Source organism: Dorea sp. 210702-DFI.3.17 (genome assembly GCF_020560825.1).
GTDB lineage: Bacteria > Bacillota > Clostridia > Lachnospirales > Lachnospiraceae > Dorea > Dorea formicigenerans.
Genome location: NZ_JAJCNB010000010.1, coordinates 1 through 57,671 on the forward strand (window position 1 = coordinate 1; position 57,671 = coordinate 57,671).

Annotated in this window: 45 protein-coding genes, 4 pseudogenes and 1 riboswitch (1 of these 50 running past the window's edge); of the genes and pseudogenes, 1 reads left to right on the top strand and 48 read right to left on the bottom strand. The window is 40.4% G+C overall.

Annotation, left to right across the window (positions count from 1 at the left end; translation table 11 throughout):
• Positions 1 to 187: 187 nt before the first annotated feature.
• Both ppdK and LI149_RS07120 read right to left on the bottom strand, forming a co-directional pair.
• Positions 188 to 2,812: a pyruvate, phosphate dikinase gene (gene ppdK / locus LI149_RS07115; RefSeq protein WP_227143140.1), complete on the bottom strand. Its 2,625-nt coding sequence runs from the start codon at positions 2,810 to 2,812 to the stop codon at positions 188 to 190.
• 279 nt (positions 2,813 to 3,091) lie between these two features.
• Complete coding sequence (locus LI149_RS07120) at positions 3,092 to 4,489, bottom strand: aminopeptidase (RefSeq protein ID WP_173785893.1); 1,398 nt, start codon at positions 4,487 to 4,489, stop codon at positions 3,092 to 3,094.
• Between the two features lie 157 nt (positions 4,490 to 4,646).
• Here LI149_RS07120 and sstT point away from each other — a divergent pair, with 157 nt between their 5' ends.
• Complete coding sequence (sstT, locus tag LI149_RS07125; RefSeq protein ID WP_227143141.1) at positions 4,647 to 5,852, top strand: serine/threonine transporter SstT; 1,206 nt, start codon at positions 4,647 to 4,649, stop codon at positions 5,850 to 5,852.
• A gap of 51 nt (positions 5,853 to 5,903) precedes the next feature.
• Here the strand turns inward: sstT and LI149_RS07130 are convergent, their stop codons facing one another.
• The 46 genes and pseudogenes from LI149_RS07130 to priA form a co-directional block, all read right to left on the bottom strand.
• Positions 5,904 to 7,304, bottom strand: a complete 1,401-nt coding sequence (locus LI149_RS07130) for a glycine--tRNA ligase (RefSeq protein WP_005337253.1) — start codon at positions 7,302 to 7,304, stop codon at positions 5,904 to 5,906.
• A 110-nt stretch (positions 7,305 to 7,414) separates the two neighbouring features.
• Complete coding sequence (gene recO / locus LI149_RS07135) at positions 7,415 to 8,155, bottom strand: DNA repair protein RecO (RefSeq protein WP_117657538.1); 741 nt, start codon at positions 8,153 to 8,155, stop codon at positions 7,415 to 7,417.
• Complete coding sequence (locus tag LI149_RS07140; RefSeq protein ID WP_005334277.1) at positions 8,097 to 8,270, bottom strand: hypothetical protein; 174 nt, start codon at positions 8,268 to 8,270, stop codon at positions 8,097 to 8,099. The genes recO and LI149_RS07140 overlap by 59 nt, the downstream gene beginning before the upstream one ends.
• A 76-nt stretch (positions 8,271 to 8,346) precedes the next feature.
• Positions 8,347 to 9,243 carry a GTPase Era gene (gene era, locus LI149_RS07145; protein ID WP_005334279.1) on the bottom strand — a complete coding sequence of 299 codons (897 nt, stop codon included), beginning with the start codon at positions 9,241 to 9,243 and terminating at the stop codon, positions 8,347 to 8,349.
• Positions 9,244 to 9,319: 76 nt separating this feature from the next.
• Entirely contained in the window at positions 9,320 to 12,241 is a 2,922-nt protein-coding gene (locus tag LI149_RS07150; protein WP_227143142.1) for an insulinase family protein, read from the bottom strand.
• Positions 12,242 to 12,345: 104 nt separating this feature from the next.
• A pseudogene (locus tag LI149_RS07155) lies at positions 12,346 to 13,095 on the bottom strand (RNA-guided endonuclease InsQ/TnpB family protein); the annotation flags it as partial.
• Positions 13,025 to 13,420: pseudogene (locus LI149_RS07160) on the bottom strand (recombinase family protein). The pseudogenes LI149_RS07155 and LI149_RS07160, both read right to left, overlap by 71 nt.
• A 442-nt stretch (positions 13,421 to 13,862) precedes the next feature.
• Positions 13,863 to 13,964, bottom strand: a pseudogene (locus LI149_RS07165) (transposase); the annotation flags it as partial.
• A gap of 290 nt (positions 13,965 to 14,254) precedes the next feature.
• On the bottom strand, positions 14,255 to 15,871 hold the full coding sequence (locus tag LI149_RS07170) for a Na+/H+ antiporter NhaC family protein (RefSeq protein WP_173785896.1): 1,617 nt from the start codon (positions 15,869 to 15,871) through the stop codon (positions 14,255 to 14,257).
• Between the two features lie 235 nt (positions 15,872 to 16,106).
• A riboswitch (Lysine riboswitch) is annotated at positions 16,107 to 16,274 on the bottom strand.
• A 106-nt stretch (positions 16,275 to 16,380) separates the two neighbouring features.
• Positions 16,381 to 18,474, bottom strand: coding sequence for a molybdopterin-dependent oxidoreductase (locus LI149_RS07175; RefSeq protein ID WP_227143143.1), 2,094 nt, complete (start codon positions 18,472 to 18,474; stop codon positions 16,381 to 16,383).
• A 213-nt stretch (positions 18,475 to 18,687) separates the two neighbouring features.
• The gene (locus LI149_RS07180; protein ID WP_173785924.1) at positions 18,688 to 19,392 is read right to left on the bottom strand and encodes an FctA domain-containing protein; all 705 of its coding nucleotides are present in this window, start codon (positions 19,390 to 19,392) and stop codon (positions 18,688 to 18,690) included.
• Positions 19,385 to 20,185 carry a class B sortase gene (gene srtB / locus LI149_RS07185; RefSeq protein ID WP_173785898.1) on the bottom strand — a complete coding sequence of 267 codons (801 nt, stop codon included), beginning with the start codon at positions 20,183 to 20,185 and terminating at the stop codon, positions 19,385 to 19,387. Before srtB ends, LI149_RS07180 begins: the two co-directional genes overlap by 8 nt.
• 2 nt (positions 20,186 to 20,187) lie before the next feature.
• On the bottom strand, positions 20,188 to 21,261 hold the full coding sequence (locus tag LI149_RS07190) for a DUF5979 domain-containing protein (protein ID WP_173785899.1): 1,074 nt from the start codon (positions 21,259 to 21,261) through the stop codon (positions 20,188 to 20,190).
• Between the two features lie 51 nt (positions 21,262 to 21,312).
• The gene (lepB, locus tag LI149_RS07195) at positions 21,313 to 21,876 is read right to left on the bottom strand and encodes a signal peptidase I (RefSeq protein ID WP_173785900.1); all 564 of its coding nucleotides are present in this window, start codon (positions 21,874 to 21,876) and stop codon (positions 21,313 to 21,315) included.
• Positions 21,854 to 22,117: a hypothetical protein gene (locus tag LI149_RS07200; RefSeq protein WP_005337216.1), complete on the bottom strand. Its 264-nt coding sequence runs from the start codon at positions 22,115 to 22,117 to the stop codon at positions 21,854 to 21,856. Before LI149_RS07200 ends, lepB begins: the two co-directional genes overlap by 23 nt.
• Positions 22,114 to 23,619 carry a hypothetical protein gene (locus LI149_RS07205; protein WP_173785901.1) on the bottom strand — a complete coding sequence of 502 codons (1,506 nt, stop codon included), beginning with the start codon at positions 23,617 to 23,619 and terminating at the stop codon, positions 22,114 to 22,116. Before LI149_RS07205 ends, LI149_RS07200 begins: the two co-directional genes overlap by 4 nt.
• A 176-nt stretch (positions 23,620 to 23,795) precedes the next feature.
• Entirely contained in the window at positions 23,796 to 24,578 is a 783-nt protein-coding gene (locus tag LI149_RS07210; protein ID WP_173785902.1) for a Uma2 family endonuclease, read from the bottom strand.
• A gap of 264 nt (positions 24,579 to 24,842) precedes the next feature.
• Positions 24,843 to 28,382, bottom strand: coding sequence for a pyruvate:ferredoxin (flavodoxin) oxidoreductase (gene nifJ / locus LI149_RS07215; RefSeq protein WP_227143144.1), 3,540 nt, complete (start codon positions 28,380 to 28,382; stop codon positions 24,843 to 24,845).
• A gap of 171 nt (positions 28,383 to 28,553) precedes the next feature.
• On the bottom strand, positions 28,554 to 29,420 hold the full coding sequence (gene lgt, locus LI149_RS07220; RefSeq protein WP_117494137.1) for a prolipoprotein diacylglyceryl transferase: 867 nt from the start codon (positions 29,418 to 29,420) through the stop codon (positions 28,554 to 28,556).
• 26 nt (positions 29,421 to 29,446) lie between these two features.
• On the bottom strand, positions 29,447 to 30,547 hold the full coding sequence (gene ychF / locus LI149_RS07225) for a redox-regulated ATPase YchF (RefSeq protein ID WP_005334323.1): 1,101 nt from the start codon (positions 30,545 to 30,547) through the stop codon (positions 29,447 to 29,449).
• Between the two features lie 83 nt (positions 30,548 to 30,630).
• Entirely contained in the window at positions 30,631 to 31,761 is a 1,131-nt protein-coding gene (locus tag LI149_RS07230; RefSeq protein ID WP_055059343.1) for a site-specific integrase, read from the bottom strand.
• 103 nt (positions 31,762 to 31,864) lie between these two features.
• The gene (locus tag LI149_RS07235) at positions 31,865 to 32,065 is read right to left on the bottom strand and encodes an excisionase (RefSeq protein ID WP_004844455.1); all 201 of its coding nucleotides are present in this window, start codon (positions 32,063 to 32,065) and stop codon (positions 31,865 to 31,867) included.
• A 41-nt stretch (positions 32,066 to 32,106) separates the two neighbouring features.
• The gene (locus tag LI149_RS07240; RefSeq protein WP_021651630.1) at positions 32,107 to 32,922 is read right to left on the bottom strand and encodes an ATP-binding protein; all 816 of its coding nucleotides are present in this window, start codon (positions 32,920 to 32,922) and stop codon (positions 32,107 to 32,109) included.
• Positions 32,922 to 33,449 carry a replication initiator protein A gene (locus LI149_RS07245; RefSeq protein ID WP_227143145.1) on the bottom strand — a complete coding sequence of 176 codons (528 nt, stop codon included), beginning with the start codon at positions 33,447 to 33,449 and terminating at the stop codon, positions 32,922 to 32,924. The genes LI149_RS07240 and LI149_RS07245 overlap by 1 nt, the downstream gene beginning before the upstream one ends.
• Positions 33,450 to 34,066: 617 nt before the next feature.
• A complete protein-coding gene (locus LI149_RS07250) occupies positions 34,067 to 34,219 on the bottom strand; it encodes a hypothetical protein (RefSeq protein WP_021651627.1) in 153 nt (50 codons plus the stop codon).
• 12 nt (positions 34,220 to 34,231) lie between these two features.
• The gene (gene mgtA, locus LI149_RS07255; RefSeq protein ID WP_227143146.1) at positions 34,232 to 36,997 is read right to left on the bottom strand and encodes a magnesium-translocating P-type ATPase; all 2,766 of its coding nucleotides are present in this window, start codon (positions 36,995 to 36,997) and stop codon (positions 34,232 to 34,234) included.
• Between the two features lie 25 nt (positions 36,998 to 37,022).
• Positions 37,023 to 37,334: a DUF3784 domain-containing protein gene (locus LI149_RS07260; protein ID WP_021651625.1), complete on the bottom strand. Its 312-nt coding sequence runs from the start codon at positions 37,332 to 37,334 to the stop codon at positions 37,023 to 37,025.
• Positions 37,335 to 37,576: 242 nt separating this feature from the next.
• A complete protein-coding gene (locus tag LI149_RS07265) occupies positions 37,577 to 38,254 on the bottom strand; it encodes an MgtC/SapB family protein (protein WP_021651623.1) in 678 nt (225 codons plus the stop codon).
• Between the two features lie 228 nt (positions 38,255 to 38,482).
• The gene (locus LI149_RS07270) at positions 38,483 to 38,986 is read right to left on the bottom strand and encodes a winged helix-turn-helix domain-containing protein (protein ID WP_021651622.1); all 504 of its coding nucleotides are present in this window, start codon (positions 38,984 to 38,986) and stop codon (positions 38,483 to 38,485) included.
• A 16-nt stretch (positions 38,987 to 39,002) separates the two neighbouring features.
• Entirely contained in the window at positions 39,003 to 41,666 is a 2,664-nt protein-coding gene (gene mgtA / locus LI149_RS07275) for a magnesium-translocating P-type ATPase (RefSeq protein WP_055065807.1), read from the bottom strand.
• 739 nt (positions 41,667 to 42,405) lie between these two features.
• A pseudogene (locus LI149_RS15895) lies at positions 42,406 to 42,471 on the bottom strand (excisionase); the annotation flags it as partial.
• A 33-nt stretch (positions 42,472 to 42,504) separates the two neighbouring features.
• Positions 42,505 to 45,246: an ABC transporter permease gene (locus LI149_RS07285; RefSeq protein WP_227143147.1), complete on the bottom strand. Its 2,742-nt coding sequence runs from the start codon at positions 45,244 to 45,246 to the stop codon at positions 42,505 to 42,507.
• Between the two features lie 10 nt (positions 45,247 to 45,256).
• On the bottom strand, positions 45,257 to 45,940 hold the full coding sequence (locus LI149_RS07290; protein ID WP_173785908.1) for an ABC transporter ATP-binding protein: 684 nt from the start codon (positions 45,938 to 45,940) through the stop codon (positions 45,257 to 45,259).
• Positions 45,941 to 46,040: 100 nt separating this feature from the next.
• Entirely contained in the window at positions 46,041 to 46,961 is a 921-nt protein-coding gene (locus LI149_RS07295; protein ID WP_227143148.1) for a sensor histidine kinase KdpD, read from the bottom strand.
• A 1-nt stretch (position 46,962) separates the two neighbouring features.
• A complete protein-coding gene (locus LI149_RS07300) occupies positions 46,963 to 47,616 on the bottom strand; it encodes a response regulator transcription factor (RefSeq protein ID WP_118005567.1) in 654 nt (217 codons plus the stop codon).
• Between the two features lie 139 nt (positions 47,617 to 47,755).
• Complete coding sequence (locus LI149_RS07305; protein ID WP_227143149.1) at positions 47,756 to 48,415, bottom strand: thiamine diphosphokinase; 660 nt, start codon at positions 48,413 to 48,415, stop codon at positions 47,756 to 47,758.
• Complete coding sequence (gene rpe / locus LI149_RS07310) at positions 48,408 to 49,070, bottom strand: ribulose-phosphate 3-epimerase (protein WP_227143150.1); 663 nt, start codon at positions 49,068 to 49,070, stop codon at positions 48,408 to 48,410. The genes LI149_RS07305 and rpe overlap by 8 nt, the downstream gene beginning before the upstream one ends.
• A gap of 2 nt (positions 49,071 to 49,072) precedes the next feature.
• Positions 49,073 to 49,951, bottom strand: coding sequence for a ribosome small subunit-dependent GTPase A (rsgA, locus tag LI149_RS07315; protein WP_117657893.1), 879 nt, complete (start codon positions 49,949 to 49,951; stop codon positions 49,073 to 49,075).
• Positions 49,952 to 49,964: 13 nt separating this feature from the next.
• Positions 49,965 to 52,058, bottom strand: a complete 2,094-nt coding sequence (pknB, locus tag LI149_RS07320) for a Stk1 family PASTA domain-containing Ser/Thr kinase (RefSeq protein ID WP_227143151.1) — start codon at positions 52,056 to 52,058, stop codon at positions 49,965 to 49,967.
• The gene (locus LI149_RS07325; RefSeq protein ID WP_005334343.1) at positions 52,052 to 52,795 is read right to left on the bottom strand and encodes a Stp1/IreP family PP2C-type Ser/Thr phosphatase; all 744 of its coding nucleotides are present in this window, start codon (positions 52,793 to 52,795) and stop codon (positions 52,052 to 52,054) included. Before LI149_RS07325 ends, pknB begins: the two co-directional genes overlap by 7 nt.
• Positions 52,773 to 53,843 (bottom strand): 23S rRNA (adenine(2503)-C(2))-methyltransferase RlmN, encoded by a 1,071-nt coding sequence (rlmN, locus tag LI149_RS07330; protein ID WP_005337167.1) that lies wholly within the window; start codon positions 53,841 to 53,843, stop codon positions 52,773 to 52,775. The genes LI149_RS07325 and rlmN overlap by 23 nt, the downstream gene beginning before the upstream one ends.
• Positions 53,844 to 53,857: 14 nt before the next feature.
• Positions 53,858 to 55,159 carry a 16S rRNA (cytosine(967)-C(5))-methyltransferase RsmB gene (gene rsmB, locus LI149_RS07335; RefSeq protein WP_173785911.1) on the bottom strand — a complete coding sequence of 434 codons (1,302 nt, stop codon included), beginning with the start codon at positions 55,157 to 55,159 and terminating at the stop codon, positions 53,858 to 53,860.
• Positions 55,160 to 55,256: 97 nt separating this feature from the next.
• Positions 55,257 to 55,961, bottom strand: coding sequence for a zinc metallopeptidase (locus LI149_RS07340; protein WP_118145060.1), 705 nt, complete (start codon positions 55,959 to 55,961; stop codon positions 55,257 to 55,259).
• A gap of 74 nt (positions 55,962 to 56,035) precedes the next feature.
• Complete coding sequence (gene fmt / locus LI149_RS07345; protein ID WP_117605664.1) at positions 56,036 to 56,971, bottom strand: methionyl-tRNA formyltransferase; 936 nt, start codon at positions 56,969 to 56,971, stop codon at positions 56,036 to 56,038.
• Positions 56,972 to 57,442, bottom strand: coding sequence for a peptide deformylase (def, locus tag LI149_RS07350; protein ID WP_005334354.1), 471 nt, complete (start codon positions 57,440 to 57,442; stop codon positions 56,972 to 56,974).
• A gap of 101 nt (positions 57,443 to 57,543) precedes the next feature.
• Positions 57,544 to 57,671: the 3' portion of a primosomal protein N' gene (gene priA, locus LI149_RS07355; protein ID WP_227143152.1), read on the bottom strand. Its footprint extends 2,089 nt past the window's final position; only the last 128 of its 2,217 coding nucleotides appear in the window; its start codon lies off the right edge, out of view; its stop codon occupies positions 57,544 to 57,546.

Below are 57,671 nucleotides of genomic sequence, written 5' to 3' on the forward strand. Positions count from 1 at the left end.
AGTCTCAATACTGCTTTTTCGTTTGCACCACCTTCGATTCTTTCCTTAACGATTTATCTTTATCATCATACTACCACACCAAAGAACTTTTGTACATTTTTCACGTAAAAACCCCTCACACCATAATTGATGTAAGGGGTTTTCTATATAAGCTAATTAACGTTCTATGTTAGTCACCTACAGTGTACTATTTCTGGTTAATTGCTGCCTGTGCTGCTGCAAGGCGAGCGATTGGTACACGGAATGGTGAGCAAGATACATAGTCAAGACCGATCTTGTTGCAGAATTCAACTGAAGATGGATCTCCACCGTGCTCTCCACAGATACCAACGTGAAGGCTTGGGTTAACCGGCTTACCTAATTCGATAGCCATTTCCATTAATTTACCAACACCTGTCTGGTCAAGCTTAGCAAATGGATCATTCTCGAAGATCTTAGCATCATAGTAAGCTTCTAAGAACTTACCAGCATCGTCACGAGAGAATCCGTATGTCATCTGTGTTAAGTCGTTTGTACCGAAGCAGAAGAAGTCAGCTTCTGAAGCGATCTGATCAGCAGTAAGAGCTGCTCTTGGAATCTCGATCATTGTTCCAACTTCGTACTCAAGGTCGCTGCCTGCTGCTGCGATCTCAGCGTCTGCTGTCTCTACTACAAATTTCTTAACATATTTAAGTTCTTTGATGTCTCCAACAAGTGGAATCATGATCTCTGGTTTTACGTTCCAGTCTGGGTGAGCTTTCTTTACATTGATTGCTGCACGGATAACAGCGCTTGTCTGCATCTTAGCAATCTCTGGATATGTTACTGCAAGACGGCATCCACGGTGTCCCATCATTGGGTTGAACTCATGAAGGCTGTCGATGATTGTCTTGATCTGCTCAACAGTTTTGCCCTGAGCGTCAGCAAGTTTCTTAATGTCTTCCTCTTCTGTAGGAACGAACTCATGAAGCGGTGGATCCAGGAAACGGATTGTAACCGGGTTACCTTCCAGTGCTTCATACAGTTTTTCGAAATCTCCCTGCTGTTCCGGAAGGATCTTAGCAAGTGCTGCTTCTCTTTCTTCTTCTGTCTCAGAGCAGATCATTTCACGGAATGCATCAATTCTGTTTCCTTCGAAGAACATATGCTCTGTACGGCAAAGTCCGATACCTTCTGCACCGAGCTCACGAGCTTTAACAGCGTCAGATGGTGTATCAGCATTTGTACGAACTTTCATAGTTCTGTATTTGTCAGCCCATCCCATAATTCTTCCGAATTCACCAGCGATTGTTGCATCAACTGTCGGGATGATACCATCATAGATATTACCTGTAGAACCATCAAGTGAGATGCAGTCTCCTTCATGATATTCTTTTCCGGCAAGTGTAAATTTCTTATTAGCTTCGTCCATTGCGATGTCACCGCAACCAGATACACAGCATGTACCCATACCACGAGCAACTACGGCTGCGTGAGATGTCATACCACCACGAACTGTCAGGATACCCTGTGCAGACTTCATACCTGTGATATCTTCCGGTGATGTCTCAAGACGTACAAGAACAACTTTTTCTCCTCTTGCAGCCCATTCAACAGCGTCATCAGCTGTGAATACGATCTTACCGCAAGCAGCTCCTGGAGATGCTCCAAGTGCTTTAGCAAGTGGTGTAGCAGCTTTCAGTGCTGCAGCATCGAACTGTGGGTGAAGCAGAGAGTCAAGGTTACGAGGGTCGATCATTGCAACAGCCTCTTCCTCTGTTCTCATTCCTTCATCAACAAGATCACAAGCGATCTTCAGAGCAGCTTTTGCTGTTCTCTTACCATTACGTGTCTGTAACATGTACAGTTTACCATGCTCTACAGTAAACTCCATGTCCTGCATATCTCTATAGTGTTTTTCAAGAGTTTCACAAACCTGTTTGAACTGTACGAATGCTTCTGGGAATTTCTCTTCCATTTCTGAAATGTGCATTGGTGTACGAACGCCGGCAACTACGTCTTCTCCCTGTGCATTTGTAAGGAATTCTCCGAACAGACCGTTCTCTCCTGTAGCTGGGTCACGAGTAAACGCAACACCTGTACCACAGTCATCGCCCATATTTCCAAATGCCATCATCTGAACATTAACTGCGGTTCCCCAGGAATAAGGAATATCATTGTCGCGACGATACACATTTGCACGAGGATTATCCCAGGAGCGAAATACTGCCTTTATAGCTTCTGTCAACTGCTCTTTTGGATCTGTCGGGAAATCGGTACCAATCTTTTCTTTATATTCTGCCTTAAACTGCCCTGCCAGTTCTTTCAGATCATCCGCGGTAAGCTCTACATCAAGCTTCACACCACGTTTTGCCTTCATCTGATCAATCAGCTCTTCAAAATATTTCTTACCTACTTCCATAACTACATCGGAAAACATCTGAATGAATCTGCGATAGCAGTCCCATGCCCAGCGTGGATTACCGGACGCACAAGCCAAAGTCTCGACAACTTCTTCATTGAGTCCGAGATTCAGGATTGTGTCCATCATACCTGGCATCGATGCTCGTGCTCCAGAACGAACAGAAACGAGCAGCGGATTTGTCTTATCACCAAACTTCTTGCCTGTGATAACTTCCATCTGATCAATGGCTTCAAGAATCTGTTTCATAATCTCGTCATTGATCTGTCTGCCGTCTTCATAGTACTGTGTGCAGGCTTCCGTTGTCACGGTAAAGCCTTGTGGTACCGGCAGTCCCAAATTCGTCATCTCCGCAAGATTTGCGCCTTTGCCACCAAGGAGATTTCTCATGGTAGCGTTACCTTCTGTAAACATATAAACCCATTTTGCCATAGCTATGACCTCCTAATACATTTCATGTTAAGGGTCAAAGCCAAAAACACCATTGTTTTTGTAGAAAAAATGGTCATGAGGCAAAAACCCCAACATTATATTTTTTGTAAGTCGCAACTATATTGTAGCACTTTGTTATATTTTTGTCAATAAAACAGAGGGATTATTCTCCCTCTGCTCTACAATAATTCGCATGCTTTTCGACATATTTCGTTCCTTAAAAATGTTCTTGGCATCTTTACTGAGAAATGCACGTCGTGCAACGTATACACGTAAATACTACATATTTTTCAAAAATGCAACATAGCCTTTATATGCCTCGTATACATCGGCTTTGCTTGTCACTTCCCAAGGTGCATGCATGGATAACACTGCCACACCGCTGTCTATGACTTCCATGCCGTAATTTGCCATGATGTAAGCAATTGTTCCACCGCCGCCTGCGTCAACTTTTCCAAGTTCGGCGAACTGATAAGATACGTCTGAATCATCCATGACACCACGAATCTTTGCAAGGTACTCTGCATTGGCATCATTAGAACCACTCTTACCACGGCTTCCGGTGAATTTATTAAATACAAGTCCTTTTCCGAAAAATGCAGAACTTCTCTTTTCGAACACATCTGCGTACATCGGATCATATGCTGCACTTACATCGGAAGATAACATTCTGGAATTCTGCAAAGCTCTTCTGACTTGCAGCTCGGACTCCCCGTCAGTCATAGCAACCAGTTCAGCCACTACATTTTCAAAGAATCTGGAATGCATACCGGTTGCTCCTACGCTTCCGATCTCTTCCTTATCTACAAGGATGCAGCATCCGGTACGTGTGACCTGAGGCGTATCCAGAATTGCAAATAAAGATGTAAATGCACAAACACGGTCATCCTGACCGTATGCCAGCACCATGCTTCTGTCAAGACCACAGTCTCTTGCTTTTCCTGCCGGAACAATCTCAAGTTCTGCAGAGAGGAAATCTTCTTCCTCCATATCATAATATTTCTTCAGAAGTTCCATCACATTTGCCTTAACTGCTTCTTTTTCTTCCTGATCAAGAGAAGGATCCTGCTCAAGCGGCCGGCTTCCAATTAAAAGATCCAGCTTCTCGCCTTCTACGACTACACTTCCCTTTTTCTCAAGCTGCTTTGATGCAAGATGTACAAGAAGATCTGTAATCACAAATACCGGATCTTCCTCCTCATCTCCAATACTGACTGGAACAATTGTTTCGTCTTTTTTTGCGATCACACCGTGAAGAGCAAGCGGAAGTGTTACCCATTGATATTTCTTGATTCCTCCATAATAATGAGTATCCAGATAAGCCAGCTCTTCATTTTCATATAAAGGGTTCTGCTTCACATCAATACGCGGAGAGTCAATGTGTGCACCTAAGATATTCATTCCATTTTCCAACGGCTCCTGACCGATGATGAACAGGACAATACTCTTATCCATGCACACTGCATACACTTTATCCCCGGCTTTTAATTTTACATGTTCCTTCTGAAGCTCTTTTAAATTCTTATATCCGGCAGCTTCTGCCTTTTTCACCGCAAGTGTAATACACTCACGTTCTGTCTTTCCATCGTCCAGACAATTCTTATATGTCTCATTGATCTTGTCTAATTTTTCCAGTTCTGTCTGGTCATATACTTTCCATGCATTTCTACGTTCCATGCTCAAGGCTCCTTTTTCTTATATTTCGCAGCTAAATTTCTGCCACAATTTGATAATAAGTATATCATATTATAAATACATTATTTACATTTTTCCTAAAGTTCATTATAATTTTAATTGCATTTTAATTGTTATACTATCAAAAGGGGAAATGAACATGAAAAATTTGATTCAAAAATGGAACAACATCAGTCTGATCAAACGCATTATCTGCGGTCTGATCATCGGAATTGCTTTGGGACTTATTTTCCCACAGGCGACCGCAATCTCCATTCTCGGAGATCTGTTCGTCGGAGCACTTCGCGGAATCGCACCGCTTCTTGTATTCTTCCTGATTATGAGTTCCCTTTGCCGCATGGCAAAAGGACAGAAAACGAACATGTCTTTTATCGTGATACTGTACCTGCTCGGCAATCTGTTCTCTGCATTATCTGCAGTTATTGCCAGCTACTTGTTCCCGGTAACTCTGACATTTTCACAGAGCACGAATACTCAGGATATCACACCACCGACCGGTGTCACAGAAGTGCTGAAAAATCTGCTGATGAATGTCGTTGCGAATCCAGTCGACTCACTGGTAAACGCCAATTATATCGGAATCCTTGCATGGGCCATCATACTTGGCATTGCTCTTAAGAGCGCAAGTGATGACACAAAGAATGCTTTGGAGAATATTTCAGATGCTATCGCGACTGCAGTAAAATGGATCATTAACTGTGCACCATTTGGTATCATGGGACTGATCTTCACTACAATCTCCGAGCAGGGACTCGACGTTCTTCTCGGATACGGACGTCTGATCTGCGTACTGGTCGGAACCATGCTCTTCGTGGCACTTATTATGAATCCACTGATTACATTTATCTGCCTTCGTAAGAACCCATACCCACTTGTGCTTCGCTGCCTGAAAGACAGCGGACTGACAGCATTCTTCACCCGAAGCTCTGCTGCCAACATTCCGGTCAACATGAAACTCTGCCGGGATCTTGGTTTGGACGAGGATACTTACTCCATCTCCATTCCACTTGGCGCAACTATCAATATGGCCGGAGCTGCTATTACAATCTCCACTATGGCACTTGCCGCAGCACATACACTGGATATCCACGTAGACTTCCCGACTGCACTGATTCTGTGCGTCCTCTCTGCAGCCAGCGCTGCCGGAGCTTCCGGTGTAGCCGGTGGATCACTCCTTCTGATTCCACTTGCCTGCAGCCTCTTCGGTATTCCGAACGATGTTGCTATGCAAGTCGTTGGTGTCGGATTCATCGTTGGAGTTATCCAGGATTCCTGCGAAACCGCACTGAACTCATCTACCGATGTCCTCTTTACGGCAATCGGAGATATGCGTACACGAAAATAATCAATTAGGGACGTAGTAAACTTTTAAAATACTACGTCCCTAATTATTATTTTACCATGTAAATTTCTTTTCAAAGTAAGCGTCAAGATCTTCTATTTTAATTCTCTCCTGCTCCATTGTGTCACGGTCACGTACTGTAACTGCTCCGTCTTCTTCGGAATCGAAGTCGTATGTTACACAGAATGGTGTTCCGATCTCGTCCTGACGGCGATAACGTTTTCCGATATTTCCACGGTCATCGAACTCGCAGTTGTATTTCTTAGCAAGCTGTGCATATACTTTCTCTGCACCTTCGTTGAGTTTCTTGGAAAGTGGAAGTATACCAATCTTCACTGGTGCAAGTGCCGGATGGAAGTGAAGAACAGTTCTTGTATCCGGCTTATCTTCTGTTCCAATGTTCTCTTCATCATAAGCTGCACACAGGAATGCAAGAACTACACGGTCTGCTCCAAGTGACGGCTCGATAACATATGGTGTATATTTTTCTTTCTTCTCGTCATCAAAATAAGTAAGATCCTGTTTTGATACATTCATATGCTGTGTCAGATCATAATCTGTACGATCTGCGATTCCCCACAGTTCTCCCCAGCCAAATGGGAACAGGAACTCGATATCCGTAGTTGCTTTACTGTAGAATGAAAGCTCCTCTTTATCATGGTCACGATAACGTACTTCTTCGTCTTTCAGTCCCAGTGTGTGTAACCAGTCAAGACAGAACTTCTTCCAGTAAGCGAACCACTCAAGATCTGTATCAGGCTCACAGAAGAACTCTAACTCCATCTGTTCGAACTCTCTTGTACGGAATGTAAAGTTACCTGGTGTAATCTCATTTCTGAATGATTTACCAATCTGTCCGATTCCAAATGGAATCTTCTTTCTTGATGTACGCTGTACGTTCTTAAAGTTTACAAAGATTCCCTGTGCTGTCTCTGGTCTTAAATATACTGTATTCTTTGCATCTTCTGTAACTCCCTGGAATGTCTTGAACATTAGGTTGAACTCACGGATCTCTGTGAAATCATGTTTACCGCAAGTCGGACATGGAACATTATTCTCTTTAATAAAATTCTCCATCTGCTCATGGCTCCAGCCGTCGATGCTGTCTCCAATCTCAATACCATGCTCGTGAGCGTAATCTTCAATAAGTTTATCAGCTCTGAAACGCTCATGGCATTCTTTACAATCCATAAGAGGGTCGCTGAATCCGCCAAGATGACCACTTGCAATCCATGTTTGTGGATTCATAAGGATCGCACAATCTACGCCGACATTATATGGTGATTCCTGAATGAACTTCTGCCACCATGCTTTTTTTACATTGTTCTTAAGCTCAACTCCGAGATTTCCATAATCCCATGTATTTGCAAGTCCTCCGTAAATCTCAGACCCCGGATACACGAATCCTCTGGATTTTGCTAAAGCTACAATTTTGTCCATTGTTTTTTCTACCATATTCCCTTCTCCTTCTCCTCTGATATTGTTAATAATTATACAGTTAATATTATCTATTTTCAAGTCTATTTCCCATATATTTACTTTGTATTTCTATAAATTTCTATAAATCAAACTATTGTCTCTAATATTTCCAATGATTTAAAGTTTCTTCCCACGTATACATTCAGGTAATTGCGAATCAGATTCTCCAGTTCCAAAAGCACTTCTTCTTTCACTGCAAATGTATATAACTTCTCTACTTTTGAGCTGATAATATACTGAAGCGTATATAAAGTAGATGTCCCTACCATCACCGCGTCCGGCGCATGAATCTCACATTTTCTACAGACCAGACCGCCTTTTCTGACGCTGAACTTCATATTTTCTTCCCAGCTTCCACAACTGACACATTCAAACACCTGTGGACCTTCTCCATTGATACAAACCGCCTTTAACTCATAAATGCACCGAATCAGCCGATTTGGTATATGTACATTTGTAAGGGCGCGCAATGTCTGATACAAAAGTTTTAAGAGTTCTGTCTCATCGTTGGCTTCCCTTGCATAGTACCCTGCAAAATCCAGAAAATAAAAACCATAGTAAGCACCTTCCACGTCTGTCCGAAGTTCAGAAAAATAATTGGAAATAGAGGCCGACATCAATGTATATGATGTCCGCCCCTCATAGACTACAAATTCTCCAAATGAAAATGGGCTTGTCACCCCAAGGAGGGAACTATTGGTTCTTCTGGCTCCTCTTGCAAATGCTGCAATTTTCCCACGTTCTTTTGTGAGCAGTACAACACGTCTGTCATAATCGCCCACCGGAGTTGCCGAAAGCACCATGCCCGTCACGGTAATCTGATTCATAGGTCTTCTTCTGTGAACGCTCCATGACTCTGTAGCAGATCTTCATGCCACGGTAATAGAGATAGTCCACAATCCTTCCTGTCTTCATAAATTGCTTCCAGTACTTTTCTTCCATAAGGTCACCTCATCATAAGCTTGTTTTCATGTAAATGTTTTTCCTTATGATTAGATTCCCCCAAATACCACTCATTTTATTCTTCTTCCCGATATCCAAAATTTTTCATCAGAAATTCGCTGTCTCTCCAGTCCTTCTTTACCTTCACCCAAAGCTTCAGATTGACCTTACAATCCAACATTCTCTCAATCTCATAACGGGCAGTACTTCCAATTTTTTTCAGCATACTCCCCTGTTTTCCGATGATGATCCCCTTGTGTGAATCACGCTCACAGATGATCGTTGCATCAATATGCATAACTTTGTTCTGCATTTTCATACGGTCAATCGCAACCGCGATTCCATGCGGGATTTCATCTTGCAAACTGTGCAATGCTTTCTCACGGATCAATTCTGCTACAATCTGACGTTCCGGCTGATCTGTCACTGTGTCCTCATCATAAAACTGTGGTCCATATGGAAGATATTTCATAATGACGCGTAGAAGTTCATCCGTATTGTCACCACTTCTTGCAGATACCGGAACAATATCTGCAAAGTCATAAATATCTTTGTATGCAGCAATTGCCGGCAGAATCTCTTCTCTCTTTACAGAATCCACCTTATTGATGACGAGAATGACCGGTGTCTTGACTCTCTGAAGCTGCTTTGCAATATGCTGTTCGCCCGCTCCGATAAATGTAGTTGGCTCCACAAGCCAAAGCACGACATCCACTTCATTCAATGTCTTCTCAGCCACATTTACCATGTACTCACCGAGCTTGTTTTTCGCCTTGTGGATTCCTGGTGTATCAACAAATACAATCTGACCTTCATCCGTTGTCAGAACCGTCTGGATACGGTTACGTGTTGTCTGCGGTTTGTTAGATGTAATGGCAATCTTCTGCCCGATCAGGTAATTCATTAATGTAGATTTTCCCACATTCGGACGTCCAATCAATGTCACAAAACCAGACTTAAAATCATTCTTCATATATTCTCCTCTCAATTAGGGACACCCCTAATCACTGATGGGGACGTAATATTTTAGCGAAATGCTACGTCCCTAATTAAAAGCTTGTCACCTCGCCAAATAATTCTTTATCTTCTTCTATTTTCTCTTCTCCACCAATGACGCACAACTGGTCTGCTGCCAGTACTGCTTTTGCCACCTTGGCAAGTGCCCGGATATCTTCCTGTGCCGCATCCAGGATCTGTGCGCGTTCTTTCTTAATCATCTCGGCACTTACTTTGTTCATGTAGAGATTCATAGAACGTTCGCCCTTGGTCGCCGGTGTCATTGGCTGATCAATGTTGCTGATTGTTCCAATGATGTATTTTGTCATATCACGGTCACTGACAGTAAAGTTCTCCAGGTAATCTACCACGCCCTCATATACATCAATGGTACGTTTTAAATTCGGGTCACGGTAAGACACAAAGTAACCTTCTCCGATGCGGTTGAAACTGCTCATGCAACCGTAAGCTCCGCCTTTGACACGGATATTCTGCCACAGATAATCATAGCTTAAGATCACTTTGAGAATCTGCAGTGCTCCTGTATATTCTACGCCACGATCTATGAAGTTACCAGTGCGTGCTACATACTGAACTTTTGATGCAGTCTTAAATCCTTCATTCTTTTTCTCGCAATGAATGATGCACGGTGTCTCTGTTACGTTCTCATGATTGAGCTTTCCGGCTAGTTCTGCGATTCTCGGCTCCATGCCCTCAAGACCTTCTCTTGCCGCTGTATAGCTGATCATCATATTGTCCGGACGGAAGATTTTCTTTGTCAGTGCGTACAATCTCTGCGATAACGCCTCTTTTTCCTCGTCAAAATGTTCCTCTATATAGGCAACTCGTTTGTAGAAGTCAATTCCGCTTGTCATATCTTTGAATTTAGCAGACGGTGATGCATAAGACAGTGCACGAAGTGCTGCGGTCGTATGTCCAGAAGACTGGAACTTCATAAGCAGCCTTGATTTCAGCATAGCAAGAATCTCCCGGATTCGCTTCGTATCATCTAGTTTTGATGCCGTAAGAATCTCTGCCATCATGGCAAATGTTTTCTCAAGTTGTGAATATAATGCTTTTCCTTTGATCTCAAATGTCGCTTTGAATTCTTTTTCTTTCACACGTGTCACATTATTATACAGCTCCAGTGATGTACCGATTCCTCCGGTATTTACATTTATCTCATTGAATAACTCACTGTATTCATAGTTCTCTGTATCAATAATTCCAAGTACTGACTGCAGGATTCCAACATCCGCCAGTTCTTCTGCACTGACACCGGACAGATCGAACATAACGTTCACATATCCGATTCCATTTGTCTCAATCTCATGGTAAACAACCGGCACATCTGCCAGCTTCATTTCTTCATTAAAGAATGGGGCTATCTCTCTGGAAATGTCTTCTCTGCGCAGTACCGGGATTTTTTCCAGGTTTTCTATCGCTTCCGGCTCAGACTGGTACTCTTCCAGCGCCTTCGTGTCTGCCACCAGTTTTTCAACCTCTGCTTCGCTCAATGACTCTTTATATGTCTGAAGCTTGTCCTGGAGCTGTGCATCCAGACGTGCTGTACGTCCCTGCTCCGGGCGGACCACTACGATTGCTCCGTGTGTATTGTCAAGCAGATACTTCTGGATCAGTTCTTCATAATATCCGGTTCCAACTTTGTTCTTTAAAAATTCAAATGTCTCTAACGCCTCAATATGGATAAACGGCTGGTTTTCATCATAAAGCCAGCTATCCATGACTTGGAGTCCATACATAAGTCCTTTTGGATAATTTCCAAAATCAGCTTCTCTGTATCGGAATTCGTTGTAGTTGATTCCTGCCAGCAGCGCTTTCTGGTTGATGCCATTCTTCACCTGATCTCTAAGAACGTCTTCAATCACCTTCACAAACTCATCTTTCTGACTTTCCTCTGCATTTTTCGCAACGACAGAGAAAATAGGCTGATACACACCGTTGTCATAAGAACCCATAATGTCTTTTCCGATTCCGGCATCGGTAAGGGCCTTCTTAAGCGGTGCTCCCGGTGCTGATAACAGTGCGTAATCCAGGATTTCAAATGCCTGATAGAGTTCTCGGTCCAATGTTGTTCCAATGACCTTATTATAAGAAAGAAATGTATTCTCTTCTGTAGATTCATCGCTTGCTATAGAATATTCAAAAGTCTTCTCCTGTACCTCATCAAATGGCTTCTGCAAATGAATCTCTGAGTTTACGTCCTTTTTGTCATAGTGGCACAGGTATTCCTTGTCAAGCCAGCGAAGTTTTTCCTCCATATCCATATCTCCGTACAGATAAATATAACTGTTGGACGGATGGTAATATGTTCTATGGAAATCAAGAAACTGCTCGTAAGTAAGCTGTGGAATCACCTCTGGATCTCCACCGGACTCGTTTGCATAGCAGTTATCCGGGAACAAGGTATTCAGAACAACCCGATCCAGAACTCCCTCCGGTGAGGAAAATGCTCCCTTCATCTCATTGTATACAACTCCATTGTAGGAAAGCTCGCCATCTTTTTCATCCAGCTTGTAGCTCCAGCCCTCCTGACGGAATGTCTTATCATGATTGTAAATATTCGGATACAAAACCGCATCCATATATACATGCATCAGATTCTGAAAATCCTTGTCATTACAGCTTGCCACCGGATAAACAGTCTTATCCGGATACGTCATTGCATTTAAAAATGTATTCAAAGATCCCTTCACCAGCTCTACAAATGGATCCTTTGCCGGGAAATTCTTTGACCCGCAGAGTACGGAATGCTCCATAATATGCGGAACTCCTGTACTGTCTGACGGCGGTGTCCGAAATGCAATGCTGAACACTTTGTTATTGTCATCATTCTCAACAAGCAGAACTCTCGCACCACTTTTCTTATGCTTTAAAAGCTTTCCTTTCGCTTTAATACCCTTTAAATCTTCGTCTTTTAATACTTCATACGTCGTTAAGTCTTTTACACTCATAAACTTTCCGATGTTCTGCCACTCAAAATGTAATTAAATATACTCACATCGAGATATTGTAAGTTCTCACGAACATTACTTACTATTTCATCGTGTATGCTTTGTATATTTGTTTTTTGAGTGGACCATCCTTTCTTTAAATTTTCATACTTTCGAGAAAGACTTCTCTGTTCTCGAATAAGCTGTTTTTCAAGTTTCTTTAATTTTGCAGATTTGTTAATGTTCTTATAATTTTTACCATTAGAAACAATGGCAAAATCCTTCAATCCAAGGTCAATGCCAATTCCTTCATTGAAATTATTGACTATCTTGTTATTTAGGATTTCAATAAGAACTGAAACATAGTATTTGTCAGCTCTTATTGAAACATGACCGCTTTTAATTACGTATCCATCTTTTGTTGTGGGAATATATCCTTTTTCTTTGATGCGAATCCAACCAAGTGACGGAATATTGATTCTGTGTCTTTCACAACGACAATCTTTTGGATTATTCTTTACAAAATACATTTTTACATCAGATTTACCTTTCTTTTTAAAATTCGGAAAAGCACTTTGATGTTTAAAAAATCTGGTAAATGCGATACAACCATTTTCGATTGAGCGCTTTACAGATTTTGAACTGACTTCCTTAATCCATAACTTGTCTGGATTTCGCGGAAGATACTCATTGTTCAGCCAGATACTAAAACTTTTACCACTCATAAACTTTTCACCTTTATCGTAAAGTTCTTTGTTATGAGTGAGATAGAAATTGTAAATATATCTACAAGTTCCTATTGTTTTACGAATTTTGACTTTCTGTTCCTCTGTCGGATTTATTTCTGTCTTGAAGCTCTTTAGCAATTTCCTCATCCTTTTCTATTTGCTTTTTATACTTACGAAGTCCATACAACCTACAAGAAAACACACGAAGAATTCAAAATTGTCTTAAAAATGCAACTTGATTTAGTAAATCATCTTTTTGATTTCTTGTAGACACTCTAGCATAAATAACTACCTGACGTTTATCATTTTCAATATTTATACCTTTGAATTGTAGATACTGATCATAAGTGTAATAACGCCTATTAGTTGGAGTTCGATTTGCCTTTAAAGTTCCTTCTCCGTCCCAACATTGTAATGTCTTAACAGATACGCCTAAAAGTTCGACAAAATCTTTTGGCTTATAATTTGTGATATTTGATGTGTTCATTTTATCGCTCTCCTTTGAGTATTTTTAAACACATTTAATCACTTTCGTCAATTATTTTAATTTCTTAACTTTTCTCCTTTCTCATACACTGAGGCTATTATATCACATTTTTCTACAAAATAAACTGTAAGCCCTTTGGAATACATGCGTATTTTTATCCATCATTGACACTCCCCACTGCTAAAGGAGGAGGATTCTTGCTTCAACCACTGCTGCATTGTGTGATACCATGCGGTGTCGCAATGTCTTACACAGTGTCCACAAGCTCGATTATACTGTTCTCGTATGCCCTAAGGTGCAGTCTTATATATGCTTGTGCCGACTGCATTTGCAATCCTTTGTTTAAATTATTTATGCTCGCATTGGTATCCCTGTTATGTATGGCTGGCATGATTTCCATGATGTCTACAGAAATATTTGCAGCATACTCAAAAAGAAGTTCCTTTAATCGGGTATCTATTCCATTTGTTAAAATTTTGCGTCTATACTTAGGACACCACACAACATGATATTTGCAAGAATAGATTATATTGTTATTAGTTCAATGTATAGTATTCATATATATTGTATACCATTTTAAAATCTAATACAAGAATATTTTGTTCCATCTTCAATTACTTGCGTAAATTCAATGGAAGTGTCTTATACCCCCATAGCTAAGTCAAGGTGTTTTACGACACATTGGATAAATACCGCTTGTAAAATGTATCTGCAAATCATCAGAATTTCCAAAGCTGAAAACTAAAAAAGAACATCTGCTCTTTAGAAATATCCTAAAAACCGGATCCATTTCTTAAGGCAAATGTTCTTTTAGTTCTTTTATTCTTCTTTTCCTGTAATTGCACGAATCACAAAAAGTGTTCCTGTCATCAGTATAATACCAATCGGCAGACAGATCCATGCGTTCTGTACAAATCCTGCAACGACATAAGTCACAAATGATACTGCTGCCACAGTCATAGCATATGGAAGCTGCGTCGATACGTGATTTACATGATTGCACTGCGCTCCGGCTGATGCCATGATCGTCGTATCAGAGATTGGCGAACAGTGGTCGCCACATACCGCACCTGCCATGCAGGCTGAGATAGAGATGATCATCATCGTTTCATTTGTTCCCTGGAATACAGCAACTACGATTGGAATCAAAATTCCGAATGTTCCCCAGGAAGTTCCGGTCGCAAATGCAAGGAAACAACCCACCAGGAAAATAATTGCCGGGAGGAAATTCACAAGTCCTGTCGCAGCCGTCTCCATAACTCCTGCCACATACTCTGCTGCACCAAGACTGTCTGTCATAGCTTTCAGTGTCCATGCAAATGTCAGAATCAGGATTGCCGGCACCATAGCCTTGAATCCGTCTGGAATACATGCCATAGAATCTGTAAACTTCAGAACTCTTCTAAGTGCATAGAAAATAACCGTGATCACAAATGCGAAGAAGCTTCCAAGCATCAGTCCGACTGACGCATCACTGGCTGAAAATGCTTCTACAAAACTAACGCCACTGAAAAATCCTCCACTGTAAAGCATTCCGATAATACAACAGCCAATCAGTACAAGAATTGGAAATACAAGATCGATCACGCCGCCTTTTTCTTCAACTACATCATCCTGTGCATCTGCGTACGGTCTGTCCGGTGTAGTATAGATATCTCCTCTTAATGCATTATCTTCATGGACACGCATTGAACCATAGTCAACCTTTAACACAACAAGAAGAACCATGGTCAGGATTGTCAGAAGTGCGTAATAGTTAAATGGAATGGCACGGAGAAAAATGGAAAATCCGTCCTCTCCCTCTACGAATCCGGTAACTGCCGCCGCCCATGAGGAAATCGGTGCAATGATACATACTGGGGCTGCCGTAGCATCAATCAGGTAAGCTAACTTCGCTCTTGATACCTGATGCTTATCTGTGATTGGTCTCATAACACTTCCAACGGTCAGGCAGTTAAAGTAATCATCAATAAAAATCAAAACTCCAAGCACGATTGTCGCAAGCTGGGCTCCGATTCTTGTCTTAATGTGTACGCTCGCCCAACGGCCAAATGCAGCGGAACCTCCTGCTTTATTCATCATGCACACCATAATTCCAAGAATCACAAGGAATACTAAAATTCCCATATTATAGCTGTCTGTCAGAACCCCTACAATACCATCTTGAAATACATGAAGTACTGTATTCTCAAATGAAAATCCTGACCAGAAAAGTCCTCCGATCACAATTCCTACAAATAAAGAACTGTAAACTTCTTTTGTGATCAGCGCCAATACGATCGCTACAACCGGTGGCACCAGCGCCCAAAAAGATGCATACATCTTTGGCACATACTCTGTTGTCTCTTCTGCTGCAAAAACTGTGACAGAACTCATAGCCAGCATCAGAAGACAAACTACAGCCCCCCAGGCTGCCAGTTTTCTCTTTTTCAACATAATCTCTACTCCTTTATGTAATTTAATATTTTCGGAATAAAGCTCTGCCTGGTTACATTTTTTCTACCACAGATCTTATACCTGTTTTTCATACCTGTCATGAAACATTTTCCCATTTTCATGTCAACTATAAATCTAAATAGAAAAACCGTGAATGCATCTGCGTCGTGCACTCACGGTATAATTCATCAGTCCAAATATCCCGTTCTTTCTCCTTACGGTCTATTCTTTATTATACTCTGATAGCGCTCCACCGATGTGACAGTTCGCAGCATATTCTGCCACGCCCCAGAAAATGTACTTGGGATATTACATTTTCTTCGGCGGTCTCCCCTTTCATGTCCGGCAGCTTCCCAAGCTGTCGCCGATCATTACTGATGAATCCCGCACCTCTATCAAGCAAATTCTTTATTCACATAGTACCTTTTTATCACCTATGTTAAAAAAAGTCAATCCTTTTTCTTATACTTTTATCGTTATTTTATTATCATTTTTATTATTACTGTTTACTATACTTTCTCTACCCGACATGGAACAGATTTAATAAGTACAAATCCTGTCATCGGATCTGCATAGTCCAGACTACACAAATCATTGACATTTCCATTTTTCCAAGGTTCTGCCATATAGGCGCTTCCACCTCCATGTGGAATATGTATTGCATGTTTTGCAATGCCACGGATTTTCGCTTTAAATGTTCCGTCTGCGAATGGCGTTATTACTTTTACCATGTCGCCATCTTTGATACCAATTTCTTTTGCATCTTCCGCATTGATATCTACAAACGGATACGGTTCAATCTCAGCAATTTTATCCAGATTTGCCCCAAACACACCCATACGGTTATTGCTTCTTGCTCCACTTGTCATAGTAAATGGATATTCTTTACCAGCAAGTTCCGGAATTGAACGAACATCCTTATACTCTGGATATGGGACAAATCCATTTTCCTCCAGAATTGTAGAACAAATTTCTAGCTTTCCGGACGGTGTCGGGAATCCCGGTTTTCCATCTGCTCTTAACTCACCTGTCTCATATTTCTTATAATGCTTTTCTTTTTTCTGGTCTGCACTTGTCCCAAAATCTCCTGCATATGGCGCAGTTCCACTAAGAAGCCAGCTTCTAAGTTCTTCTTCTGTCTGTGGAAGTTTATCACCAAATCCAAGTTTTTTGGCAATTGCTCCCATAATTAACACATCGTTTTTAGATTCTCCGACTGGCTCAATCAGGGATTCCACAATATGTGGTCCTTCTGGTCCTGGTACAGCTTTTGGCACTTCGAATAACGAACAGGCCGGAAAAACTACATCTGCATATCGGGCATCTTCTGTAAAGTAACGATCCAGAACAATCAGGCAATCTAATTTTTTATATGCTTCACGCCAACTTTTACTATCCGGGAATGACAATACCGGCGATCCTCCTAAAATCATAAGTCCACGGACCGGGTATGGCTCGTCTTCTAATACTGCTTTCGGAAAACGCGAAAACTGTCCCTGACCACTGAATTTATAAAATAACGGAAATTCATCTACTCCGATTGGTTTGTCATCTTCTGGTATTTCAAAAAGCTTCGGAGTCTCCAGTCCTTTTGCATTCAGATAGATTGCACCCGGCGCGTCCAACTTCCCGGTAATTGCCCACAATACAAAGATTGCACGGTTATTTTGAATTGCACTGAGCTGATATTCCAGACCCGTATAGGCAACAAGCGGAATCTTTGCAGTAGAGCAGAAAATATCTGTCAGCTTTTCAATATCTGTCACGGAAATGCCACACCATTTTGAAAGCTGCTCCATTGTCTGTGTATCCAGATAAGCTTTAAACTCTTCAAATCCTCTTGTATATTTCTCAATAAATTCATGGTCATAACGTCCACTGTCTATAATCAGTTTCAGCATTGCAAGGGCAAGTGCTCCATCGGAACCCGGCGTAATCGGAATCCACCAGTCTGCGATTTTTCCAAGTCCTTCCTGCCTTGGATCTATCACGATCAATTTTGCTCCTCGCTTCTGAGCTTCCTTAATACGATGCAACATCACCTGTGGGCCATCGTCACTGGCAGAGTTTTTACCCCATGAGATAATATAATCACTTTCTTCAATCTCCTGCACCATCATTCTCGTATTCAGACCCATAAGTGTTCCAGGCGTCACCGTACTGGATGCCAGATTACAGATGGATGAACAATTCATATCATTGACAGAACCCAGATTTATAAGAAATTTTCCTTTGCCGCTTCCATCACCTTTGCCACAAAGTCTTGTTACAGGAAGCCCTAAAATACCTCGTCCATAGTAAGATGCCAGAGATCTGCCGCCATATGTATCTGCGGTTTTTTTCAGTAATTCCGCAGCTTTGTCAACAGCTTCTTCCCAACTGCACTCGCGGAATTTTCCTTCTCCACGCTCGCCAACTCTGATCAATGGACGTTTGATACGCTCCTCCCCATAAAGAATATCTGGTACCAATGCTCCTCTCGGACATAATCTTCCTTTCGGAGATTCTTTATCCGGTTCTGCTTTCACAATTTTCCCATTTTCAATAGTATAAACTACTGCACAGCCGCCCTGACATAAACCACAGGTTCCTTTTTTTACCATAACGCTTCCTCCCGTCTGTAAAATACGTACTATTTTATTTATAGTTTAACACTCCCTACAATAGTCCTCAAATTGTTAATCTCTATATATAAACTTCAGTTATAGATTAAAAGAGCGCTCACCTTACAATCGTATAATAAGGTGATGCGCTCTGCTTTCCTGTGAAACTTTCTGTCTGTTATTTTCTTTTTGCATATAACAACTAATGAACAATTACTTTTTTTCTATTTTCTTTTTATATTCGTAAGTCCCGATCATAATTCCTCCACAGATTAACATCAGACCTGCCAGAGTTTTTATATCTGCGCTGTCCCCGGTCTTGACCATCATGCTTTTTTGTTTGGCTTCCGGTGCCTGATATCTGTTCACAAAAACAGGGTCAACTTTCTCTCCTTTTGCATTGTATGCGACAATAAGTGACTGTAGCGTATCTGTCTGTTCATTTCTCATAATATAGACTTCCAGGGAATACTCGGACTGGTCATATATCCAGTTTTTTCCATCACCAGCCACCTGGCTGATCGTATATCTGTACACCCCCGGCTTTTCATACTGAATTTGAAATGCATCTTTCTTTGTTCCTGTTATCTGAACTTTTGAAATCTTCGGCATCGGACTTTGTTCATCATTTTGTTTTAATAGAAACGAAAATATTTCGTTTTGTTGCGAGTTTCCAGTAATTTTTAATTTCACAGGAATATTGACCGTTATCTGCTCCTGTGTATTCTCTACCGCTGTCACATGATTTGTTTCTACATCTGCCATCTGGTTTTCTTCTGCACTTGCCGCATGAATTTTCACTGAAGATAACATCGCTGTAGATATCAGTGCAAAAACTACCATTACCAGCCACATTTTATATTTTCCACACATACTTGCTTTCTCTTGTATATTTATCCCCCGCATTTTCTCATTCATTTTCCGTCCACACATATACTTTTCCACTTCCTTCCTTCGAAGCACTGCTGTGCACAATCCTGCATATAAGAACATGTCTTGCATTTGTTCCGCTTGTGGAACAGGTCGACAGTGCTACCATCTGATCTTCCGTCGTAAGTTCTTCTCCTGTTGTATACTGCGCCTGTTCATAAATGCGTTTCAAAAGCTCCTGCCTTTCCGATACATTATCCCACTGGGTTCGATAAATATATTTGTCATATGCATCTACTGTAAGAAACGCAGCTGTTTCCAGGTATAGCACCCGGTCCGGCAGATAAATTTTTCCAGTTGTATTTTTCCGAAAAAATGTCTCATCACTATATTTATCCAGATCACCGAACATTTTTCCTGCCTGCATATGATGCCCCATAAGTACCATATATGGATCTGTAAACTTCCGATTATTCTGCCAGTCCAAAAAGATACTTCCGGATATCTCCGAATTTCCAAGTGCATCCTTATCCAGATATTCAAAATTGTCCTCTCCCTGAACTATTGGATAATCGATTCCTGTATGATCCATAACAATCCATCCACATACATCCGAATTCATAGCCATAAGCTGACTGAAATTATAAGAAAGTCCTTCTGCTTCGTCTGGTTTATATTCCACCATCGTTTTCAGTGCATTTTCTGAGCCATCTAAAATGCTCCAGTTGTCCCACAGCGCATAACCGGCATAGGCGAGGCAGCATAAAAAAATAACTGCCGCCACGCCATTTACAACCATATCAAGCCCTTTAGTCAGATAATACTCCGGCGTTCGTTCCATCCTTAGATTCTTTTACGACGGAAAAATACGAGGCATCCACCGAACGCTGCTGCAAATGCAAGAAGGACTGGGGCAAAATGAAGGATCACACCTGTCGGTGGAGTAACTGTGTCAATATTGGTGTAAGCAACTGTGTTTGTTGCATCCAGATTAATTGTTCCGTTTGCACTCTTACTTTCAACTGCATTTTCACCATTCACACTGACATTTGTTGTATCATACCCTTTTGAGTCAGTCTCCTTTACAGTATAGTCTGCCCCTGCCGGAAGGTTTTTAATTTCAAATGTCTCGCCGTGTTTCAGTGTAAATGTAGTTTTCTCTCCATTTGTTACGGTAACATCTGCTTTGTTTGTAGAATAAGTTCCGTCAATTCCATTCACAACAACAGTAAAAGTGAACTCATCATTTTTATTTGCAGCACTTCCGGAAACAGTTTTTGTTATTTTTAAAGATTCTGCATCAGCTTCTGTATTTTCAAATCCTGCCCCTTCACTTTTCTGATTGGTTGCCACACTCGTTGTTGCAATGCCTGATACCTTTAAATTTCCTGTCTGGGATCCGTTGTCTTCTGTCTCCCATACAACCTGAACATCTAACAAATAAGACTGATCAGAATATGCAATATTGGGATTGTGTCCCGGATTCTCTTTTAACATGAAGTGATATAACCCCGGAGCTGTAAATCTAATTCCGTCGAATAACTCATCATAAGACAATGTTTCACTGGAACTTTCTCCGCCTGCTGCCTTTGTCTTCCATGCTGATGTAATCTGCGCCGTCTTTGTGGCATTATTCTGTGTCATTTCACTTCCATTAAATGTCGGTGTGCTCGAAGCATTGGTTCCGATTGCATCAGAACCTGTGTACTCTAATGCAAAATCAAATGTTTCTGAATCATTGAGTAATCCATTTTCTGCAACTGACCAGGTCTTGGTAATCTGCCTTCCAGGTCCAGAATATCCATTAACACTAATTCCCTGTGTTTGCGAATTCGCTGCAAATGCAGTTAATGACATGCCCATAAGCATTGCTGTAGACAGCATAGATGCTACCAGTTTTTTAGTAAACTTTTTCATACCTTACATTCCTTTCCATATTCTAAAGCAACTTTTTTATTTCTTTTTTGATTATATATTTCTCCTTCGGATCACAGTGATAACAAGTCCCCGGATCTCGTTTTTCGATACTGCTCCCAGTGTCCTGCTGTCTCTGGACACACTGTGATCATCACTTAAAATATAATATTGCTGACTTTTAAGCGTTACTTTTCCTGTACCATTTTCATTTCCCGGGTTATACATATCTTCCTGGTTTATATCTGCCTGTGTATAACCATTTCTGACAAGCTGTCCGTCCTTCGTAATTTCCACTGTCTCACCAGGCATCGCCGCAATTCTTCCGACCATCTCTACTCCTCGCTTTTCATATACGACTACATCACCTCCCGTATATGAGTCCTGCAGGCGGTAGTATAATAACAGATCTTTGTCACCGATTGCCGGTTTCATATCGCTTCCATACTCAAATGTCACTCCGAACACACACCTGAACAGAAGCACAAGAAAGACCGCAAGAAATGCTGCTTTTCTAAGATCACTGCCACGAAGCTTCCGAAGTATCGTTCGCTGCCTTCTTTGCCGGATTACTTCTTCCGTACTACCTGCCCAGTTAGATTGTATACTCTGCTCCATGTTTCTCCTTTAATTGCATGCGAAACTTTTCTTCCTGGATAAAAAAGACTCTACGATACATTTCATCCAGAATCAGAAGCTTATCCCACACTTCCTGTTCATCAACCAGTCCAAATATTCTGTGAAATTGCATAGTTTCAATAACATGTGCAATATCCTTTACAGATGATGCATGCCTGGCTTTCTGAATCCATTCTTCATTTTTCCTCTTGTTCTTATTCTCCTTTTTGTTCTGTCTCATACATTTCTCTTTCTTCTGGCATATCCATGTCCCAATGCCAGCACTGCGATACAAAGAATCAGCACATATGGAAAAGTCATCATGGCAATCCCTGTCACCGGCTGCTGCTCCATCTGATTTGTAAATGCTGCTGTAACATTCGTATTGTCAATATTAAGCAGGATGCCATTCTCCTGGTCGTATCTCTCATCAGCACCATTTACAGTAACAGAAGCCCAGTAATCTCCACTTTCTTCTTTGATCCTAACGTCTCCAGATGTGATCTGTTGTATCGTAGCTGACTCACCATTTTTCAGAACAACGCTGGCATTTCCTGACTGATCAAATATAATCTGTGAGGCATGTGTCTGTGAACAATTCTGGGTTCCATTATAAATTACATCGAATGTCTTTCCTGCCAATCTGGATGCAGTCAGTACAACTGCGAAATGTTCTGACGGATTTGCCGCACTGCCTTTTACAGTTTTGGAAATGGTCAAATTGACCGGTGTTACATCTTCTACTTTCATCTTCATCCGGCTCAGATAATAGGTATTCCTCGAAACAGTCCGGTAAGAAAACTTGTTATTTGTCGGATCCACATGATAAATTCCTGCATAATCTTTATCTGCCCCATCTATCTTTGGCGTGATAGTCACCCGCCATATCCGCCCATCTTTGTCGTAGTTCAGAACAATCCGGTCTTTTTCCTCTGTCAGATATTGATAATTCGTTCCACCAAGTGCTTCTTCCACTTTTGTTTTAAAATCTGCATAAGTAACACCTGGAAGTTTTTGTTCATTGGAAGAAATTGCAAATAATGCCTGATCATTCTGATCATATAACTCCACTACATAAACCGGTGGATCTTTCTTCAGAATTCCGTCAATATGCCAGCCATCATTCTCCCGTTTTAGTACATAACCGACAAACATATTGCTTCCAAATACATTTTCAAACTTCTTCTGATCCGTACTGCTCATGGCCTGAAAAATTGCTTGTTCCCAGAGATTCGTGGCATTTTGCACCCGGTTCGCAGCATCTGCCTTATCTCCTGGATTCCAAGATTCATCACTGTCAATGGAATAGTAGATGTACCATGTCCGACCATAGTTTTTTACATAAGTCTTTACTGGCTTTTTATTCAACTGGTCCAAATTCACCGTAACTGTAAAATATGGAGTATTGTTACCCGAAGGTCCAAACTCACCCGCAGTAAAAGCTTGGTTTATCTTTTCTGGTATCACATTACTATATCTCAAATATACTTTTGCAGTAATCTTACCTGTAGCAGGATAATTATCTGCAAGTACTGCAATATCCTGGTCATCCTGCATCGTATTGTCAATCTGATTTTCATCTATTGTAGTAGCATTTTCCTGATCTGGCATCGCCTCCCCTACAGCCTGTACAGAACTACTGTCTTCCTGTGCATCTGCCGCCAATACCTTCATCTGTGACGGCATCAGAAGGCAGAGCCCGAGGAGTAATGAAATCAAACATCTTCTTCCTCTTTTTTTCATGTCTGTAACTCCCTTTCTGTTTTTCAAAACTTTGTTTTTTCAGCCTGCCTATATATATCCTATGAAGAAAGTTTCCAGATTATTCCTAAAATGGCAAAATATAAGCAAAGAAAAGCTGTACACATGACCCTTGATCTTCTGGATCACGCATACAGCTTTATGCCCTACGTCTCTTTTTACACATCGTCTTCTTCATACAGAAAGCTAATGTATTCATAAATCTTTGCAAAATCTACTTCACATTCTCCTTTGAATATACCCACTGGAACTTTGGAGCTAAATCCATAAATAGACGGTGTTACCTCTGCTTCAAAATCATACACAATAACCTTCTTCCCCTTCGGATCCACCAGCCAGTATTCCCGAACTCCCGCATCCATATATTTTCCCAGTTTCACATACATATCTTTTTTCTTTGTAGAATCAGAGAGTATCTCCACTGCCAGATCCGGGGCTCCATATATACATTTTCTTGTAATCTTGTCCCTGTCACAGACGACCATAACATCTGGCTGCACCATAGTTTTATCGTCACAATCAAGCTGTACGTCCATAGGTGCAGCCATGACAATACATCTTCCTTTCTGCTGACTGATATATGACCGGATTATGTTACACAATTCCGTAGACAGAATCTGATGAATGGCAGTCGGTGAAGCCATATCGTAAATCACACCATCAATAAGTTCAACACGTCTTTCCTTCGGAATTAAATAATAATCCTCTACCGTATAATCGCCCTGTCTCTTTTCAGATATCTCTGGTAACGCTTCACCGATGCTGTCTGTCTGCTTTTTCAATACCCTTTCAAGCGCAATTAAAGTTTCATATCTTGGAGATCTGGTAACTCCCGCAAGAACTTTCTGCACCGTTCCAAGCGGTACCCCCGAAAGCTCTGAAAGTTTCTCATTCGAATATCCTAATTCCTTTTTTCTTTGCTTCATCTCTTCTACCGTCATTGCATCCCCTCCAATCCATTCAAGAATGCCTCGGCATTCTTTCCATTATATTATCATGTTTTCCATATTAACTCAATATAGTTCCAATATCATTCCGTTTTATTTCCATTTATGTATGTAATTTAAGAACGCCTCGGCAAGATTGCAGAACTCCAAAAAGAGGAGCGATATTGTACTAAATACAATATCACTCCTCTAATTTACATGAATGACACATCAGAATTCAAGTTCACTTGAATTCTCGTATCCTTTATAGAATCAATTCTACTCTTCTGCTCCATAGAGTGTTACAAGTTTCTTCAGATACTCGTATCTCTCCATAGCTTCCTGCTCATTCTTCTTGAACAGTCTTGCTGCCTTCTCCGGATTAGATCTCTTCAGTGCGTTGTAACGTACTTCTCCGTCCAGGAATTCCTGATATCCTTCTTCCTTAGGCTCTTTGCTATCCAGTGTGAACTTAGCGCCCTCTGCTGCAGGGTTGAATCTGAAGTTATTCCAGTATCCGCACTCTACTGCTAACTGCTCCTCAGTCTGAGCTTTGCTCATACCTTTCTTAATACCATGGTTGATACATGGAGCGTAAGCAATGATGAGTGATGGTCCCGGATAAGCTTCTGCCTCTGCAATTGCTTTTACAGTCTGGTTATAATCAGCACCCATAGCGATCTGTGCAACATATACATAACCGTAACTCATTGCGATTCCTGCAAGGTCTTTCTTCTTTGTCTCTTTACCACCAGCTGCGAACTGTGCTGTAGCACCTGTCTTAGTAGCCTTTGAAGCCTGTCCACCTGTGTTAGAATAAACCTCTGTATCGAATACCATGATGTTAATATCCTCACCACTTGCAAGAACATGGTCTACACCGCCAAATCCGATATCGTAAGCCCATCCGTCTCCACCAAAGATCCACTGGGATTTCTTAGCCAGGAAGTCTTTGTTCTTAACGATGTCCTTACATGTATCACAATCACAACCCTCTAATGCTGCAACAAGTTTATCTGTAGCATCACCATTAGATGCTCCACAGTTAAATGTGTCAAGATATTCCTGACAAGCTGCTTTTACTTCTGCAGATGCTTTATCGCTTGCAGCAATTGTCTCAACTTCTGCTTTTAATCTCTTTCTGATAGCCTTCTGGCCAAGTAACATACCATAACCAAATTCAGCATTATCCTCGAACAGTGAGTTAGACCATGCCGGTCCCTGTCCCTTAGCGTTTACTGTATATGGTGTAGATGGTGAAGAGTTACCCCAGATAGAAGAACATCCTGTAGCATTAGCGATATACATTCTATCTCCAAATAACTGAGTTACCAGTTTTGCATATGGTGTCTCACCACATCCTGCACAAGCTCCTGAGAACTCTAACAGTGGCTGCTTGAACTGACTTCCTTTTACTGTTGCAGGTTTGAACTTCGCAACAACCTCTGGTTTTACCTCGATCTCACGACCAAAGTCAAATGCTTTCTGAGAACCTGCATTTGCTTCCATGTTCTCCATAACAAGAGCTTTTTCACCCTTCTTACCTGGACATACATTGACACAAGATCCGCAACCTGTACAGTCATAAGCAGATACTGTCATTGTAAATTTCAGTCCCGGCATACCGATCATATCGATTGCTTCTGTTCCTTCCGGTGCTTTAGCGAGCTCTTCTTCTGTAAGTGCTACCGGACGGATAACTGCATGTGGACATACATATGCACAACGGTTACACTGTACACAATTTTCTGATTTCCATACCGGAATATCTACTGCAATACCACGTTTCTCATACTCAGCAGATCCTGAAGGTGTAGAACCATCAGCATAATCAACAAATGCGGATACTGGCAGGTTATTACCTTCCTGTGAGTTAACTTTTGACTGAATATTTTTAACAAATGCAACTACATCTGCGCGACCGTCTTTTACTTCCGGAGTAAAGAGTCCCTCATCCGGACAGGATTTCCATGAATCCGGAACCTGAATCTCTACAACCTGTTTTGCACCGGCATCAATAGCATCATAGTTCATCTGTACAATCTTGTCACCTTTTCTTCCGTAAGTAGCTTTTGCTGCTTTCTTCATAAGGTCGATTGCCTCTTCCTCAGGAATAATTGCTGCAAGCTTGAAGAATGCTGACTGAAGAACTGTATTGATACGTCCGCCAAGTCCGATTTCTTTACCAATCTTGATACCATCGATTGTGTAGAATTTAATATTGTGGTCTGCAATGTAAGCTTTTACCTGTCCCGGTAAATGTTTTTCAAGACCTTCCATATCCCATGAGCAGTTCAGAAGGAATGTTCCTCCGTCTACTAACTCCTGAACCATGTTATATTTATTTACATAAGATGGATTATGACATGCTACAAAGTTTGCTTTGTGAATCAGGTAAGTAGATTTGATTGGCTTCTTACCGAAACGCAGGTGTGACATTGTAACACCACCGGACTTCTTAGAATCATAATCAAAGTAAGCCTGTGCATACATATCTGTGTTGTCACCAATGATCTTGATAGAGTTCTTGTTAGCTCCAACAGTACCATCTGCTCCGAGTCCCCAGAACTTACAGTTGATTGTTCCCTCTGGTGTTGTAACCAGCGGAGCTCCAACTTCCAGTGACAGATGTGTAACATCATCCTCAATACCAATTGTAAATCTCTTTCTGTCAACATTGTTAAATACAGCAACGATCTGAGCCGGTGTTGTATCTTTAGAACCTAATCCATAACGTCCACAGTTAACTGGAATACTATCAAACTTAGATCCTTTCAGTGCAGATACGACATCCAGATATAATGGCTCTCCTTCTGCTCCTGGCTCTTTTGTTCTGTCAAGAACATTGATATATTTTACAGTGTCCGGAATAGCGTCGATAAGTGCCTGTGCACAGAATGGTCTGTAAAGACGAACCTTTACAACTCCGACTTTCTCTCCGGCTGCTCTTAAGTAATCGATTGTCTCCTCAATAGTATCGCAGACAGATCCCATAGCGATGATGACTTTCTCAGCATCCTCTGCTCCATAATAGTTAAACAGTTTATAATCTGTTCCAATCTTAGCATTAACTTTGTCCATGTACTCCTGAACGATTGCCGGCATAGCATCGTAGTATGGATTACATGCTTCTCTTGCCTGGAAGAAGATATCCGGGTTCTGAGCAGAACCTCTCTGGCATGGGTGATTAGGATTCAGAGCATGCTTTCTGAATTCATCAATTGCGTTCATATCTACCAGATCTTTCAGATCTTCATAATCCCAAGTCTCAATCTTCTGAATCTCGTGAGATGTACGGAATCCATCAAAGAAGTTGATAAATGGAAGTTTTCCCTTTAATGCTGCACAATGTGCAACTGGTGTCAGATCCATAACTTCCTGTACACTGGACTCACACAGCATAGCTGCACCAGTCTGACGACAGGCGTAAACATCAGAGTGATCTCCAAAAATTGAAAGTGCATGACTTGCAAGTGCACGAGCAGATACATGGAATACTCCTGGAAGCTGCTCACCTGCAACTTTATATAAGTTAGGAATCATCAACAGCAATCCCTGAGATGCTGTAAATGTTGTTGTGAGTGCTCCTGCTGCCAGGGATCCATGAACGGCTCCTGCTGCACCAGCCTCTGACTGCATCTCTGTTACCTGAACAGTCTCTCCAAATATATTCTTTCTGCCTTCTGTAGCCCACTCATCTACATGCTCCGGCATAACAGATGATGGTGTAATTGGGTAAATAGCTGCTACTTCAGTATATGCATATGAAGCATGTGCTGCGGCCTGATTACCATCCATGGTTTTCATTTTTCTTGCCATTTTGTTGTTCCTCCTTAGACATTATTCAAGAAAACTAATTCTTTACATATATCTTATATTATAGTCCGGCACTTCTTAAAAGTCTAGATATTCTCCGTTTCTTTTTGTTCCTTTTTTGATACAAAATTAACGACGCTTCTTCACCCAATGCAAAAGCACTAAAAAAGCTGCCTAACAAGCAGCTTTTTTCTTAATCTTTATTCGATTATATACAATCAAAACAAATGATACAACTACAATGGTTCCGGCAAGAACCTGTGATACCGGAATTTCTGTACCCGGAATCCAGAGTTGATCTGTTCTTAATCCCTCGATCCATGCTCTTCCTGCACCATATCCAAACAGATACATCAAGAATACTTCTCCCTGGAACTTTTTATGTCTGCGATACAACAACAGTAATATCAACAAGGCGAGGCACCACATAGACTCATAAAGATATGTCGGGCTCACTTGAATATAAGATACCCCATCCACTGTTTCCATGTGTTTTCTCATTAAATCCGTGATATCCGAAGATCTGACTGCATCTACCGGAAGTTTCATAGCAAATAATCCATCTGTATACTCACCAAATGCTTCCCTGTTAAAGAAATTTCCCCAGCGTCCGATTGCCTGTCCAAGTACAAGTCCAAGACCTGCTGTATCAAAGATCTGTGCTGCTGATAATTTCTTCACTTTTGCAAATACAATTACTGTAAGAACCGCTGCTATCACACCACCGTAAATCGCAAGCCCTCCCTGTCTGAGGTTAAAAATACTAAGCAGGTCATCTTTGTACATATCCCATGAAAAAATCACGTAATATGCCCTGGCACCGATAATTGAAATGATTACTGCACAAATAGACAGATCATAATAATCTTCTTCTTTCTGTCCAGTTCTTTTTGCTTCATATACTGCCATAAAAATTCCGGCAAGAATCCCAGCACCTATGATCATTCCATAATAAGCAATATCAAATCCAAATACCGTAATATGATTCCCTACTGAAGAAAGATGTATTCCCAGATGTGGAAAATCAATCGTTCTAGTCATTTTTCATACTTCCTTCCACACTGTGATTATACATTAAATCGGAATAACATAATATCGCCGTCTTTTACTACATATTCTTTTCCTTCCAGACGGATCAGACCTTTTTCTTTTGCAGCTGCATGACTTCCACATGCAATCAAGTCATCATAAGAAACAACCTCTGCTCGGATAAATCCACGTTCAAAATCAGAGTGGATCTTTCCTGCTGCCTGCGGTGCCTTTGTTCCCTCTGTAATTGTCCATGCACGGACCTCCGGTTCACCTGCAGTCAGATAACTGATCAGTCCGAGGAGCTTGTAGCTTGCCTTGATCAGTTTCTCAAGTCCTGACTCAGTAAGACCAAGATCTTCCAGGAACATTTTTTTCTCATCATCATCTAATTCAGAAATCTCAGCTTCAATTTCTGCACATACTACAAATACTTCACTTTCTTCTTTTGCTGCATACTCTCTGACTGCCTGAACTCCTGCATTGGAAGCTCCATCATCTGCAAGATCATCTTCAGATACATTTGCAGCATAGATGACCGGTTTATATGTCAGAAGATTGTAACTCTTAAGCCACTCCTCTTCTTCCTCATCTTCTACTGCATCAAATGTCTTGGCAAGTCTTCCATCTTCCAGATGTGCTTTGATTTTCTCAAGAAGAGCCAGCTCTTTTGCAGCTGCTTTGTCATTTCTTGCAACCTTTGTTGTCTTTGCAATTCTTCTCTCCAGGATCTCAAGGTCTGAGAAGATAAGCTCCAGATTGATTGTCTCAATATCTCTGAGCGGATCAATACTTCCATCTACATGTACAATATTACTGTTCTCAAAACAACGTACTACATGCACGATAGCATCTACTTCACGGATATTTGCAAGGAACTGATTTCCAAGCCCTTCTCCTTTTGATGCTCCCTTTACAAGTCCTGCAATATCAACAAATTCAATTGCTGCCGGGATGATCTTCTTCGTGTGATACATCTCGCCAAGGACATTCAGTCTCTCGTCCGGCACAGTTACAACTCCGACATTCGGGTCAATGGTACAGAACGGATAGTTTGCAGACTCCGCTCCTGCTTTTGTCAGTGAATTAAAAAGGGTACTCTTACCTACATTCGGTAATCCCACGATTCCTAATTTCATTTTCTCTATTTCCTCCTGTAAATCCTTTGATTTCAAGGGATTTCAGCATACTTACTTTTGCAAGTGGGCCATTTAGTGGGCCATTACATTGCCATAAGCGCTTCTGCTACCAAGTCCATTTCTTTTTTCTTTTCTTCCTCGGTAGTATGAACATATAAGTTCATTGTAATTCCAATATTCGAATGGCCCAGTAACATCTGAAGTGTTTTCGGTTTCATTCCTGCTTCAATACATCTGGTAGCAAAAGTATGTCTCAAGATATGCATCGAAAATCTTGAAATTTTTGCTTTATCACAGATTTTAAACAGCGCTGTATCATATGTACTGTTCTTAACCGGTGTTCCTTTTCGACACAGAAACACAAATTCTTTCCATTCTGTTGAAATTTCTGAAATCCTCTTATTCTTTTCTTTTTGTTTTTTTAGTATAGCAACCGCTTCTTCTGTTAAGGGTATCGTACGGTAGCCTGATTTACTCTTTGGTTCTCCGATACGCCACTCCTTTGCACTATAACGATATTCCATACTTCTGCGAATCTGAATTGTTTTGGATTTAAAATCGACATCTTCCCATTTCAATCCTACCAATTCGCCTGTTCGCAATCCGGTTTGTAGTATAAAACGATACTGATTTTCATAGCTTTGACCTTCTGCGTATTGTAAAAATATTTTTTGTATGTCTCTTGTTAAAGCAACCTTCTTCTCAGATGGCTTTCCCATATCACTTTTCACAGATTTTTTGCAGGGATTGCTACACAGGACTTCATTTTCTTTTGCATACTCAAACATGTTGTATAATGCAATTCTTGCCTGATAAATTGTAGATGTACGATACTCCTGATCTGCCATATCATAAAATATTTTCTGACAGTGAAGTGGTTTCACGTCTGATAGTGTCATCTTCCCAATTACCGGTTTAATATTTTTAATATATCTCTCCGTATAATTGCGAACAGTATTTGAACGGACTGTTTTCTTTTTTATCCCAATCCAATAATCAAACCATTGATCGACCAGCATATCTGATGGCATTGAAATATCACTGTGTTCATCCACATAAGTCGCATCAGCAATCCATGCTCTGCACTCTTGCAGCTTTTTGAATCGTTTATGTTTTCTCTTTCCAAACCGATCTACAAATCTGGCTGAGTATAATCCCGTACTTTCTTGGGTTATTCCTTTGCCAAGTTCTTTGCCTTTTAAATCTTTTCCCATATTTCAGCTCCTCTCATAAGAAGCCCTAATACAGTACCTTGTATTATACCATAGCATCTTATTTTTGTGAATATTCATTTTCATCTCATCTTCTGTCATTCATTTATATTTCCACACTTTCCGAAATGAATTTTTCAAATTCTTTTCTCTTTACAAGTTTTTTCGTACCTACGTAAAGCACAAACGGACATCTCGGTTCTTTCAAAAGACTACTTATTCTATTTTGTCCGATATTACTGTATTCTGCTGCCTCTTCAATTGTAAGAGCCACTTTTTCACATATTGCAACATATTGTTTGTTCATAAAATCCTTTCCTTATTGTTTAACGTGCGTAGCATTCACTTCTATCCGCAATACACACGATCATTCTTTGTATTCAACAACGTTTTCGCTTTCTCCATTTTCATACTTGCAATTGCTTCTCGTTTACTTGTGCCTCCAACATACATTGGTGTACACATTTCTAAAATACGGTCATAGATACGTCTTTTCTCTAACATGGTCTCGCTTTTTATTTCTTTCAGCGGAAGATTGGTCGTGATGATCAATGGTCGTCCTGAACGGATCCTGCGATCTATGACGCTAAAAATAATTCCTAACGCATATTCTGAATTTCGTTCCACTCCAAGATCATCAATAATCAAAAGCTGGTAAGAAGCCAATGCATTGATATATTCCATTTTGTCTGCCAGTGGAAATATATCATCGATAATGGTATTGAAATTTGTCATCTTTACCGTTACTTCTCGTTTGAGAAGATCATTGGCAATACACCCGGCAATATAACTTTTCCCGGTACCAACCGGTCCCCAAAACAAACAACCAATATGATTTCTTTTCATTTCATCCCAGTTATCAACATAGCTTTTGGCCTTATGCATTACCGCATCTGACATATCTGCATTTTCAAATGTCCACTCTTCCATTCTGCTCTCGTCAAAACAGATGCTCGTATTTCTGCTGACTAATTCCCGGTGCTCTTTGTCTTTAAAATATTTTTGTTCTTCTTCATATGCTTTTCTGTCACAGGCACATTGCCTGGAATGTTTTTTCATCCCCATAAAACTACCCTTAGGGAAAAAAGCTTCTTTCGCTTCCCCACAGACTTTGCAATATCGCAAACCATCACTGCCTACACATACGGGATCTTCTTCTCTCATCACAAACTCTCTCCCTCCCCATAGCAATAATTTACTTCATGATATTTATTACTTTTATATTTCTCAGTTACTTTACTAGGTGCCACATTTCCGGCTTCTGCACAGCCATTTTTATGACCAGATGATGGGGGCTTTTCCGGCTCTATTACAGCCATCTTTTCAACCGCCTTATCATCAACCGGCTGTAAACCTATCTCATCAGATGGAATTTTCACATATAAATGATTAGGTTTTGAAAATCCACCAGATCTGCGAACCAATAGTCCCACATCATCTAATTCCTTCAACGCTGTTTTTACAGAAGATTTGCATTTATCGATTTGAACAGACAATTCTTCTATTGGAAATATCAAATAAACATTTCCATACTTGTCTATCCAGCTATTCTTTCTCGATATCCGCGCCCGGTCATACAAAATCATATAAAGAAATTTTGCATTTTGAGAAATGCGCAGTTTCAGCAAAAACTTCGGAAACTGGAAGTACTGAAGCATCTGCTCAGACTCCTTCATGTATTCATATTTCATTCTTTTCTCGCCTCGTTTCTGTTTCTAATTGTTGTAAAAATCATTTTTATGCCGGCTAAAAAATGTTCTTACACATATACAAAAGATGAAGGGCATAAATACAGCCTCTTAATGAAAAATTTTTATTTTTCCTGCAAAAAATACCCTTTCATTAATACGAAATGCTGAGAGACATTTTTACAGCCCCCTGAGGAAATTTTTTTATTTTTTTCGGTTAATCGAATACTTAAAAACAAAAAACACTCACCTATTCACAGGTGAATGCCTTATCAAAATTTCCTTATTTTGTTGTCTGTGACGCTTGCTCAGAAACGCTTGCGTATCTGCTAAAATGTAATTGCCTGCAATTATATTTTCACGTGGGTATGGGGACGTAATCCCCATCAAGTCCGCTACTCGTAAGTAATACAAAATTGTCAAAATGACAATACTGTAATACACGGGTGGATCTTGCTCTGGTTGTAACACATGAATTCATACAATAATAGGCCCAAATGGGCACTTTCACCATTCGAGCCTATATATTATATGTCTTTGGGATAATAGCTTAAAAAGTAACTGTCTAGACCACTTTTTAAACTGTCCACTATCTAGGGTACAGTTTATTTTCAACCATACTATTTTTTATTCTTTGGCTTTATTCCCCAGAATACCACATTCATGAGTATTACGATCAACAGCACAACAGCCATTGATACCCAGAATCCCATATTGAGTCCGAGCCATTCACAAGTTCCAAAAAGTGTCATCCATAATTCTTTCCAATTCATTCTTTCTACCTCCTAGAGCAGTTCGCCATAATAGCGGACATATGCTTTTTTCAAGCTTGTTGCCAGCATCATGTACAGCAGAATACATGGGATCAGATATGCAAAATATGATGCCGGTAAAGCAACAAGACCAAGTGCAGCTCCAAATGGTGTGAACGGAATCACAGTCAGAACTGCAATACCTGTCATGGTAAGCAATGTTACCGGTGCTGATGCACGGCTCTGGATAAACGGAAGCTTTGGTGTGCGAATCATGTGAATGACTAATGTCTGGCTCCACATAGATTCCACAAACCATCCAGCCTGGAACATTCCGATATAACGTGCCTGCATAGTAGCAAGCTCTACACCGCTGTAATGGGCTGCCAGATCATTGAATAAAATGCCTTTTGATACAAATAACGGGCAGAATACAAAGTACATGAATATATAAGTTGTAAAATCAAAAATCGAACTTGTAGGTCCAATCCAGATCATAAAGCTACCCACACTGGAAGCATCCCATTTACGTGGTTTTGCAATAAACTCTTCGTCTACGTTATCCCATGGAATTGCTGTACAGGACAGATCATAGATCAGATTCAGGAAAATCAGATGTACACTCATCATCGGGAGGAAAGGTAACAGTGCCGAAGCAGCTAATACAGAGAACATATTTCCAAAGTTAGATGAGGCCGTCATCTTGATATATTTGATCATATTAGCATAAGTTTTACGTCCTTCTATGATTCCTTCTTCCAGAACCATCAGATCTTTTTCCAGCAGGATGATATCTGCGGATTCTTTTGCCACATCTACTGCAGTATCTACAGAGATTCCAATATCGGCAGCTTTCATTGCAGCGGCATCGTTGATTCCATCACCCATGAATCCTACGGTATGACCGTTTTCTCTGAGAACTGAAACCACGCGTGCTTTCTGATCCGGTGTAAGCTTTGCAAATACCTCTGTTGTCTCTACTGCTTTTGCAAGCTGGCCATCTGTCATATGATCCAGATCAGAACCCAGAAGCATGTTGCGTACTTCAAGTCCTACCTGCTTGCAGATTGTACGTGTTACCTTATCATTATCACCTGTCAAAATCTTTGTTATTACGCCGTGTGCTTTCAATGCCCGAATTGCATCTGCAGTAGACTCCTTTGGTGGATCAAGAAATGCCAGATATCCAATTAGTACCATCTCACACTCATCTTTTATACCAAATGCACCCACCGGAGAAGGATTGCTTTTTTGTGCAATGGCAAGCACACGGAATCCTTTGTCATTCAGTTCGTCTACTGTTTTCAGAATACGCCCACGAACCTCTTCTGTAAGTGGCTGCACAGTACCATCGCACTCAGCAAAAGAACAGATGGAGAGCATTTCTTCTACAGCTCCCTTTGTTACCATCTGTGTCTTTCCCTTTTTATCCTGTACTACCGTAGTCAGACGACGACGTGTAAAATCAAATGGAATCTCATCTACCTTCACATAATTTTCAGACAAATCGAGGAGCTTTGGATCTGCCGCCTCTTCTTCCTCTGTTCTGTGAATGATCGCCAGATCCATCAGGTTCTTATAACCGGTCTGGAAGTAGCTGTTTAAGTATGCATGGCGCAGTACTCTTGTATCATCTTCTCCATTCACATTCAGGTGATATTCCAACACAACCTTATCCTGTGTCAGTGTTCCTGTTTTATCTGTACAGAGAATGTCAATGGCACCGAAATTCTGGATAGAATTCAGATTCTTAACAATCGTCTGCTTTTTACTCATGGAAACGGCACCTTTTGCAAGACAGGTTGTTACGATCATCGGCAGCATCTCCGGAGTCAGTCCGACAGCCACGGAAATACCGAACAGAAAGGCATCCAGCCAGTCTCCCTTTGTGATACCATTGATAAAAAATACCAGCGGAACCATGACCAGCATAAACCGGATCAGAACCCATGACACTGCATTCACGCCTTTGGTAAAGCTTGTCTCCACTGCTTCACCTGCAATCGCAGATGCCATGGAACCAAACAAAGTGCGGTCTCCCGTGCAGACAACCACTGCCGTTGCACTTCCGGAAATTACATTGCTTCCCATAAAAGCAATATTGCTGTAATCGGTGATGCTTTCTTTCTGTGCACATACCTTCGGTGTCTTTTCCACCGGTTCGCTTTCACCTGTTAAGCTTGCCTGACTGATAAATAAGTCTTTGGCATCCAGAATACGGACATCTGCTGGGATCATGTCTCCTGCTGAAAGATGTACGATATCTCCTACAACCAGATCGTCCATAGGAATCTCAATTTTTTCCTGTTCTCTTCTTGTGACGGTGCAAGTAGTTGTGATCATGGATAACAGTTTTTCTGCTGCATTTCCACTTCTGGATTCCTGTACAAAACGAAGCGTACCGGAGATCATAACCATGGTCAGAATAATCACCACTGTTAATGGATCAAAATCTTCCGGTGAACTTCCTAACAGAGAAAAATATGGAAAAACCATATCTGTCATAGTAGAAACAACTGCCAGACAGAAAAGGATCGCTGTAAATGGATTGATAAATGCTCCAGCCAGACGTTTCGCAAGGGATTGTTTCTTCTCTTGCGTTACTTTATTCGTTCCATATTTTGTCCGACTTACCACTATATTTTCAGCATCCAGTCCACGAAGTGTTGTGTGCAGACTCTTCAAAACCTCCTTAATCGGATTGGTAGCCGCATGTTCGATGCGGTGGTTCTGCTCGTCACGGATCACAGCTTGCTGTGCTGCCTGCCGAACAGCCATACGATTTTCTTTCTTATTCATTGGTCTTTACCTCCTTGTTTTGCAATTATTTTTTATAATATCGATCACTTTTCTCGATATACCAAAGATCAAATCCCGCCACAATAAACCATGCAACCATAGCAGTCACAAACCAGTGATTTTCAAAGCCTGTCCATAGACCTTTTAGCAGAAAAATCAATCCATTTAATGCAATGACTTCACCGATGTTACGACAAAGCGGCACAATTTTAATCTTCTCTTTCTCTTCCTGCGGCATGTTTTTCCAAGAAGAGAAATGAATATGGCCTTTTCCACATGCAAACATAAAACCGGCAATCGTGAAAATGATACCAAAAAAGATACAGGTTAAATTCATGGTTTTCTTCTCCTTTCATTGATTCCTCTCGTTATGAGCTTATTTATTTTCTGAAGCCTGATAAGCAATTTCACCATCGTAACTGCTAAAAAAATCCAAACAACCACAGATATTTGATACCAGACCTGTATCACCAAAATTTGGTGAGCCGGAAATATAAGACTCACACAACTGCATGCTGCAGTGAATAAAATATAAAGAATGAAAAAAATTATCCATCTTTCACTTTTGATTTTTTTCAACTACAACACCTCCCAACCTGCACTGATTACTTCCGGAAGTTCCAATGCCTGACCAACAATACCTTCCAGAACATTGCTTTTCGGTTTTCCCGCAGAACAATACTTCGCTATGATCTCGACTTTATCCCCCACAACATCTCCACTTTCCAGATGATTCAGATACAAGGTCTTACTGGAATTGCTAGTGATCAGTAAAAGTCTTATTTCCTGTTCTGCATCTTCCTGACAAAGTACTGTGATGCAGTATTCTTTTTCAGATTCATCTCCTACAGCAATCGGATTAAGTTTTCTTGCAAGCGGACGCAGAATCAGATTTGAACCAATCAAAATGCCTGCTGCAGAAACTGCCATTATAAACATTCCTGTGCTGGCAAGAATACCAATTGCCGCTGTACACCAAAGTGTTGCTGCTGTATTCATTCCTCTTACCGTACCGCTGTCTTTAAAGATCACACCACTGCATAGGAATCCAACACCGGAGATAATGCTGCTTCCTACACGAAACACCTGATCGGAACCATAAAGCATTGGAAATAAAGTAAAAAAACTGGTTCCCATACAGATCAGAACATTTATCCGTATTCCAGCTGGATGCCCGGTCAACTGCCTTTCCAATCCGATAAAAAATCCAAGCAACACGGATAAAGAAATTCTTAAAACAAAATCTGTGTATACCATACATACCGCCTCCCTTCGACCTCTTACAGAATACAAAAAAAGCAAGGAGAATCACATGACCAAAATCTTGCGATTTCCTTGCGATTTAGCAAGAACTATGAGAAACACACTCCGCGAGTTTCTCATAGTTATCGCGACAGTCGCCAAGGCCTCGTGCAAGCACGGACTTTGGCTCGTTGTTCGCGTAAATTACAAAAAATTTGGCGGACTGCTTTCAGCCCGCCTGTTTTACACCTTATCATTAAATTTATATCCGATCCCCCAAATCGTAAGTATAAACTTTGGTTCATCCGGATTCGGTTCAATCTTCTTTCGCAATTTTCGAATAAATGCCATGATATTACTGTCATCTAAAAGATAATTTTCAGACCATACTGCCTTATAGATCTGCTCTTTTGTAAATACTTCTCCTCTGTTTTCCGCCAGAAAATACAGGATATCAAACTCCTTAGGAGTCAGGGAAACCGCTTGGCCCATTCTAGTAACGCTCCTGCTTTTCGGATTGATTACTAATTCCCCAATTTTCATCTCATCCGAAAGATTGAGAGATGCAATTTCTGAATTATTTGCAGTGCTGAGCAGTAATGAATTTATCTCGCCACTCACCATATCATAGATACCAGAAAGCAGTTCTTTCGCACTGTCACTTTCTGGTGGTTCTTTGATCAGCTTTTGAAGGAGCCATTCCTGCAGGACAGAATCCATGGAAATAACACTGATATTCTTTTTCATGATGGTTTCCCTCCTTTCAGATCAGCTCATGATATTTCTTCTGATAAACAGTTTTGACCACCGTAGTCAGAAGCATATAGAGTAAGACTACAACAAATAAAAACAGGAAATACATGATTGGCAATTTCGTCAATCCAATAACACCTGCGCTTTTGGTAAAAGTAAGTGAAGTAAAAACAATAATTCCTGCAAAGGTCGTACAAACAACCGGAATGGAAGGACTGCTCTGCACAAATGGTATCTTCCTTGTCCGAAGAAAATGAAGGATCAAAACCTGCGTCCACATCGATTCTAAAAACCATCCTGTCTGAAACAAAGCAACATACTGCGACTGCATCACTGGATCTACCATGTTCAGATACGTTGTATCGCCACACAATAATGGACAGAGAATATAATACAAAAACAGAAATGTCACGATATCAAATATCGAACTAATAGGACCAAAAAATAACATAAATCGTCCCAGCGTCTTTCCGGACCAGTCTCTTGGCGAGAGTGTTTCTTCCTCATCCACATTATCCCATGGAAGGATGATACATAAAACATCATACAGCAGATTCAATAATAAAATCTGCAGAGATGTCATTGGCAAAAATGGTAAGAATGCACTGGCACATACAACAGAAAAAATATTGCCAAAATTAGAACTTGCCGTAATCTTAATGTATTTGAGCATGTTTGTAAATGTTTTACGCCCTTCCAGAATCCCCTGCTCTAATACACCTAAATCCTTTTGAAGCAATACGACATCCGCTGCATCTTTCGCTGCATCTACCGCTGTATCTACTGAAATACCAACATTCGATTCACAAAAAGCCGGGATATCATTGATTCCATCTCCCAAGAAACCTACTGTATGTCCATTTTGCCTTAAAGCAGAAACAATACGGACTTTCTGCCCTGGTGTTAATTCTGCAAATACATGAATATCTTCTACTGTTTTGCCGAGTTCATCGTCCGTCATCTGATCCAAATCTGCACCAGTCAATATGATTTCTGACGGGATTTTGACCCTTCGGCAAATAGATGCTGCCACATCAGCCTGATCACCTGTCAGTATTTTCGGTGTTACCTGCAGTCTTTTCAGAGCCTCCACAGATGTCTTTGCTGTCTTTTTCGGTGCATCAAAGAATGCAAGATATCCCATCAGGATCATATTGTTTTCGTCTGTCGGTATGATCTGATCCTGTTTCTCAATCTTTTTCCGTGCAACAGCAATCACTTTCATTCCATCCTGCAGCATCTCATCCACTACAGAAGCAACACTCTGCATCCCGTTTTTTTCCATCGGTAGGATTTCGCCACGAAATTCCACATGACTGCACCGAGACACAATCTGGGAAATATTACCCTTCATAATAAGCTGGCAATCTCCATTTTTATCTGTCACCAGTGTACTAACAAATTTGCGGGAATAATCAAATGGAATTTCATCCTCTTTCTGATACCGCATAAGAAGATCAGAAAAATGCTGTTCATGCCCAGGCATCGTCTGGCAGGCAAGAATTGCATTATCAATTGGATTACATACACCGGAATGGAAAGCACTATTTAAAAAAGCAAAATCCAATACCTGCCCACTTTCGTTTCCCAGCACATCCATATAGTATTCCAATAGGATACTTTCATTGGTCAGTGTTCCTGTTTTATCCATGCAGAGCACATCCATGCTACCAAATCCTTGCATTGCATTAATGTCTTTAATGATTGTCTGCTTTTTACTCATACTCAGGCTGCCCCTTGCAAGGCAGGCTGTGATCACCATCGGCAGCATTTCCGGCATCAAGCCAACGGCAACAGACAGTGCAAAGGCAAAAGATTCCAGCCACCTTCCACCTGTGATCTGCAATAGTATGAATACAATAGGAATCAATACTGCAATAAAACGAAGCATGACCCAGGCAATAGAGTTGGCTCCTTTTTGAAAAGACTGTTTTTCATCTGGATCTTCTTTCGTAAAACTACCATATAGTGTGTCTTTTCCGACTGCAAGCACAATACCCTCACCTTTTCCACTGATGACAGTTGTTGCCATAAATGCAAGATTTTCAAGTTGCGTCAAGGATTCCGAATTACTGTAACTCAATGCCTGTGCATTTTTTTCCAGGATCGCACTTTCGCCTGTGATCGCTGCCTGGGAGAGAAAGAGATCACTTACTTTGGTGAGTCTCAGATCAGCCGGAACACGATCACCTGCCACAAGCAGAACAATATCTCCAACCACCAGTTCCTCAGCTGGAATCTCTTTCACTTCTCCCGCACGCCGTACGGTAATGCTTTCATGTATCAGCCGGTTTAGCTGTTTTGATGCATTCTTTGCACGAAGTTCCTGAACCAAACGGATTGTTCCGCTAATCAAAATCATTGAAAAAATGATAACCGCAGTCGTTGCATTTCTGGCAAAATTCGATACAAGAACCACATCTGTAGCCAGTGAAATGATTCCAAGAACTAAAAGAATGATATTAAATGGATTGATGAAGGCACGCCGCAGTAGTCGTAACATGGTATCATTTCTTCTTTGCGAGAAACTATTTACACCATACTTCTCTCTCATCAATTCAACCTGTGATTGTGACAGGCCTTCCCCTGATATCTCTAATTCCTGATATATTTGTGATACTTCTCGATAAGCATATTTCTTAATACAACAATCGATCAGTGTAGTTTTAGGCATATAGACTTGCCTCCTTTCTCAATACCGATATATTTATTTTAACATTATCTTAAAAAAACTCCATGCTTAGATTCTTGCTTTTTTCTTGCGATTACATTGATAATCAACTTCTACACCGCACCTCTTTAAAACCAATAAACTCAAGGCCTTTGTTCCGTCCCTTAAACACTGCCGTGACAATTAAAAGCAAAGCATAATACAACAACGTTCTGTTCGATACTAGAAATATATCATCAGCATACAGTTTGAGCGGAAAAAGTCTCATGGTCATGAGCGAAAATGAAAGCAAAATTTATTAGATGGTACAACATACTATGCCTTTAAAATTCCAGTTACATATTCATATTGGAACCTAATCATCTGTTATTTTTATTATAATACTTGAAAAAAAAGAAGCACTCATACAAGCGCTTCTTCTTACCATATTAGGACTTCGACCAAAAGTTAGTGGGCCACAAAGTGGGCCATTTTTCAAAAAATTACATGAATTTATATAGAGTTTTATCCAAGTCGAAAATCCGCTAAATGCTCTAGCTATCAGCATTTAAAGGCATTTAACAACTTATATGGACATTTATGAAACCTGTCTCGTAATAACGATTCCTAATTTCATCTTTCTATATTCCTCCTATAAATCCTCTTTATCTTTCTTAATAACCTTAATACAATACCCTGTATTATACCATAGCATCTTATCTTTGTGAATAATCATTTTCATCTCATCCCCGACTCTTTCTCTTTATATTTCCACACTTTCCGAAATGAATTTTTCAAATTTTTTTCGCTTTACAAGCTTTTTTGTACCCTCGTTGCGACATCAAAGGTGTTTATTGGCTTTCTATCTCTTCTTACATATAAAATGTGTAACCATAACATTAATAAGCACGAAAGAAAACATTACACCTACAGTAATAAGAATCGGCCAATGAAATGTAAAATATGACAATTTATTTTCCATGTAAATTTTTACTCCAAACAAAGCTGCCACTCCTACAGTAAACAACAATCCTATCACACACATAAAATAATAACTGCCTTCTCCAAAAAGCATTAATTTCATTTGTTTATCAGTCATCCCAATACTTTTCATTACATCGAATTCTTTTCTCCGGGCGTACATCCCGGTAAATACAACATTACAATAATTAGTCAATCCCGCAATGAATAATATGATACTTATAGCACCTAAGAGAATTCGATTTCCTCTCATATATGTTTCTTTTTGCAGCATCAGATCTGATTTACAGATAACAAAAACTCCTGCTTCGCCGGTTCCTTCATCCATTGATACTTCTGTCATTTCGGATCGTTTCTTATTTTCCTCGGATATCAGCTCGCCAATCTGTGTTTTTACATAAAATTCTTTTTTCGGATCGGCAGTTAATTCCATTGTTAATATCTTTTTTTCAGTTGGTATCTTTTCAAAGCCTTTCTCACTAATAAAATAATATAAGTTTCCTTCTCCGTGCCAGGATTGATGTATTTCCGGAAAATTATCACTTTGCCTGTCTAAATAACCGCATAGAGTAAATGTTTCGGATTCCTTTTGAGGAAATTCGTCTTTCTGTTGTTTCTCTTCACTCTCTGAATTGATTAGTTCTTTTCTACGAATTGCATCTTCTTTTGAAAGCAACGTTTTAAAATATACCGGTTCACCAATTGCTTCATCTGCAAGTTTTTGCTGTTCCGGAGTCAGCATATGATCATGTATGATCAGCACGCCATTTCCTTCTTCCAAAGATTTCACATCAATATTGAGTTGATTATCCTGAACGTATTTCTTAAGCGACAAGATTTGATTTTCATTTAAAACCTGTACCGTATCCCAACTGAATCCTTCCACCATATTGTCATCTGTAAGATCCGAAAGGTCCTCATCATAAGGGCGAATTCCCTTCTTAGACATAACCGTAGTTACATAAGCTCCTTCGATCAGATTTGAGTTCTCCCAATCGATACCATCTATCTTATGTAGTTTTTTCTCTAACTCTTGAGAGATTGGTGAAAATTCATCATAATCATTGTCATACAACAGTTCTACACCATCTCCCTGTGTCAGCAAAGGATCGACATCGATTTCTCTGGTTTTATATTCTTCCCCACATCCCTGGCTTTTCCCGAATTCGCTAAACTCTCCCGCTATCAAAAAGTCAGGACGTTTCTCAAGAAGATGCTTATAATCGCATCCATTTGTAAGTACATTCATTAGAACAAAAGACAGCACTCCTAAAAATATAGAAATACTTGTAATGATAAATCGTGCTTTATGTCGTGTTATATTTCCCCATGCAATATAAAACATTTCTCCTATTTCAGAACGTTTCAACACCATTTCCACAGGATGTTTTCTTTTTCTGTTAAGCTTATTTCCATCATAAGTGGCACTCTCAACGCAAGACAGAGTCGTTATTTTTCTAATAACACCTTCCGATGCTATCCACAGAATTCCATTTACAAATAGAACAGAAATCAAAAGAATCCACGGCCTGAAAAAGGAAAGTATCGTGTTTCCTCCCATTTCCTGATAAAAATGAAAGCCTAATATTTTCGGTATCAATAAAATCAAAATCAGTGCAGAAATCAAGCTTCCCAAAGCAGAGCCTTTTAACATGAGTGACCGCATTTGTTTCCGGTAAATTTTCGTAATCTGTCTTTCTGTAGCTCCAATTGTATGGAGCAGTCCGAGATTTTGAATATCTTCACTCATGGATATCCAAAGGACATTGCTCACAAGGAAATATATTCCGCACAAAATCCCCAGCATTCCCAATATCACCATCTCATATCCACCTGCGAATTTAGAAACGGCAGTATATTGTGCTGTATCAGAAACGTATATCTTCTGATATGCACTCTTCATCGGCAATGTCTGATATAATTTTTCCTCTGTTTTACTCCTGTTTAAATGATCACTCTGACTGAAAAGTAACGTATAAGGTCCTTTTTCCAGACTCAACTCATTAATTTTGTCATGTGAAATGTATCCGATTGACAATTCATTTCCATAGTCCGTATACCAGCCACATAGTTTGAATTTTTCTTTCGAATGTTCGAACACACCTTTGTATACATCTAAGTTTATTTCCATTCCTTGTTCTGGTTCAGAAATACCAAGTTTTTTCAATGACCGCTCAGATAATAGGATTTCGTCTTTCGCCTGAGGGTAGCTTCCAATCACATTGGTATATGCAGGCTTCAAAAAAGAGTTCCAGCTTTCCAAGTCAGCCCAAACTACGTTGCATATCGTTTTTTCATTATTCTTAGAAATGTCTGTAGCTTCACCTACAAAAATACTTTTCCCAACTTGTTTTATATAATCCAGTTGTTTTAATTTTGCATATTGTTCTTCTGTTCCATCTTCTATTCTGCCCGAAGAAGCAGCTCCATTTTCTCTGATTAATCTTATTTCTTCTGCCTGTATTTTTCCAAAAGAGATTCCGAATACCATGGTAATCGCAACAATACCGATTATGATCGAGCAAAACAGAATCGTATTTCTCACCTTTTTTGTGCCTGCAAAATTTTTAGCCAGAAATCGGATTATGTCTTTATTGTTATTTGGAATGTTCTTATGAAACATAGATGCCCTCCTAACAATCATTACTATTTCTTGTATAGATTTTCCCATCAGACATACGTATTACTCTGTCTGCCATCTGTGCCACTTCCTCTTGATGCGTCACGATCAATGTCGTCTGATGGAATCTTGCGGCACAGGATTTTAATAATCCCACAACTTCCATACTTGTAACAGAATCCAGATTTCCGGTCGGTTCATCCGCCAGGACAATTGCCGGTTTCGTTAATAATACCCGCGCGATAGAAACTCGCTGTTGCTGCCCGCCGGACAGTGTTGATGGAAAACGTTCTAATTTATCTTTTAATCCAAGTGTTTCTACAATCTCATTAAAGAAACCTATATCAATTTCCTTGCCATCAAGGCGCATCGGAAGAACTATATTTTCGCGTATGCTAAGAGAAGGTATCAAATTATATTGCTGAAATACAAATCCGATATTTCTTCTTCTGAATATCGTTCTTTCTTCCTTGTTAAGATCTTTTAAACTTGTATTTCTGATCCAGACACCTCCAAAATCCGGAGTATCAAGACCACCCAAAATGTTCATAAGTGTTGTCTTTCCGCATCCGGATGTGCCGACAACTGCTATAAATTCACCCTCTTCCACCGTTAGTGACACACCATCTAAAGCGCGCACTTCATATGTATCGGATGTATAATATTTTTTAAGATTTATGGCTTTAATTATATCCATCTTTTCTGTAAACTCCCTTCGCAAATACTACCTTTTTTCAGCCATACTCTATTTTACATGGTACATCTTACAAACTTCTTACAAGGTGCATATGAATTGTCTATATCGGAAGATTCACCTCTATAAGCAACCCTGGATTCATTTGTTTTGCTTTTATCATCCCTTTTTGTAATAAAACAATCTCTCTGGAAAGATATAAACCAATTCCGCATCCTTCCTGCCCTCTTGCCTGCTCACCACGATAAAATCTTTGAAAAATTTTATTTTCTTCTCCATCTCTTATCCCGATTCCATAATCTCTTACTTGAATTTTATAAAACATTTCTGTCTGTTTCATTGTGATATTGATCGTGCTGTTGTTTTTACTATATTTGACTGCATTATCAAACACATTATAAAATGCCTCACACATCCAGTTTTTATCATGTTCGCAAATGATTTTCTCCGGCAATTCTACTTGAAAAAAGATACCTTTATCTTCTGCCTTTTTTTGTATTTGCCCTAATGCATTTAGAATTGTTTCAACAAGATTTTCTTTTTGCATGTGAACTTGTATGATTCCTTGCTCTAATCGAGCAGTTTTTATAAAGCTTTCCACTAAAAAACATAATTGTTCTTCACTTGTTCGCAAGTCTTTCATGTATTCTGTATTCAATACTTCTTGCGTTTCATCCAATGACTCTTGCAGCAATTCTGTATAATTTTTTATATTCGCCAGCGGTGTCCTTAGTTGATGCGCAATCTCAGAAATCAATTTTTGTATCTCATATTGACTTTTTTCGGCCTCTTTTCTTCTTCCTTCTAACATTTCCTGTAAACGGATTAACTGATTGGCTGTTTTAGAATAAAGCGTTTCCTTCCCTATATCAGAATCATCTAAGTCATTGCCATTTATTAAAGATTCGGTCAGTTTATATATTTTGTTCATTTCCTTTGTTCTAAAATGATTCTCAACTAAATATACAGTGCTTCCTCCGAGTATGAAACCTACTAAAAATACTGTGAAAATTGCTACAGCCATGCTAATCTCCCATTCTATATCCCATTCCAAATACATTACTGATAACATTCGATGAATCATTTAATTTCTTTTTCAATCTGCTGATCATAACGCTAATTGTGTTAGGATCAATAAATTCACTATCGATTCCCCATATATTTTCCATTATCATCTCTTTTGTAAGAACCTGATTCTGGTTCATAATAAAATATTCCAAAAGCTGATACTCTTTGAGTGTTAACGATATTTCTGTTTTTCCTACAAAAACCTGTTTTCTATCCGAATACAAGATAACCTGCCCGCACATAAAAACATTTTCATTTGATTTTCTCTTCAAAACAACTTCCATACGTTTTAACAATACCTTTATTGAAAATGGTTTGACCACATAATCATCTGCTCCTATATCAAACGCTTTTAACATATCTTTTTCATCATCTTTTGCAGTTAAAAAAATTGCCGGGATTCTTCCATTTTTTTGAAGTTCCTGATATAGATTTATTCCATCTCCATCCGGTAATCCAATATCTACAATCAACAAATCTACAGAACTATCTATATTTTTAATTGCTTCTTTTCTTGAAGCAGCAAGAATCGTTGTATAACCTTGATTTTGCAATGATGTATCTAAGGCTTTTCTCAACAAATTGTCATCTTCTATAATTCCTATTACCATACACACCTCCTGATTTTTCTAACTTATATATTAAAAAATGTCCTTGCATTCTTACCGTTATGTAAAAAAGCAGGATATATCCTTTTTTCGAGAACATATCCTGCCTGATATTTTATGACCTCAACATCATTTTGTCTGTTTACTTTTTATCCCGGGTTTCCATCAGAATTACAATCCCGGAACCAAATGTAATCTTTACTTCCTCTTCTTCGAACTGGTTACTGACACACAGACTGTCATAAGGTGTGAGCTGATGACCATGAAGCGGATATTTCGCACCTTCAATGCTCAAGCTGTAAATCTCCTGTCCTAATGGGAATATTGAAAAATACGGTCCATATGCGTCCTCGCGACGGATCACTGTGTCGCCGCCAATCAGGCGAATCTTATTCTGGGAATCCAGAATGACCGCATCAACCCCCGCTTTAAATGGAATTGTGAGTGTCTGTACATTTGCCCACAGATGGTCAATTCTTCCACCGGTCGCGCCGAGGATATAGATTTCACTGGCTCCAAGTGTCATTGCCAGGCGAATTGCGATTTCTGTATCTGATGCATCTTTTACCGGATTAAATTCGCGGATCGGAACTTTCGTCTCATTGCGGTAATAGTCTCCGATTTTCTGGTCTACACTGTCGAAATCTCCAACAATATAACTTGGAAGTATCTTATGATGATAAAGAAATTCCATTCCCTTATCAACACCAATAATAAACTGACTGTCCAGTGTTTCAAGTTCTGATAATACGAATGATTCCTCTAACTCTCCACCACTTACAATCACAATTTTCTTACTCATAAGTCTTCAAAATCTCCATCATCGCTTTTGTATTTTCTGCCGGGTCTCCTTTAAATACTGCTGAACCGGCTACAATAATATTCGCTCCTGCATCCAGTACTTCTTTGACATTTGTCTGATAGATTCCTCCATCGACCTGGATATCTACGGAAAGTCCCTGATCTGTGATCATTTTTCTCGCCTCACGAATCTTATCCAGAGATTCCGGAATAAACTTCTGTCCTCCAAATCCCGGATGTACACTCATGATCAGTAACATATCAATGTCTTTTAACAGATCCTCTACTTTTGAAACCGGTGTTTCCGGGCAGATAGAAAGTCCTACTTTCATTCCACACTCACGAATCTTCGCAATTGTAGCGTTCACATCTTCACAAGCTTCCAGATGAATCGTCACGATATCGGCTCCTGCTTCTTTAAAAGCCTCCACATAACGAATTGGTTCCTGCACCATAAGATGTGCATCCATAACCTGGTCTGTTGCATTGTGGATAGATTTTAATACCGGCATTCCAAAGGAAATGCTTGGCACGAACATTCCGTCCATAACATCAAAATGCAGATATTTTGCACCATTATCCTCTGTAATTTTCATCTGCTCTCCAAGAACTTTAAAATCTGCCGACAATATTGACGGCGCTAAAATGTAATCCATAACTAGTACCTCCTCTTATTTTTCAATTCCTCATATAACTCTTTATAATCTTCATACCTGACAGCATGAATCTTTCCTTTTTCGACGGCTTCTTTCACAGCACAACCTGGTTCATGAATATGATCACACCCATTAAATCTGCACTGACCTTCATATAGCTCAAACTCCGGAAAATAATATTTCAGCTCTTCTTTTTCAAAATCATTCACATATAATGAACTGAATCCAGGCGTATCCATAATATAAGAATCTTCACCAATCATAAATAGTTCTGAATGTCTTGTCGTATGCTTTCCTCGCTCAATCTTTCTACTGATACTGCCAGTTTCCATATTGGCCTTTGGATTTAAAAGATTGATAATTGACGACTTTCCGACCCCGGAAGGGCCAGCAATTGCTGTAGTCTTACCTTCCAGCATCCTGCGCAAAGTTTCTATATTCTTTTCTTCTTTTGCACTGACAAATATAAGCTGGCACCCACATTTTTCATAGATTTCCGCCAGTTCCGATAATTTTTCTTCAGAAGCAATATCCTCTTTATTAAAGCACAAAATCACCGGTATCTCTTTCGTCTGCATCATAACAAGAAATCTGTCAAGCAGGTTAAAATGCGGGCTTGGCTTTGCCGCTGCAAATACGACCAGTGCCTGGTCAATATTCGCAACTGCTGGTCGGATCAATTCATTTTTTCTCTCAAAAATGTTTATAATACTTCCAGTCTTTTCCACTTCACTTAAAACTTCGATATCTACGTCATCGCCTACCAGTGGTTTTTTCTTATCCTTGCGAAAGATTCCTTTCGCTTTACATTCATAAACACCGGATTCTACTACATGAACGTAGTAGAATCCGGCAATTCCTTTTACTATCTTTCCCTGCATCTTTTTCTATATCCTATTGCTGACCGCTGTCACTTCCACTGCCGCTGTTGCCATTGTCCGTATTTCCACCAGTATTCGTGTTATCAGACGGTTTCGGTCCACGGCTTAATACATAAGTGATCGTGCTGCCTTTCGATACACTTCCTGAAGCCGGGCTCATAGAAATGATTGTTCCCTCTTCATAGTTACTGCTGTATTCATCTTTCTGCTTACTTGCATTCAAACCGTTCTGAGATGCCCATGACAGAAGTTCTTCCTCATCTTTTCCTGCAAAGTTCTGGATACTTACCTTATCGCTGCCACTGCTAAGTACCAGATTGACGGCTGTTCCGGCTGATACTTTTTTACCAGGTGTCACGCTCTGAGAAATAACATTTCCCTTTGCTACACTGTCATCATGCTGGGTGCTGGTAGATCCTACAGTAAGTCCTGCTGCCTGAATCTCACTTCTGGCATCTGCTTCAGATTTTCCACGCACATCCGGTACTGTCTTCTTCTGAGCTCCCTTACTTACAAGCATCTTAATCTGCGTGTCTTTTGCTGCCTTGGAATTTGCTGCAGGTGTTGTACTGATTACATTACCTTCAGCTACATTATCATCATACTGAAATTCCGAAGTAGCTTTAAATCCTGCATCTGTCAATTTTTTCTGAGCTTCATCCTCACTCATGCCAGATACATCCGGCACAATAATCTCTTTTCCAATTAATGCGGAACTTACAACTACATGAACGGTTGAATGTTTCTTTACCTTTGTTCCGGCTTTTGTCTTCTGCTCACTGACTGTTCCTTCCTCATACTTCTCAGAATCTTCTCTAGAGTCAACTTTAATTCCAAGGTTCTTATCTTTCAGTGCTTTTGTTGCTTCTTCTTCTGTCATTCCGACAATATCAGGTACTTTTACTGTATCTTTGTCTGATGAATCTTCTGTTGTTGTTCCGGATCCAATAGATTTAAAAATTCCTGCTGCTTTTCCGACTGCAAAAATCAAAATAAATGCAATGATCAGTGCCACTACGATCATTAGAATCTTCATGACCTTGTTCATATGTGGATTAACTTCTTCTGCGCCTTTTCTGCCATCATAATCGTCATCATCGTACTCTTCGTCGTCATCATCATAACGGTCATCACCATAATCATCGTCATAATCATCGGCGCCATAATCATCGTCATCTCCGTAATCATCATAGTCGTCATAAGAACTTCTGATATCATCCAGTTCATCATCTGTGATAATCACTGTATCTGCATTACGAAGTGGCGTAATTTCAACAAAATCCCCGTCCGGATCCATCATAGATCTCTTCAGATCTCTTGTCAGATCTGCTGTACTTGCATAACGTCTCTCACTGTTCTTCTGGGTACATTTTAAAATAATCTGCTCCAGACTGTACGGAATATCCGGTGCATACTCTGACGGAGGTGTGATTTCCTGCTGCAAATGCTTCATAGCAACTTCCACTGTTGACTCTCCGTCAAATGGTACTCTTCCGGTTACCATCTCATATAGTGTGATACCAATTGAATAAATGTCACTCTTCGCATCACTATAGCCGCCTCTTGCCTGTTCCGGAGATGTATAATGAACAGATCCCATTGCATTGGAACTGATCGTATTAGAAGTAACAGCCTTGGCAATCCCAAAATCAGTCACTTTGACCTTACCATCTCTGGATATCATAACATTCTGAGGTTTAATATCACGATGTACGATACCTGCCGCATGTGCTGCCCCGATACCATTGCACATCTGAATTGCAATGCTAATGACTTCTTTATGGGAAAGCTTTCCCTTCTTTTCAATATATTCTTTTAAAGTGATGCCCTCTACCAGTTCCATCACCATATAATAAAGTCCCCGGTCCTCTCCGACATCATACACATTTACGATATTCGGATTCAGAAGTCCTGCGGCTGCCTGCGCTTCTGAATGGAATTTACGGACAAAATTCTCGTCTTCGCGATATTCTTTTTTCAATACTTTGATCGCGACATAACGGTTCAGCATTGTGTCTTTTCCCTTATAGACATCTGCCATACCACCGGCACCAATTTTGCTCAGTACCTCGTATCTCTTTCCTAATACAATACCATCTTTTACCATGCACTCACCTCATCTGCAAGCGGCTCAGCTAAAACAACCCCTATGTTATCTCTCCCGCCATTGCTGTTTGCTTTTTCGATCAACATCTGTACTGCCTCGACGATGTCTCTCGCTCCCTTTACAATATCAAACATATCCTCATCTTCAACCATATTACTGAGACCATCGGTACACATCAGGATCATATCCCCCTTTTTCAGCCGATATTCGTAAATATCAGCCTCTACTTCTTCCTTGACCCCCATGGCTCTTGTAATAATATTCTTATCCGGATGATTCTTAGCTTCTTCTGCTTTTATACCTCCCAGACGAACCATCTCTTCAACAAGAGAATGATCCTTGGACAACTGTTTTATCTTATCACCAATCAGATAAAGACGACTATCTCCGACATTCGAAAAATATAAAGTATTCCCTATTACAGTAGCTATTACGAGTGTCGTTCCCATACCTTCTAACTTCACATCAGACTGTGCTGCCTGTATCAGCTTATGATTTGCTACAGACACAATACTCTTCAAGATTTCTTCCGGTTTATCAAGTTCTGTCTTTTCCAGTTCTTCATGGACAACCTTCACGGTATATTTTGACGCAAAATCACCCGCTTTATGTCCTCCCATTCCGTCTGCTACTACAAGCAGATTCGGAAAAGGTCCTACCGGCTTATCTGTCACATAGACATAATCCTGATTCATCTCACGTTTTCGACCCACATCAGTCTTCGCATATATCTTCATCTGGTCTCTCCTCTTTTACAGCACCATATCGTCTTCTGAGCTGTCCACAGGCTCCGTCAATATCAGAGCCTCTTTCCCTTCTAATAGTAACATTTATTCCGTTTTTTTCAAGTTTATTTTGAAATTCCATAGCTTTTTTGCTATCTGGCTTTTTGAAATCCCTCTCCTTAATTGGATTTACCGGAATCAAATTCAGATGACAGTTACGGTGTTTCAATATCCCGGTCAGTTCTTTTACATCGTCCGGTCCATCATTCACGCCTGCCACCAGACTATATTCAAAGGTCACTCTGCGCCCGGTCTGCTTGTAATAATCATCACAGGCTTCCAGTACTTCTGAAAGTTCGTATTTATTCGCGATCGGCATCAGTTTTTTACGCTTTTCCTGACTGGAACCATGCAGCGACAATGCAAGAGTAATCTGAAGTCCTTCCCCTGCCAGTCTGTGAATATTGGGTACAATTCCACAGGTGGAGGCGGTAATACTTCTCTGGCTGATATTCAACCCATGTTCATCACTAAGCATATGTATAAATTTTACAAAGTTATCGTAATTATCCAAAGGCTCTCCTGTTCCCATAACAACAACATTGGATACTCTTTCGCCTGTCATCTTCTGGATCTGATAAATCTGTCTTAACATCTCAGAAGTTGTCAGATTTCTCTCAAGCCCATCCAGTGTAGACGCACAGAATCTGCACCCCATCCTGCATCCGACCTGTGAGGAAATGCATACCGAATTGCCATAGTTATATTTCATAAGAACGCTTTCGATACGGTTCCCGTCCTCCAGCTCAAACAAAAATTTTTCTGTCGGATCCACCTTGGAGATCTGATGGGCGACCACTTTCACTTTACGGATTTCATACGCCTGATCAAGTTTTTCCCGAAGTGCTTTCGACAAGTTTGTCATCTCATCGAATTCTTCTGCCAGTTTTTCATGAAGCCATGCATAAATTTGTTTTGCACGGAACGGTTTTTCTCCGATGCTCTTTATCTCATCTTGTAATTCATCATAGTTATAAGATACGATGTCTTTTTTCTCCATGACCTTGCTCCAATCTATTGTTTTCTAAATTCAGCAATATAGAATCCATCCCCCATATCGCTTCCCGGCAACATCTGTTTTTCCCGGATTTTTTCAAATTCCGGAAAGTTTTCCACAAACCATGCCGTGTTATCCTCATTTTCTTCCCGATTAATTGTACAAGTGCTGTACAGAAGTTTTCCTCCTGGTTTTACATAATTATGGACAACTGTCAAAATCTGTCTCTGTAAGTCTGCAAGTCCTTTCGCCATCTCTACTGTCATCTTACTCTTCAAGTCTGGTTTTTTACCAAGAATTCCAAGTCCTGAACACGGAAGATCTGCAATTAGAATATCTGCTTTTTCATAAGACGCCTCATCATTGATCGTCGCATCCTGGCATACAGCCTCTATGTTATCAAGTCCGCTTCTTTCAATATTCTCTTCAATCAACGCGACCTTGTATTCTGTCAGATCTCTTGCTTCCACATACCCGGTTCCAGACAACTTTTCCGCAAGGTGAATTGCTTTTCCTCCCGGTGCTGCACAGACATCGATCACATAATCTCCTTCTTTCGGTTCTGCCCATTCGGCCACCTGCATGGAACTGATATCCTGGATATAGAAATATCCTTTCTGAAATGCCAGAAGTCCTGCCAGATAATCATAATTGGTCAGTTCATATGCATAAGGAAGTACCGGGTGTCTGCGATAGACCACACCATCTTTTTCCAGTTCTTTTTCAAATTCTTCCTTTGAAACAACAGCTGTGTTACGTCTGACTGTCACTGGGCGCTCTTCAAGAAATGCTTTTCCCATCTTCTCTACTGTCTCTTTCCCATATACCGAGATCCACTTTTCTACCATCCACATTGGCAGAGAATATCTCACGGAAAGACAGGCAATCTCATTGGAAGGATCCGGATATGAAACCATGTCCGGATTTCTGCTGATATTACGAAGGACTCCATTTACAAACCCTTTTAGATTCACAAATCCTTTTTTCCCTGCAAGTTTTACCGCTTCATTACACACCGCACTGTCCGGTACGTGATCCATATATTTTAACTGGTAGACCGAACTTCTTAAAATCGTGCGGATCACTGGTTTCTGTTTGTTCACTTTTACTTTTGAAAATTGATTGATGATATAATCAATCTCTATCTGACGCTCAAGCGTGCCCTCCACCACTCTCGTGATGAATGCACGCTCTCGTTTTTCCAAATACTGATATTTATCAAGAACATTTTTCAGGGCTATATGACTGTACTCCCCGTCTCTTGTAATTAAGAGCAGCGTCTCCAGTATGATTTCCCTTACATTTACCTGCGTTGCCATGTGTCTATCCTCATTTCCTTTTTATCAAACTATATCTTCACTCAATCACACCATCTTCACGACTACTCTTCTTCATTTTAACTAATCTCTTCAATGTCTAGTCGTCTCTTCTGCCACCTGTCAGAATCAGGATTCGCAAAAGCTGAAGGATTGCAGAAGCTGCACCTGCAACATAAGTAAGTGCTGCTGCCGTCAGTACCTTTTTGGTTCCGGAAAGTTCATCCGGATATAATAGATTGCTCTCACCCAGAATCTTTATCGCTCTTCTGGAAGCATTGAATTCTACCGGAAGTGTTACAATCTGAAATAACACTGCCAGTGAAAATGCCAGAATACCAAGATTCAGTAACACTTGGGACATCTGGGAATTAAAGAACAATCCCAGAAGAATCAGCGGCCACGCAATGGTACTTCCAAAATTGGCAACCGGAACAAGTGCACCACGAATCTGTAGCGGTGCATATCCCACCTGATGCTGGATTGCGTGTCCGCACTCATGTGCTGCTACTCCGACAGCTGCCACCGATGTCTGTCCATAAGTCGCATCAGAAAGCCGGAGTACTTTTCCTCTCGGGTCATAATGGTCTGTCAGATTACCGGATATCCTCTCAACCCGGACATCATAGATACCAGCCCTCCTCAGGATTGTCTCCGCAGCCTCTCTTCCTGTCATACCAGAATGACTTCTCACTCTGGAATATTTATTAAATGTTGAATTCATCTTCGCAGATGCAATCATGCAGATGACTACACCGATCAAAACAAGTACATAGGTCGGATCAAAATACATTGGATAATACATAACTTTCTACCTCCTTTATCCTTTAGGGGTATTATATATGAAAAAGACGCAAAAACACGTCTTTTCATACTTTCTTAACATTTTTTTAGAATTTCTCCATATTCCAGGTGATTTCCTCTAAGAAATGCGCCTGCATCCATACGTTTTTTGCCTTGAAGCTGAAGTTCCTCAATCTTCAGAAGTCCTTCACCAGTCTGGACATAAAAACTGTCTTTTTCCACTTTTACAATCGTTCCGGCTTCCTGGTCTGTATTGTCTTCCACGACATCTGCCTGCCACAGCTTGATCACTTTATCATTCCAGTGTGTGTAAGCACTTGGCCATGGGTTTAAACCTCGGATCAGGCGCTCAATCTGAACAGCCGGATCATTCCAGTTAATATTACCAAGATTCTTATCCAGCATCTTTGCATATGCAGTCGTGCTCTCTCCCTGCGGCTCCCATGTAGCTGTCTTATCTTCCAGACATTTCAAAGTCTCTACACAAAGCTTTGCTCCTGCCTCTGCCAGTTTATCGTGCAGGCTTCCACCAGTCTCCTTTGGATCAAGCGGGATTTCTGTCTTTAAGATCATATCTCCTGTATCCAGGCCTTCGTTCATCTGCATCGTTGTCACACCGGAAACCTTCTCACCATCAATGACTGCCCACTGAATCGGTGCAGCTCCTCGATACTTTGGAAGTAAAGATGCATGGACATTAATGCAGCCATAAGGTGTCATCTGTAGAATTTCCTTTGGAAGAATCTGCCCAAACGCAATAACAACCATAATATCTGCGTTATATTTTTTCAATTCTTCAATACATTCCGGCTCCCGGATCTTTTTTGGCTGATAAACCGGAATGTCCCGGGCAAGAGCTGCTTCCTTGACCGGCGTATACTGCATCTTGCCGCCACGCCCTTTCGGTTTATCCGGCTGTGTCACTGCAAGAACAACCTCATGCCCGGCTTCTGCAAGCGCCTCTAATGTGCCAACAGAGAAATCCGGTGTCCCCATAAATATGACTTTCATCTATTCCTCTCCCTCTTCTACATTGTGAATACCGCCTTCAACAAGATCTACATACATTTTTCCATCCAGATGATCGATCTCATGGCAGAACGCCCTCGCCAGAAGTCCTTCGCCTTCCATCTCAAACTCATTCATGTCTTCATCCAAAGCTCTGACTTTTACATAGTTCGGTCTTGTCACCTGTCCACATTTTCCAGGTACACTTAAGCATCCTTCTTCTCCTGTCTGCTCTCCGGAAGTTTCCAAAATCTCCGGATTGATCAGTATGATCGGACCTTCCCCTACATCAATCACTACAATTCTTTTTAACACTCCGACCTGTGGTGCTGCAAGTCCGACTCCCATAGCCTCATACATGGTATCTAACATATCCTCGATCAAAATCTTTGTACGGATACTCATCTTTGTTACTTCTTTACAGTGTTTGGTCAAAACATCGTCCCCAAGCACTCTGATTTCTCTGATTGCCATAATCTTTTTTCTCCTTTACCTGCTACATTCTATCTTATGACGCCTGTGGATTGTAACCTACTTTGCATCGGCATCATGTCTTCACTCTGATAATCTTATTATTACGGATTCATATCAAACTGTATCTTTAATGACTGAAAGCCCCGATTGATCTCAATGTATTTTTCCATCCGATCCTTCACCGCCATCAGGATTCTTTCATCTTCACTTTTCAAATAGATGACCTTAC

Coding starts and splice junctions, on each gene's coding strand:
- ppdK (WP_227143140.1), bottom strand. CDS start 2,812: ATGGCAAAATGGGTTTATATGTTTACAGAAGGTAACGCTACCATGAGA.
- LI149_RS07120 (WP_173785893.1), bottom strand. CDS start 4,489: ATGGAACGTAGAAATGCATGGAAAGTATATGACCAGACAGAACTGGAA.
- sstT (WP_227143141.1), top strand. CDS start 4,647: ATGAAAAATTTGATTCAAAAATGGAACAACATCAGTCTGATCAAACGC.
- LI149_RS07130 (WP_005337253.1), bottom strand. CDS start 7,304: ATGGTAGAAAAAACAATGGACAAAATTGTAGCTTTAGCAAAATCCAGA.
- recO (WP_117657538.1), bottom strand. CDS start 8,155: ATGAATCAGATTACCGTGACGGGCATGGTGCTTTCGGCAACTCCGGTG.
- LI149_RS07140 (WP_005334277.1), bottom strand. CDS start 8,270: ATGGAAGAAAAGTACTGGAAGCAATTTATGAAGACAGGAAGGATTGTG.
- era (WP_005334279.1), bottom strand. CDS start 9,243: ATGAAGAATGATTTTAAGTCTGGTTTTGTGACATTGATTGGACGTCCG.
- LI149_RS07150 (WP_227143142.1), bottom strand. CDS start 12,241: ATGAGTGTAAAAGACTTAACGACGTATGAAGTATTAAAAGACGAAGAT.
- LI149_RS07170 (WP_173785896.1), bottom strand. CDS start 15,871: ATGTTGAAAAAGAGAAAACTGGCAGCCTGGGGGGCTGTAGTTTGTCTT.
- LI149_RS07175 (WP_227143143.1), bottom strand. CDS start 18,474: ATGGTAAAAAAAGGAACCTGTGGTTTATGTCAGGGCGGCTGTGCAGTA.
- LI149_RS07180 (WP_173785924.1), bottom strand. CDS start 19,392: ATGAATGAGAAAATGCGGGGGATAAATATACAAGAGAAAGCAAGTATG.
- srtB (WP_173785898.1), bottom strand. CDS start 20,185: ATGGAACGAACGCCGGAGTATTATCTGACTAAAGGGCTTGATATGGTT.
- LI149_RS07190 (WP_173785899.1), bottom strand. CDS start 21,261: ATGAAAAAGTTTACTAAAAAACTGGTAGCATCTATGCTGTCTACAGCA.
- lepB (WP_173785900.1), bottom strand. CDS start 21,876: ATGGAGCAGAGTATACAATCTAACTGGGCAGGTAGTACGGAAGAAGTA.
- LI149_RS07200 (WP_005337216.1), bottom strand. CDS start 22,117: ATGAGACAGAACAAAAAGGAGAATAAGAACAAGAGGAAAAATGAAGAA.
- LI149_RS07205 (WP_173785901.1), bottom strand. CDS start 23,619: ATGAAAAAAAGAGGAAGAAGATGTTTGATTTCATTACTCCTCGGGCTC.
- LI149_RS07210 (WP_173785902.1), bottom strand. CDS start 24,578: ATGACGGTAGAAGAGATGAAGCAAAGAAAAAAGGAATTAGGATATTCG.
- nifJ (WP_227143144.1), bottom strand. CDS start 28,382: ATGGCAAGAAAAATGAAAACCATGGATGGTAATCAGGCCGCAGCACAT.
- lgt (WP_117494137.1), bottom strand. CDS start 29,420: ATGACTAGAACGATTGATTTTCCACATCTGGGAATACATCTTTCTTCA.
- ychF (WP_005334323.1), bottom strand. CDS start 30,547: ATGAAATTAGGAATCGTGGGATTACCGAATGTAGGTAAGAGTACCCTT.
- LI149_RS07230 (WP_055059343.1), bottom strand. CDS start 31,761: ATGGGAAAAGATTTAAAAGGCAAAGAACTTGGCAAAGGAATAACCCAA.
- LI149_RS07235 (WP_004844455.1), bottom strand. CDS start 32,065: ATGAACAAACAATATGTTGCAATATGTGAAAAAGTGGCTCTTACAATT.
- LI149_RS07240 (WP_021651630.1), bottom strand. CDS start 32,922: ATGAGAGAAGAAGATCCCGTATGTGTAGGCAGTGATGGTTTGCGATAT.
- LI149_RS07245 (WP_227143145.1), bottom strand. CDS start 33,449: ATGAAATATGAATACATGAAGGAGTCTGAGCAGATGCTTCAGTACTTC.
- LI149_RS07250 (WP_021651627.1), bottom strand. CDS start 34,219: ATGAATTGGAAAGAATTATGGATGACACTTTTTGGAACTTGTGAATGG.
- mgtA (WP_227143146.1), bottom strand. CDS start 36,997: ATGAATAAGAAAGAAAATCGTATGGCTGTTCGGCAGGCAGCACAGCAA.
- LI149_RS07260 (WP_021651625.1), bottom strand. CDS start 37,334: ATGAATTTAACCTGTATCTTTTTTGGTATCATTTTCACGATTGCCGGT.
- LI149_RS07265 (WP_021651623.1), bottom strand. CDS start 38,254: ATGGTATACACAGATTTTGTTTTAAGAATTTCTTTATCCGTGTTGCTT.
- LI149_RS07270 (WP_021651622.1), bottom strand. CDS start 38,986: ATGAAAAAGAATATCAGTGTTATTTCCATGGATTCTGTCCTGCAGGAA.
- mgtA (WP_055065807.1), bottom strand. CDS start 41,666: ATGCCTAAAACTACACTGATCGATTGTTGTATTAAGAAATATGCTTAT.
- LI149_RS07285 (WP_227143147.1), bottom strand. CDS start 45,246: ATGTTTCATAAGAACATTCCAAATAACAATAAAGACATAATCCGATTT.
- LI149_RS07290 (WP_173785908.1), bottom strand. CDS start 45,940: ATGGATATAATTAAAGCCATAAATCTTAAAAAATATTATACATCCGAT.
- LI149_RS07295 (WP_227143148.1), bottom strand. CDS start 46,961: ATGGCTGTAGCAATTTTCACAGTATTTTTAGTAGGTTTCATACTCGGA.
- LI149_RS07300 (WP_118005567.1), bottom strand. CDS start 47,616: ATGGTAATAGGAATTATAGAAGATGACAATTTGTTGAGAAAAGCCTTA.
- LI149_RS07305 (WP_227143149.1), bottom strand. CDS start 48,415: ATGAGTAAGAAAATTGTGATTGTAAGTGGTGGAGAGTTAGAGGAATCA.
- rpe (WP_227143150.1), bottom strand. CDS start 49,070: ATGGATTACATTTTAGCGCCGTCAATATTGTCGGCAGATTTTAAAGTT.
- rsgA (WP_117657893.1), bottom strand. CDS start 49,951: ATGCAGGGAAAGATAGTAAAAGGAATTGCCGGATTCTACTACGTTCAT.
- pknB (WP_227143151.1), bottom strand. CDS start 52,058: ATGGTAAAAGATGGTATTGTATTAGGAAAGAGATACGAGGTACTGAGC.
- LI149_RS07325 (WP_005334343.1), bottom strand. CDS start 52,795: ATGAAGATATATGCGAAGACTGATGTGGGTCGAAAACGTGAGATGAAT.
- rlmN (WP_005337167.1), bottom strand. CDS start 53,843: ATGGAGAAAAAAGACATCGTATCTTATAACTATGATGAATTACAAGAT.
- rsmB (WP_173785911.1), bottom strand. CDS start 55,159: ATGGCAACGCAGGTAAATGTAAGGGAAATCATACTGGAGACGCTGCTC.
- LI149_RS07340 (WP_118145060.1), bottom strand. CDS start 55,961: ATGTATTATCCAATGTATTTTGATCCGACCTATGTACTTGTTTTGATC.
- fmt (WP_117605664.1), bottom strand. CDS start 56,971: ATGAAAGTCATATTTATGGGGACACCGGATTTCTCTGTTGGCACATTA.
- def (WP_005334354.1), bottom strand. CDS start 57,442: ATGGCAATCAGAGAAATCAGAGTGCTTGGGGACGATGTTTTGACCAAA.